At 62.2% G+C, this 53886-nt stretch carries 61 protein-coding genes and 1 pseudogene (2 of these 62 cut by a window edge); 31 read left to right on the top strand and 31 right to left on the bottom strand.

Annotated elements, in window-relative coordinates:
* Window positions 1–140, top strand: the 3' portion of a protein-coding gene (locus tag EJ069_RS10380; RefSeq protein ID WP_126061195.1) for a hypothetical protein. Its footprint begins 82 nt before the window's first position; the window shows 140 of its 222 coding nt (coding positions 83–222); its start codon lies beyond the left edge, outside the window; it ends in the stop codon at window positions 138–140.
* Between the two features lie 21 nt (window positions 141–161).
* Here EJ069_RS10380 and EJ069_RS10375 read toward each other — a convergent pair whose 3' ends face one another.
* The 5 genes from EJ069_RS10375 to EJ069_RS10355 form a co-directional block, all read right to left on the bottom strand.
* Window positions 162–392 carry a hypothetical protein gene (locus EJ069_RS10375; protein ID WP_348639363.1) on the bottom strand — a complete coding sequence of 77 codons (231 nt, stop codon included), beginning with the start codon at window positions 390–392 and terminating at the stop codon, window positions 162–164.
* Between the two features lie 138 nt (window positions 393–530).
* Window positions 531–929, bottom strand: a complete 399-nt coding sequence (locus EJ069_RS10370) for a hypothetical protein (protein WP_126061193.1) — start codon at window positions 927–929, stop codon at window positions 531–533.
* An 81-nt stretch (window positions 930–1010) separates the two neighbouring features.
* Window positions 1011–2021: a restriction endonuclease gene (locus EJ069_RS10365; RefSeq protein WP_126061192.1), complete on the bottom strand. Its 1011-nt coding sequence runs from the start codon at window positions 2019–2021 to the stop codon at window positions 1011–1013.
* A gap of 42 nt (window positions 2022–2063) precedes the next feature.
* Complete coding sequence (locus tag EJ069_RS10360; protein WP_126061191.1) at window positions 2064–2831, bottom strand: hypothetical protein; 768 nt, start codon at window positions 2829–2831, stop codon at window positions 2064–2066.
* Complete coding sequence (locus EJ069_RS10355; protein ID WP_126061190.1) at window positions 2821–3048, bottom strand: hypothetical protein; 228 nt, start codon at window positions 3046–3048, stop codon at window positions 2821–2823. The genes EJ069_RS10360 and EJ069_RS10355 overlap by 11 nt, the downstream gene beginning before the upstream one ends.
* Window positions 3049–3193: 145 nt before the next feature.
* Here EJ069_RS10355 and EJ069_RS10350 point away from each other — a divergent pair, with 145 nt between their 5' ends.
* The 5 genes from EJ069_RS10350 to EJ069_RS10330 all read left to right on the top strand — a co-directional run bounded on the left by EJ069_RS10350 (window position 3194) and on the right by EJ069_RS10330 (window position 6078).
* Entirely contained in the window at window positions 3194–3475 is a 282-nt protein-coding gene (locus tag EJ069_RS10350) for a hypothetical protein (RefSeq protein ID WP_126061189.1), read from the top strand.
* Between the two features lie 140 nt (window positions 3476–3615).
* On the top strand, window positions 3616–4182 hold the full coding sequence (locus EJ069_RS10345; RefSeq protein ID WP_126061188.1) for a hypothetical protein: 567 nt from the start codon (window positions 3616–3618) through the stop codon (window positions 4180–4182).
* 115 nt (window positions 4183–4297) lie between these two features.
* Window positions 4298–5260 carry a hypothetical protein gene (locus EJ069_RS10340; RefSeq protein ID WP_126061187.1) on the top strand — a complete coding sequence of 321 codons (963 nt, stop codon included), beginning with the start codon at window positions 4298–4300 and terminating at the stop codon, window positions 5258–5260.
* Between the two features lie 106 nt (window positions 5261–5366).
* Window positions 5367–5765 (top strand): hypothetical protein, encoded by a 399-nt coding sequence (locus tag EJ069_RS10335; RefSeq protein WP_126061186.1) that lies wholly within the window; start codon window positions 5367–5369, stop codon window positions 5763–5765.
* 10 nt (window positions 5766–5775) lie between these two features.
* On the top strand, window positions 5776–6078 hold the full coding sequence (locus tag EJ069_RS10330; RefSeq protein WP_126061185.1) for a hypothetical protein: 303 nt from the start codon (window positions 5776–5778) through the stop codon (window positions 6076–6078).
* Between the two features lie 670 nt (window positions 6079–6748).
* On the opposite strand, the gene EJ069_RS10325 is transcribed toward EJ069_RS10330, so the two are convergent.
* From EJ069_RS10325 to EJ069_RS10290, 9 genes are all read right to left on the bottom strand, one after another.
* A complete protein-coding gene (locus tag EJ069_RS10325; RefSeq protein WP_126061184.1) occupies window positions 6749–9331 on the bottom strand; it encodes a hypothetical protein in 2583 nt (860 codons plus the stop codon).
* Between the two features lie 3 nt (window positions 9332–9334).
* Window positions 9335–9475: a hypothetical protein gene (locus EJ069_RS32700; protein ID WP_189476266.1), complete on the bottom strand. Its 141-nt coding sequence runs from the start codon at window positions 9473–9475 to the stop codon at window positions 9335–9337.
* A 309-nt stretch (window positions 9476–9784) separates the two neighbouring features.
* Window positions 9785–9976, bottom strand: a complete 192-nt coding sequence (locus tag EJ069_RS10320; RefSeq protein ID WP_126061183.1) for a hypothetical protein — start codon at window positions 9974–9976, stop codon at window positions 9785–9787.
* 10 nt (window positions 9977–9986) lie between these two features.
* Window positions 9987–10211 (bottom strand): hypothetical protein, encoded by a 225-nt coding sequence (locus EJ069_RS10315; protein ID WP_126061182.1) that lies wholly within the window; start codon window positions 10209–10211, stop codon window positions 9987–9989.
* An 88-nt stretch (window positions 10212–10299) separates the two neighbouring features.
* Entirely contained in the window at window positions 10300–10557 is a 258-nt protein-coding gene (locus EJ069_RS10310; RefSeq protein ID WP_145965054.1) for a hypothetical protein, read from the bottom strand.
* Window positions 10558–10630: 73 nt separating this feature from the next.
* Window positions 10631–10831, bottom strand: a complete 201-nt coding sequence (locus tag EJ069_RS10305; RefSeq protein ID WP_126061180.1) for a hypothetical protein — start codon at window positions 10829–10831, stop codon at window positions 10631–10633.
* 34 nt (window positions 10832–10865) lie between these two features.
* Window positions 10866–11306: a hypothetical protein gene (locus EJ069_RS10300; RefSeq protein ID WP_126061179.1), complete on the bottom strand. Its 441-nt coding sequence runs from the start codon at window positions 11304–11306 to the stop codon at window positions 10866–10868.
* Window position 11307: 1 nt separating this feature from the next.
* Window positions 11308–11790: a hypothetical protein gene (locus EJ069_RS10295; protein ID WP_126061178.1), complete on the bottom strand. Its 483-nt coding sequence runs from the start codon at window positions 11788–11790 to the stop codon at window positions 11308–11310.
* A 13-nt stretch (window positions 11791–11803) separates the two neighbouring features.
* A complete protein-coding gene (locus EJ069_RS10290; protein ID WP_126061177.1) occupies window positions 11804–12034 on the bottom strand; it encodes a hypothetical protein in 231 nt (76 codons plus the stop codon).
* A 269-nt stretch (window positions 12035–12303) separates the two neighbouring features.
* On the opposite strand from EJ069_RS10290, the gene EJ069_RS10285 reads away from it, so the two are divergent.
* From EJ069_RS10285 to EJ069_RS10275, 3 genes are read left to right on the top strand one after another with little or no spacing between them, the layout of a single operon-like run.
* The gene (locus EJ069_RS10285; protein WP_126061176.1) at window positions 12304–12822 is read left to right on the top strand and encodes a hypothetical protein; all 519 of its coding nucleotides are present in this window, start codon (window positions 12304–12306) and stop codon (window positions 12820–12822) included.
* Between the two features lies 1 nt (window position 12823).
* A complete protein-coding gene (locus EJ069_RS10280; RefSeq protein WP_126061175.1) occupies window positions 12824–13432 on the top strand; it encodes a hypothetical protein in 609 nt (202 codons plus the stop codon).
* Entirely contained in the window at window positions 13429–13719 is a 291-nt protein-coding gene (locus EJ069_RS10275; protein WP_126061174.1) for a hypothetical protein, read from the top strand. Before EJ069_RS10280 ends, EJ069_RS10275 begins: the two co-directional genes overlap by 4 nt.
* Before the next feature lie 967 nt (window positions 13720–14686).
* Here EJ069_RS10275 and EJ069_RS10270 read toward each other — a convergent pair.
* Window positions 14687–14908: a hypothetical protein gene (locus EJ069_RS10270; RefSeq protein ID WP_126061173.1), complete on the bottom strand. Its 222-nt coding sequence runs from the start codon at window positions 14906–14908 to the stop codon at window positions 14687–14689.
* A 460-nt stretch (window positions 14909–15368) separates the two neighbouring features.
* On the opposite strand from EJ069_RS10270, the gene EJ069_RS10265 reads away from it, so the two are divergent.
* The 4 genes from EJ069_RS10265 to EJ069_RS10250 all read left to right on the top strand — a co-directional run bounded on the left by EJ069_RS10265 (window position 15369) and on the right by EJ069_RS10250 (window position 18295).
* Window positions 15369–15614 carry a type II toxin-antitoxin system prevent-host-death family antitoxin gene (locus EJ069_RS10265; RefSeq protein ID WP_126061172.1) on the top strand — a complete coding sequence of 82 codons (246 nt, stop codon included), beginning with the start codon at window positions 15369–15371 and terminating at the stop codon, window positions 15612–15614.
* Complete coding sequence (locus EJ069_RS10260; protein WP_126061171.1) at window positions 15611–16060, top strand: PIN domain-containing protein; 450 nt, start codon at window positions 15611–15613, stop codon at window positions 16058–16060. The genes EJ069_RS10265 and EJ069_RS10260 overlap by 4 nt, the downstream gene beginning before the upstream one ends.
* Before the next feature lie 140 nt (window positions 16061–16200).
* A complete protein-coding gene (guaB, locus tag EJ069_RS10255; protein WP_126061170.1) occupies window positions 16201–17703 on the top strand; it encodes an IMP dehydrogenase in 1503 nt (500 codons plus the stop codon).
* 46 nt (window positions 17704–17749) lie between these two features.
* On the top strand, window positions 17750–18295 hold the full coding sequence (locus EJ069_RS10250; RefSeq protein ID WP_245456495.1) for a hypothetical protein: 546 nt from the start codon (window positions 17750–17752) through the stop codon (window positions 18293–18295).
* Between the two features lie 161 nt (window positions 18296–18456).
* Here the strand turns inward: EJ069_RS10250 and rnd are convergent, their stop codons facing one another.
* Together rnd and EJ069_RS10240 are read right to left on the bottom strand one after the other, a co-directional pair.
* Window positions 18457–19608, bottom strand: a complete 1152-nt coding sequence (gene rnd / locus EJ069_RS10245; RefSeq protein WP_126061168.1) for a ribonuclease D — start codon at window positions 19606–19608, stop codon at window positions 18457–18459.
* A 181-nt stretch (window positions 19609–19789) separates the two neighbouring features.
* Window positions 19790–21016, bottom strand: a complete 1227-nt coding sequence (locus tag EJ069_RS10240) for an MFS transporter (RefSeq protein ID WP_126061167.1) — start codon at window positions 21014–21016, stop codon at window positions 19790–19792.
* A gap of 118 nt (window positions 21017–21134) precedes the next feature.
* On the opposite strand from EJ069_RS10240, the gene EJ069_RS10235 reads away from it, so the two are divergent.
* Both EJ069_RS10235 and aspS read left to right on the top strand, forming a co-directional pair.
* Window positions 21135–21893: a DeoR/GlpR family DNA-binding transcription regulator gene (locus EJ069_RS10235; RefSeq protein ID WP_126061166.1), complete on the top strand. Its 759-nt coding sequence runs from the start codon at window positions 21135–21137 to the stop codon at window positions 21891–21893.
* Window positions 21894–22001: 108 nt separating this feature from the next.
* Window positions 22002–23795 (top strand): aspartate--tRNA ligase, encoded by a 1794-nt coding sequence (aspS, locus tag EJ069_RS10230; RefSeq protein WP_126061165.1) that lies wholly within the window; start codon window positions 22002–22004, stop codon window positions 23793–23795.
* A 223-nt stretch (window positions 23796–24018) separates the two neighbouring features.
* On the opposite strand, the gene EJ069_RS10225 is transcribed toward aspS, so the two are convergent.
* Window positions 24019–25209, bottom strand: a complete 1191-nt coding sequence (locus EJ069_RS10225) for a hypothetical protein (RefSeq protein ID WP_126061164.1) — start codon at window positions 25207–25209, stop codon at window positions 24019–24021.
* 412 nt (window positions 25210–25621) lie between these two features.
* Between EJ069_RS10225 and parC the strand changes: the two genes are divergently transcribed.
* The gene (gene parC, locus EJ069_RS10220; RefSeq protein WP_126061163.1) at window positions 25622–27877 is read left to right on the top strand and encodes a DNA topoisomerase IV subunit A; all 2256 of its coding nucleotides are present in this window, start codon (window positions 25622–25624) and stop codon (window positions 27875–27877) included.
* A gap of 286 nt (window positions 27878–28163) precedes the next feature.
* The gene (locus EJ069_RS10215) at window positions 28164–29363 is read left to right on the top strand and encodes an AI-2E family transporter (RefSeq protein WP_126061162.1); all 1200 of its coding nucleotides are present in this window, start codon (window positions 28164–28166) and stop codon (window positions 29361–29363) included.
* On the opposite strand, the gene EJ069_RS10210 is transcribed toward EJ069_RS10215, so the two are convergent.
* From EJ069_RS10210 to EJ069_RS10195, 4 genes are all read right to left on the bottom strand, one after another.
* The gene (locus tag EJ069_RS10210; protein ID WP_126061161.1) at window positions 29351–30247 is read right to left on the bottom strand and encodes a DMT family transporter; all 897 of its coding nucleotides are present in this window, start codon (window positions 30245–30247) and stop codon (window positions 29351–29353) included. The genes EJ069_RS10215 and EJ069_RS10210 overlap by 13 nt on opposite strands.
* 126 nt (window positions 30248–30373) lie before the next feature.
* Complete coding sequence (locus tag EJ069_RS10205) at window positions 30374–31138, bottom strand: arginyltransferase (protein WP_126061160.1); 765 nt, start codon at window positions 31136–31138, stop codon at window positions 30374–30376.
* Between the two features lie 148 nt (window positions 31139–31286).
* A complete protein-coding gene (locus EJ069_RS10200; protein WP_073989170.1) occupies window positions 31287–31757 on the bottom strand; it encodes an RDD family protein in 471 nt (156 codons plus the stop codon).
* A 106-nt stretch (window positions 31758–31863) separates the two neighbouring features.
* Complete coding sequence (locus EJ069_RS10195) at window positions 31864–32541, bottom strand: isoprenylcysteine carboxylmethyltransferase family protein (RefSeq protein ID WP_126061159.1); 678 nt, start codon at window positions 32539–32541, stop codon at window positions 31864–31866.
* Between the two features lie 190 nt (window positions 32542–32731).
* On the opposite strand from EJ069_RS10195, the gene sthA reads away from it, so the two are divergent.
* Window positions 32732–34120: a Si-specific NAD(P)(+) transhydrogenase gene (sthA, locus tag EJ069_RS10190; RefSeq protein ID WP_126061158.1), complete on the top strand. Its 1389-nt coding sequence runs from the start codon at window positions 32732–32734 to the stop codon at window positions 34118–34120.
* Between the two features lie 65 nt (window positions 34121–34185).
* Here the strand turns inward: sthA and EJ069_RS10185 are convergent, their stop codons facing one another.
* A complete protein-coding gene (locus EJ069_RS10185; protein WP_245456494.1) occupies window positions 34186–34845 on the bottom strand; it encodes an alpha/beta hydrolase in 660 nt (219 codons plus the stop codon).
* 204 nt (window positions 34846–35049) lie between these two features.
* Here EJ069_RS10185 and opgC point away from each other — a divergent pair, with 204 nt between their 5' ends.
* A complete protein-coding gene (gene opgC / locus EJ069_RS10180) occupies window positions 35050–36246 on the top strand; it encodes an OpgC domain-containing protein (RefSeq protein WP_126061156.1) in 1197 nt (398 codons plus the stop codon).
* A gap of 62 nt (window positions 36247–36308) precedes the next feature.
* Here opgC and EJ069_RS10175 read toward each other — a convergent pair.
* Window positions 36309–37387, bottom strand: a pseudogene (locus tag EJ069_RS10175) (LacI family DNA-binding transcriptional regulator).
* Between the two features lie 176 nt (window positions 37388–37563).
* On the opposite strand from EJ069_RS10175, the gene EJ069_RS32695 reads away from it, so the two are divergent.
* Both EJ069_RS32695 and EJ069_RS32690 read left to right on the top strand, forming a co-directional pair.
* Window positions 37564–37707 carry a hypothetical protein gene (locus tag EJ069_RS32695; RefSeq protein WP_189476263.1) on the top strand — a complete coding sequence of 48 codons (144 nt, stop codon included), beginning with the start codon at window positions 37564–37566 and terminating at the stop codon, window positions 37705–37707.
* 58 nt (window positions 37708–37765) lie between these two features.
* Complete coding sequence (locus EJ069_RS32690) at window positions 37766–37903, top strand: hypothetical protein (RefSeq protein WP_189476260.1); 138 nt, start codon at window positions 37766–37768, stop codon at window positions 37901–37903.
* 15 nt (window positions 37904–37918) lie between these two features.
* Here the strand turns inward: EJ069_RS32690 and EJ069_RS10170 are convergent, their stop codons facing one another.
* Together EJ069_RS10170 and EJ069_RS10165 are read right to left on the bottom strand one after the other, a co-directional pair.
* Complete coding sequence (locus EJ069_RS10170; RefSeq protein WP_126061155.1) at window positions 37919–38293, bottom strand: DUF423 domain-containing protein; 375 nt, start codon at window positions 38291–38293, stop codon at window positions 37919–37921.
* Window positions 38294–38328: 35 nt separating this feature from the next.
* Window positions 38329–39576 carry an MFS transporter gene (locus tag EJ069_RS10165; protein ID WP_126061154.1) on the bottom strand — a complete coding sequence of 416 codons (1248 nt, stop codon included), beginning with the start codon at window positions 39574–39576 and terminating at the stop codon, window positions 38329–38331.
* A gap of 115 nt (window positions 39577–39691) precedes the next feature.
* On the opposite strand from EJ069_RS10165, the gene EJ069_RS10160 reads away from it, so the two are divergent.
* Both EJ069_RS10160 and EJ069_RS10155 read left to right on the top strand, forming a co-directional pair.
* Window positions 39692–40357: a GntR family transcriptional regulator gene (locus EJ069_RS10160; protein ID WP_126064678.1), complete on the top strand. Its 666-nt coding sequence runs from the start codon at window positions 39692–39694 to the stop codon at window positions 40355–40357.
* A 115-nt stretch (window positions 40358–40472) separates the two neighbouring features.
* Window positions 40473–41444: a glycosyl transferase family 90 gene (locus EJ069_RS10155; protein WP_126061153.1), complete on the top strand. Its 972-nt coding sequence runs from the start codon at window positions 40473–40475 to the stop codon at window positions 41442–41444.
* A gap of 3 nt (window positions 41445–41447) precedes the next feature.
* Here the strand turns inward: EJ069_RS10155 and EJ069_RS10150 are convergent, their stop codons facing one another.
* Window positions 41448–42491 (bottom strand): aldo/keto reductase, encoded by a 1044-nt coding sequence (locus tag EJ069_RS10150; RefSeq protein ID WP_126061152.1) that lies wholly within the window; start codon window positions 42489–42491, stop codon window positions 41448–41450.
* A 265-nt stretch (window positions 42492–42756) separates the two neighbouring features.
* On the opposite strand from EJ069_RS10150, the gene ppk2 reads away from it, so the two are divergent.
* Window positions 42757–43677: a polyphosphate kinase 2 gene (gene ppk2 / locus EJ069_RS10145; protein WP_042640102.1), complete on the top strand. Its 921-nt coding sequence runs from the start codon at window positions 42757–42759 to the stop codon at window positions 43675–43677.
* A 206-nt stretch (window positions 43678–43883) separates the two neighbouring features.
* Here ppk2 and EJ069_RS10140 read toward each other — a convergent pair whose 3' ends face one another.
* Both EJ069_RS10140 and phaZ read right to left on the bottom strand, forming a co-directional pair.
* Window positions 43884–44528, bottom strand: coding sequence for a dihydrofolate reductase family protein (locus EJ069_RS10140; protein ID WP_126061151.1), 645 nt, complete (start codon window positions 44526–44528; stop codon window positions 43884–43886).
* A 181-nt stretch (window positions 44529–44709) separates the two neighbouring features.
* Window positions 44710–45918 (bottom strand): polyhydroxyalkanoate depolymerase, encoded by a 1209-nt coding sequence (phaZ, locus tag EJ069_RS10135; protein WP_126061150.1) that lies wholly within the window; start codon window positions 45916–45918, stop codon window positions 44710–44712.
* Window positions 45919–46026: 108 nt separating this feature from the next.
* On the opposite strand from phaZ, the gene EJ069_RS10130 reads away from it, so the two are divergent.
* The gene (locus EJ069_RS10130; RefSeq protein WP_126061149.1) at window positions 46027–46725 is read left to right on the top strand and encodes a glutathione S-transferase family protein; all 699 of its coding nucleotides are present in this window, start codon (window positions 46027–46029) and stop codon (window positions 46723–46725) included.
* 39 nt (window positions 46726–46764) lie between these two features.
* Here the strand turns inward: EJ069_RS10130 and hemB are convergent, their stop codons facing one another.
* Together hemB and EJ069_RS10120 are read right to left on the bottom strand one after the other, a co-directional pair.
* The gene (gene hemB, locus EJ069_RS10125; protein WP_126061148.1) at window positions 46765–47796 is read right to left on the bottom strand and encodes a porphobilinogen synthase; all 1032 of its coding nucleotides are present in this window, start codon (window positions 47794–47796) and stop codon (window positions 46765–46767) included.
* Window positions 47797–48055: 259 nt separating this feature from the next.
* Entirely contained in the window at window positions 48056–48838 is a 783-nt protein-coding gene (locus tag EJ069_RS10120) for a DUF2066 domain-containing protein (RefSeq protein WP_245456493.1), read from the bottom strand.
* Between EJ069_RS10120 and EJ069_RS10115 the strand changes: the two genes are divergently transcribed.
* The 6 genes from EJ069_RS10115 to EJ069_RS10090 form a co-directional block, all read left to right on the top strand.
* Window positions 48828–49517 carry an isoprenylcysteine carboxylmethyltransferase family protein gene (locus EJ069_RS10115; protein WP_189476257.1) on the top strand — a complete coding sequence of 230 codons (690 nt, stop codon included), beginning with the start codon at window positions 48828–48830 and terminating at the stop codon, window positions 49515–49517. The genes EJ069_RS10120 and EJ069_RS10115 overlap by 11 nt on opposite strands.
* A gap of 109 nt (window positions 49518–49626) precedes the next feature.
* Window positions 49627–50670: an enoyl-CoA hydratase/isomerase family protein gene (locus tag EJ069_RS10110; RefSeq protein WP_126061145.1), complete on the top strand. Its 1044-nt coding sequence runs from the start codon at window positions 49627–49629 to the stop codon at window positions 50668–50670.
* Window positions 50667–51089: a DUF6163 family protein gene (locus tag EJ069_RS10105; protein WP_126061144.1), complete on the top strand. Its 423-nt coding sequence runs from the start codon at window positions 50667–50669 to the stop codon at window positions 51087–51089. Before EJ069_RS10110 ends, EJ069_RS10105 begins: the two co-directional genes overlap by 4 nt.
* Before the next feature lie 239 nt (window positions 51090–51328).
* The gene (locus EJ069_RS10100; RefSeq protein WP_040983294.1) at window positions 51329–51844 is read left to right on the top strand and encodes a MarR family winged helix-turn-helix transcriptional regulator; all 516 of its coding nucleotides are present in this window, start codon (window positions 51329–51331) and stop codon (window positions 51842–51844) included.
* Between the two features lie 473 nt (window positions 51845–52317).
* Window positions 52318–53571 (top strand): L,D-transpeptidase family protein, encoded by a 1254-nt coding sequence (locus EJ069_RS10095; protein ID WP_126061143.1) that lies wholly within the window; start codon window positions 52318–52320, stop codon window positions 53569–53571.
* 138 nt (window positions 53572–53709) lie between these two features.
* Window positions 53710–53886 carry the 5' portion of a hypothetical protein gene (locus tag EJ069_RS10090; RefSeq protein ID WP_126061142.1) on the top strand. 120 nt of this gene lie beyond the right edge of the window, so the window shows 177 of its 297 coding nt (coding positions 1–177); it begins with the start codon at window positions 53710–53712; its stop codon lies off the right edge, out of view.

The following is a 53886-nucleotide window of genomic DNA, read 5'->3' as shown; positions in this document are numbered from 1 at the left end:
CGGTCGTGCTGTCCATGATCGCCAGTCGTGACGACCTGACCGAGACGCAGCGCCACACCCTGCTCCATACGCTTGAACGCGAGGAACAGCAGTCGGTCGAAGCTTTCGAGCGCGAGCACCTGAACCGCGAGATCGCCTAGCGCGACGTGCCACGAGGGCCATCAACTCGGCTTGTCAACGAGCGGCTTCTTCCGCGTCGGCGGCTTGTACGGCGTCACCAGCCGCAGCACGTCGGCGTTGACGGTCACCGGCACGCCTAAGTCCACCGTCACTAGATCGCCGTCGGTATGCGTGACATCGCCAATCAATTCCAGGTGCTGACCCTTCTTCACATTCGAAGTTCGGTCGATGACCGAATGAGGGAACCCATAGGAGGGGATGGACACGCTCACCCTGTCCTCCGTGACGCGACGGCGCACAGTCGCGGTAATCGCGACTTCGTCGCCTATGTTGAACCCCTTCGCCATAGAGGTGAGTCTGGTGCGGCGGCAGCCTTAGTCAAGCGCTTGCTAATATGCAGTCATTTATGTTCATACAGAAGTCCAAGGCCCCATAACGCGAGCGCCAGGGTGGGCCGGCGTCTCGACAAGGCTGATCTCCGCAATATCGCCAAATCGACAGGTCTTACCGCCCCAAGGATTTGGATAAGGCGAACCTTGAGCGTTGACCGGTGTGACGGATAGACCGGCAAACGGCGGGCCGGGAAGTTCGGCTGTCCCATCCAGTTCTCCAATGACGAACAGCCCAAAGCCATCTTCGAACATCCGGAGCCATTTGCCGACGACTGGGCCACCGTGACCATTTGTCAGCGGAATGGTTGACACATCCGTTTTAGACAGAAAGGCGGTGAAGCATCCTTGAAGCAAGATGTCGCAATGGGTATCCGGCGATCCATAGACCGCCCCGTAACCGTAAAACTTCCAGCCCATCACCCTCTCCGAAAACTGCTGCGCAAAGAAAAACCAATATTGAAGGCAATGCACAAGCCACGCGACGGAGACTTAAGCCGGTCAAAGGGACGGTGAAGATCGGAACGCTTCAGCAGGAATATCGGCACGCACGGGATCGGCGTCTTCGGGCACCACGTGGGGATCGAGCTGGGCGTATTCTGTCGGCACAACGAACCCGCCAAGGTCGAGTATCTCCATATGCACCTCGTTCTCCTTCACCGGACTGGGCGACAGTGAGTCAAGGTTCGGATGAATTTCTAGGACTGTGCCGCCAGTCCCCCACTTAACATCCTTGTAGATCAGTTTGGTTTCCCCGGGAGACGGAGCGAGCCGAACTCTCTGGCGGAGCCAGTCGTAAAGACCGGACGTGGCGTCGATTTCGACCAACTGGGCAATCCACTGGCCAGTGAGGGTGAATCTCACCGCAATTTCGGTCATGAACGCAGAACTAGACTTCTGCTGTATAAGAACAGCCGGTCTGAACCTGAAGCGAAGTCGGTGGGCTCCCTTCACCACGCGATTGTGGGTGATGAATAGTACCGTCCGGTGCTGCAGCCATGCGAATACCGAGGCGCCTTCGAACATTATCGCCTCCACGTCATCCCTAGGCGCGACACCACCTGGCACGACTTTGATGTCGATATCGGCCTTGAAGCTCAAATTGACCCGTCGGATGTAGATCTCGTCAAAGACCTTGTATCGAATGCGAGGGTCGGCTTCTTTCAGCACCCCAATCAGACCAATGCCAACCCGACGTGCCTTTCGCATTGCGTCCTTAGAAAACCCGGCGTTACTGCAGAGCAGCGTGACGTCAACCCCGAGGTCTCGACGCTTAGAATCAGTCGCATCGACCACACCGATCCCTATTCGTCGTTTCCGGGAGTCATAGTCCTTGCATTCGATCAGGACTTGCCTTGTCGCGCCGTTGACCGTGCCAGTGATCAAAACGTCGATCTCTCTAAGGCCGTCGGGTCCTTCCACCCACTCGCCGACTTTCACCTCGGCTGAGGGATCGAACTGTTTTGCTACATCGCCGACGACCTGTTCGTATGGTCGACCAAGCTTTGCCATGAGGTTACCCTTAGGAGCTTCGTGTAGACTTTCAGCTTTGACTCAGGGGAGTGCCGACGGACCGGGGGCAAACAGCAATATGAGGGCCGACAAAAACGCGCTAATTCCAAAGACGGCGATTGAGCCGAAGATAAGCGTATTCGCCAATTTGGTCGCAGGATCGGCGTATCGTTTCAGGTATCTCGGTATGGCGTAGAGTTTGTGGTGCTTGGTATTCCCGATAAGGATGGATCGCACCTGGCTAACCAGGTCACTCATTCGCAAAAAAAGCACCGAATGGCCTGCTCCCATCATCAGCAAGCTGGTAACCGACGTGAAGACGGTCAATTTCGAGACGAGTACAGCAGCAGGCCAGGGCTGAGCGATCTGCCCCGATAGCACGGTCAGGGCAGCGATAATAGCTGCACCATCAATCAATACCATCGATTTGAGCGCCTCAAGGCTCACGTCTGAGAAGTACGTGAAGCTTCGTTCGGTCCACTCAAACCACATCTTCTTGACGTCATCGACATGCTGCTTCCTGTTCTTCACCACATCGACGTTGAAGTCGTGAATCATCTTCGCCTCAATCCAGTCCGATTTCCAATCGAACGGGCGTGGATCCGGCTCGTTTCTGTCGAACAGCTTGGCCCTTTCGAACTCTATCAAGCTCTCTAGGTTCGACAGGCTTGACTCGTCAGCCCAGCCGTTCTTCCAAAATCGGATTATCTTCTCCCACTGCCTCTCGACATGATTTTGGAAGCTAATTTCCTTAGGTGGCAGCGGAAGCTGTTGGGCATGCAACGTTGTGACTTCCGGCTCATCGCTCATTCTTCATGTCCTGCTCGAAATATTCGAGAATGATGATGTAACCGGATTCGACCATGACTTTGAAGTCGTCGGCGAACTCGCGACTGGTGACGACTTCACGCTCGGGTTGCCAAATCACGTTCACGACGCGGCCACCGTTGTCCGCTGCCTCATTCAGCTTCATGTGCAGCACTGTCGCATCATCGGGGCAGGCTTCTATCGAATAGCGCGTTCCCATACCTTCGCCTCCTGTGGCGTAAGGCATGGATTCCACAGGTGCGGCTCGGCGGTCAAGACAATTTGTTCCGGTTTCGTTCTTGGCGAATGTAAGGGGGCGCCTTATATGCCGGACTCGGGTGGGGCGACCTCGTTTGGAGATCGCGATGGGCAAGGAATATCCCTTTTCGGAAGGCACGCTTGGCGGGAAGCTTGCGGCGGGCACAGGCCTATCCGTCTACTGCCTGACATGCAGTCGCAGGGCGGTACTCGACGTCGCCGAACTCGCGAAGCGCTTCGGACCGGATCAACCCTGCCTGCATTGGGACTTGATCAAGATCATCTATTGCCACGAATGCCGCGCCGCTGGCCGGGATGACCGCAATCTCCAATTCACCAACCATGCATTGACGCCAGAGCAGCGGAAGGGGTGGACGCCATGCCCGTGAGCGTTCCTGCCACAGGGGGCAAGGTCTAGTGGCTGAGCACTGGATTTTTTAGCAATTTCGTCTATTAGTGGTGGTCTCTGGAAAATGGGATTCTGGCGCAATCACCCACTCCGTTTCCCTCCTTTTTTGGTCTCAGGCATATGCAGGAAATTCCGAAAGAGCTGGTTTTTCGCCCGACCCGCGACGAAACCTATATCGCCTTTGCAGCCGCCATCGACGCCTGGTCAAAGGTCGAATGGCAGATGATGTTTCTTTTCAACTCCGTGAGCACGCCAACCGACCTTAACAAATCCGGGTCGATCCTCATCTCGATCATCGGCATCCAAGCCCAGTTGCGCGTTATCGAGGCGGCGGCTCGCGCCCATCTTCGTAAGCGCGACGATCTTCTGAAAGAAGTTGAGCGCACAACCGAGAAAATTGGGAAGAAGGCGACACTCAGAAATCGAATAATCCACGGTAGGTGGAGAGAAACGCATCACTTTGACGCTAATGGTTACCAATACACTGAATTGATACGCATTTTCTCGGTCGAAGAAGTGTTCGGTCCCACCTACAAGACGGAGAAAGAACGCAAAGAACTATTGGGAAAATTCATCTTTGACAAAGCGGAGCTTGAGAAGTGCACCGAGATGTTTGAGCATCTAGCGAAAACAATTTTCGAGCTTCAGTTTAAGATCGCGAGCGCGTTTGTGCCAGTGGTGGCCTAGCGCCGCCTCGTGCAACAGGGGCATGTTGCGGCGGCGCTTATTGCAAGTATAGTCGCTGCCGGGAAATGGGGCGGTCTTCTTGATGTCTAGGCGGTTCGCGGACGCTGCGCTTGGTTTGGTCATCGCCCTTGGTATCGCGCTGCTATTTCTAGTTTGGGCCGTTCCTGAATTCCGCGACCCGACAATCACAGGACAGCAACACCAAGCGGCGGTTGCAACTGCAACCCCCAACGCGCCCGCCTCAACCGCTGGCGATCCTCCCGGTTATAAAGATCCATGCGAAGTCGGCCAGGACGATCGCAACTCCGACCTTTGCGCTCAATGGAAAGCTGCGGACGCGGCCGAGCAGTCAGCATTCTGGACTATGATAGGGGTGATCGTTGGCGGCCTAACGTTGATTGCCGCTGGCCTTGCCGCTTGGTACGCTGGTCGGGCCGCTCAATATACCCGCGATGGCGCGGAACACGCCGGACGTAGTGTCAAGACCGCCGAAGTCGCCACAGAGGTGTCGCGCCAAATAGGCGAGGCCCAAGCCCGAGCCTACATTTCGGTCACCAAAGCGTGGCTCGAAAATAATGCGAACGCTCTACCCAAAATCATCTTGCAAGTAAGGAACTCGGGCCAAAGCCCAGCATACGATCTGACGGCTGTGTTCCGGGCTTCTTCTGAGCAATTCGACCTTGACCCTCCTCTAACACCTTTGCGGGTTAACTCATACGTCCTGGCCGATCTGTTTCCCGCCGGTGCCGACGACCGTCTGGCTTTCGGAATTCACCCAAACGACATAGTTGATATGACCGGCAAGCCCACGCCGGACGAGAAGCTCCAGATGGTCGAATTGATCCTCGAATACAAAACAGTTTTTGATCGACCACGCGGGCAAATAGACATGGACACCGCCGTCAGGCTCCTAATTCCGAACGTTCTCACTTTCACAAGCAACCGTCCAACTCGCCAAAGCCAGCCCGTCACGGTGATGACCAATTTCACTGCGAGCTGGATTCGTGAATACCGGCGAACGTTGGGAAAGGGCCGTGTTATCAAGAAGACAGGCCAAGTCCACAGCGACGACGTTTGATAGGCCCTCCTCTGGGAAAGGCCTCGGCCTGCGGATGATTGCAGCGGTACCGCCCAGTGGAGGTGCCACTGCAGATTGCTTCAGATACATGTATTGCACGCCGTAGTTGTCGCGGCGCAACCAATGGAGCAATACCATGTACGCTACGAAAAACGAAGCCAAGGCCGCCGCCAGGGAACAAGGCCTCAAGGCTGGCACGTTCGATATCATCGGTGAGCGCAAGGACGGCGCCGACACCTATGCGATCCGTGAAAAGGCAATCGCCGCCACCGTCGCCAAGGTGTTCGGAACGCCGAAGAAGGGGAAGGGCAAGGCCGCGCCCGTCGCCCCTGTGGCAAGCGACGAACTCGGGCCGTGCGGCATTATCCGCGCCTTTGCAAATGCCAACCCCACCATGTCGCGCGCCGACTGCATCGCCGCGCTGCTTGCGAAGAATCTGCATCCCGCAACAATCAAGATTCAGCTAAAGAAGGCCGATGACCGCGCTTCGCGAACGAGAACGTAAAGGGGCGACAATGACCTTCAACGCCAACACCATTCGCGCCGACGTTCGTGCCAAGGCGCAGACCGCTAGGGATATCTGTTGGGCGTTCAACGCGCATCCAATGGTCAAGGAACGAGCCATGACCGTCGGCGAGCGCGTCGAGATGCTGGTGAATCTGTTCAACATCAAGCGTTCTAACGCGTTGATCGAAACGCGCGGATACGCTGCTTCGCGTGGCAACCGCTTCGTGTCGGACAGCGCCTTCAAACACGATATCGCTGGCCGTCCGAACGGCGGACGCGTCGCGGCTGAATCCGACGTGATCGACTTCTGACAGTTGCCACGATATCGAGACGACAAGGGGCGCCGCGTGCGCCCTTTTTCATGCACACAATCCGCTGTGCACCGCCCTGCAACGCGCGGCAATGATGTCGGGTGATCATTGGCGCGGGCGACGGCGCCCGCGCGCTGACGGCGCTGGTACGTCATCACGGTTAGTGGGAGAAATACAGCGCCATCACAGCAACGAGGTAGGAGAACGCAATCAGAAGGTAAGCAATCTGGAGAAAAGTCATCTAAGGAGAATCCCTTTTGTTAAAGATGACCCTCTAAATACTCTAAGCTTCGCGACCTTTGACAGGGGGTTCCAAAAAAGTGAACGTTGATCTCGCCATTCCCAGGCAAAATGGGCGTGTCAACAGAGTCCGGCTTCACGATTTTGGGCGCTTAAAACATCGGCTCAGGCCGAGGCAACGGCAGACATTCCGCAGCGACCAAGGACCGTTCCTGTGCCGCTCGCTTCTGGCATCGCCGGCCGCAATAGAGTTTAGTTGCGTTATGCCGGGTTCGCTTCATCTGCTTCGAACAGACCCGGCAGAAAATTGGCGACAATTCACGGTGCTTACGTGCCACAGGCGATTCCTCGATTTGATTGCGGGGATCGGCACAAGGCAAGGACCGATCCCCGCTCACGCTGCGCGCCCTTCCCAAGGACGCAGCGACTATTAGCTGTTAGACGGCTTGACGGTGCCAACGTTAGGAGAAGGGCCGGGCTGCTGAATGCTCAGTCGGATGTTGGCTGCGGCAGCATTGATCCGAGCCGCAGCATTGTCGCCGAATGCGGCTCCTGCTGCTGCCATGATGCCCGCTGCGGTCGAGCCGAATCCTGTGCCAGCGCCGAGGATCGCGGCGGCTGCGCTCGCCCCTCCCGCGATCATGTCGGTCTGAATTGTCGCGCCACCTTGTGCGCTGCCCGTCCCAATGGCGGATTGAATGGTACTGGCCGCCGCGTCCATGCTGTTGATCATGGCCGCGAAGTCATTAGTCCGGGTGGCGCGTGTCGCCCGATCCTCCAAGGCCGGGTTCGCATTGAGCTTGCGAGCGGCGACTAGGTCGGCGGCGCTGCGGTCCTGCTGTTCGAGCTTCATGATGCGGCCCATCTCGGCCGTGGCAGCATCGACCTTGATTGTCTGCGCTTGCAGTTTCAGGTTAGCGATCTGGTCAGGGACTTGGCCCGGCTTCATGAGCGCCGACGCCCTGATCCGGGTATCATTCTCAAGCCGCCTGACCTGAGATTCAATGCGGGTTGTCCGCTGCTCGTCCCGCTGGGTCTGCACGGAGCGCGCTATCGAATCCCGGGTGGCGATATTATCACGAGCGCCTTTGAACACGTCGCGGATCGCGCCGAGCAGGGTATTCTTGTCGCCGTTCCTTTCGCGCTCGGCGTCGGCTTGCACAGCCTTATTGAGCAGTGCGATTGATCCGGCGGCAAGCACGCCGAGACCGGTTCGCTTAAGCAGGGTCGATAGGATGCCGCCACCGGCTGCTGCACCTGTGGCAAGACCCGTCGCTGCATTGACACCTGCCGCACCCGTCAAGGCAGCAGCGGAGGCTGTCAGCGCTGCCGCTGATCCGTCCAGCGCGAGGGCAGCGGTGCCTAGCGGTGCCGTGGCGGGATCAAGCGTGGCCGCAATCGCCGACGTGATCCCGAGTGCGGCAAGGCCGCCTGCGGCTGCAATAGCATCCTTACCAGACGGTAGTTCGCCCTTTGAAAGTGATGTCAGCACCTCGCCTGTTGTAGCTGCCGCACCTTTCATCAGATCAAGCGCCTGTGTGCTGGAAGCAACCTTGCCTACCGCATCCTGAAATGCCGTGTTGATCTCGGCGAGATTCGCGCGCAGCGTTGATTGGTCGCCAAGGATCTTATTGGGATCAACGGTGTTAGCGCGGGTGAGCTCCTGTTCCTTCTGCGCGATCTGCGGAATGATCGAAGCGAACAGTTGCGCGCCTTTGGTGGTGAAGCCAAGCTGGTCGTCGAGCGCCGCCATGACAGCGGTGGTCGAGTCCAGATTTGTGCCCATCGCCCTCAGCTTCGGAATGATAACGTCCGCTGCCATAGCGAGCGGATCACCAAGCTGCTCGTCAGTGAATACCGTCTTACCGTTCTTGTCCCGAAGACCAGCCGCGATCTGGCGCTGCTTGTCCTTCTTGTTCAGATCGCCGCGCGTGAGGTCGCGGAACGACGACCGGATATTGGCCGCAGCGCTTGCGCCCGCCTCGTCCATAGAATGGATGAGCACCTGCATACCGCGCGGCGTAAGGCTCTGCGCTGCCACCGGGCCTAGCTGCTGCAACTTGCGCTTGATGTCGGCTGCGTCAACGTCGCCGCCGACCGCAATCTGCGACTTCATGATAGCGTCGGTCATTGCCTGACGCTTTTGCAAATTCTTGACCGGATCATTGCTGCTGGTCGTCAGATCGAGCGCTTTCAGCACTTGCCGAGCCTGTTCTGCACCGCCTTTGAAATCGCCTTGCAGCGTGCCGTAAATCTGCGTGGACTTGGCGATCTGCGTGGTGGTCGCGTCAAGCTGTCGGTTGTACTCGGCCTGCGTGATCGTTCCTGCCTTAAGGCGTGCCTGCAATTGGCCCTGTTGCTCGACAGCCGCCGCCATGATGTCGGCAATGGAAACGCCCTTCGTCCCTGCCGCGGCCCTTGACGCCGATGCCTCAAGACCGCCCACGTCAACGCCAGACACGCGAGCCAGCGCCCGGGCATCGTCCAGCGACATGATACCCTGGCCCGCCGTCTTCGTGGCATTGCGGGTCAATTGGGCGAGGGTGAATCCCATGCTGGCGACGAATGAACGGGCGATGATGCGTCCGGCAGCGACCCAGTCGTTATCGGCGCGGCGCGAGGCGAAGAGATTATTGGCGCGCTGAACGCTGCCGTTACCGCCGCCTGCACCCTGCGGCACGTTCGGATTGCCGCTGGTATTGAGGCGGATCGTTCGCGACTTCGGCAGGCTGTTGACGGCGTTCTTTAGCGCGTTGATCTGCTGCTGCGCGGCTGTGGTGTTGACGTTCACTCGCGGGCGCCTTGCGGCCAGCTTGCTCAGATCGGCGTTGAGCTTCCGCGTTGCCGTCGTCGCCTGGTTAAGTCCCTTGGCGTTCACGTCGAGCTTGATCGTCTTCGACTGCAACTTGTTTACGGTCGTAAATAGCTTTTTCAGTTCAGCATTGACCTTGCGGATCGGTCCCGAAGACTGGTCGACCAGCCGAAGTGTGGCTTGTTCTACGAAGTTGGCCATTGCTCAACCTTTCTTGAACGTACCGCGCGTGAACTGCACGGGGATTTGTGCCACAGCGGGCAGAGCGCGCACCTTGTCGCCGCGTTTCGTCTGCGCCGCGCCGAGCTTGCGCATGGCCTTGAAATGGTTCTTGGCCTTGCTCATCAGCGCATCTCGCGAGGGACGACTGCGGTCTTGACGGTGATGCTGCGGTGCCGCCTCCCGTCCAGGTAAACGAAACCGCGCTCGTCTATGCTCAGGCGAACATGCTCACCTGTGGCACGATTCTCGAACTGATCATTGGCAACGTGTTGCAGACCAAGCAACGCTATAGCATCGCGGTATGGGACAGGCTTACCGTTCATGGCGACACCGGGGCGAGAATGCCGTCCGTACCGCGATCATAGGCAGGCTGGACGACTGGCGGGAGCGGTTGCGAGGGATTGCGGCAGGACTTGGGTTGACAGGTGACGGTCACAGCGTTGCTCCCTGCCACGGCTTCAACCCAAGCTGCTGCGCTGTCTCGACGTTCAGCGAGACCGGGTTGCCCTTGCCGTCATCAAAGATGCGGATCGAGGCAAACGCGCTGTCACCGCCCGGGACCACTACCTGCTCGTCGGCGGGGTGGTACCGCTCGGCGGGAGTTGAGGTTGTGTGAAGTTTCATTGTTCTGCCCTCAGAAGTTGCGGAACCACCGAGTGGTGCCGGTCGTGCCCTGTTCCTTCGGCTCGTCATGCGAGTGCCGGCGCCTGTTCCGGCCCGAACCTTGGTCGCCCCTTCCCACGGTGAAGGCTTTCAGTAGGTCGCGTTCTTCGGCCTTCTCGGCCTCGCGGCGCTCCTGGCGCTCGAACTCGTCCTGGCGCAGGATGTCGGCCATATGGTTCCTGGCGCGGCGGCTCATCTGAACGTCACCAAAAACGTGTAAATCGTAATCGCTGCCGGCCAAGAAATGGCGGCGACGGTAGCGACATCGAGCAGGTTGAACATGGTCAGGCTTTCGGTTGCTTGAGGCGCTTTTTGCGTGCCGGTCCGAGCCGCGCCTTGCCCTGTGACACGGGCGCCGGGTCGGGCAAATTGCGCTCGACGGACTCGAGGTGTTCCGAAGGCAGCAGGCGCTTGAAATGCTCCGCGAGATGCGGCGGTGTCGGGATCGCCCCACCGTTCTCGGCGAGCATTTCGGCCAGTTTCGCTTGAATGGGATTGCTCATCGGCGCGATCCTTTCGCACCTGCCGACATAGGGACGCATGGACAGCCGGGCGTGTAGGTATCCCGCACAAATCCCGGCTCGCACGGCGGTAGGTTCGGGCAGTTCTGCTGGCTCATTGCGGGCGTGCCCCTTCCGTCGGCATCGCATTGAGCACGATGGTTCGCAGGATAAACTGATAGTCTTCTGCGGTCGGAACGTAGTCAGGAACGCCGACAATCAATCGCGCGCGCTGCACGATCAACTCGGCGATCTCGGTGGCAGACGCCTTGAGCAAGCGGTCGCATTCTTCGACAGTTGAGGGTTGCCACGACATGACTACGTTCCTTGTCTGCTGCCACAGGGGGCGATTAGGCGCCTTCACCCTCGCGAACGACCTGTTTCTTGGCGATGACGTTCTCGGCGCGAATCTTGATTTCCGAGCCGGTCATGGCGCCGTTCAGATAATTGGCCTGAGCGGCCAGCGTCTTGTCCGCGTCGACCACCGAGATATTCGGCTCGAATTCCGGCGCGCGGCCCGGCATCACGGGCGGCATGATCGAGAGGTCGGGCATCTTCAGATCGTCGCCGCGCCACTTTGTGAAGATGATCTTGCCGGTCGCGGGCGTGATCCCGATATGATTTTCCGACCAAGCCTGAATGCGGCCGAAGTCGAGCGGCGAAATTTCCTTTGTGTCGGCGAGGTAATCCTTGACGACCGTTTCCGGCACGCGGGCACTCTTCGCGATGGCGTGCGCCGGCCACCCTGAATTGTTCAGAATCTTGCGCAGTTCGGAGTAGTTGGTGCTCATGTCAATTGCCGCCTTTCATCTCGCTTAGCAATGTTTTGATCTTGATCTGTCGCTGCTCGTGGCGTACCTGCCACTCAGCATCGTTGAACGGGTTGGTAGACTTCGTTATGGGCGTGTCGGGCAACTTGTGCCGATGGACGACCAGCGCGCCGGGGCAGCATGGCGTTTGAACTAGACTGACCTCGGTCAGGATGCCGCGCTTGACGATGGCGTGAGCCTCACGACCAACACCTTTGATCTCGTGCTCGCGAACGCTGAACCGGATCGAGAAGGCCGGGCTTTCCGCATACTGGTCTTCGGCGTCACATTCGATCCAAAGCCCTTGGTCGCGCCACTTGAGCGAGACGATCTTACCGGCGACCACCTTATCGTCGTGACGGTACAGCAGTTTCGGTGCGTTCCAGCTCAGGCTCTTGAGCGCGACGAGATGGTCTTCCGCATCCCGCACGGGCAGCGACGCGAAACCTTCGAGACGATACGGCATGGTGCGGCGCGCCTTAGTAGAACTTATACGGGCCGAGCTTCATCTCACGCATCAGCGCGTCTGATTCTTCGGCTGTCGGCTTTGGCTGCAAGCCGGGCACCTCCGGCGTTGCCTTTGCCGCCGCGAGTTCATTGACCATCTTGAGCGTCTTCGTGAAGTGCACCGGATCGCTCGCATCCGAGACGCGGTTTGCAGGGTTGCAGGAGGGGCAACCACACCCGGGCTTGCACTCGTAGGATTTCATCGGAATTTCGCGTCCTTCTTTATGCCTGCCAAGAGACAAAGGGCGCGAGCGGGAATCGCTGCAAGAGTTCATCCCGCCCGCGCCTCTCTAGCCCGGTCAGGAGATTCACCGAACCGTCCGCGCCGAAGCGCGATCAAAGTCCGATGCGAATACGATAACACATTGCGAAATCAGGGCACCCCATTTCAAAAATAAATTTTCGCGATGTATTGTATACCTAAAGTAAAGGCGTGTATTTGTGCATGAATACATTTGCCACAGGGTGCGCAATGGCCCAATACACCAAGTCACAGCTCGCTAAATTTGACAGGCTCGCTCGCGAGGCGGCGGGCCTTCCGCAGGTCAAAACACTCGGCGACCTTGCGCGCGAGCATGCCGAAACCGCGGTTCGTCAAATCAAAGACCTCGCCACCCAATGCACCGACGCAGCGGTACGGTTGAAGGCGTCACAGACGCTGGTTGAACTATGTCAAGTCGATTCCGACGACAGTTTCGGCGGCGATCCTGAGGCGTTGGAAGCGCTGCTTGACCAGCCAATCGAGAAGCGGCGAGGCGCGGCATTGCAGTTATTCGCTAACGGCTCGATCACCAAGCGAGACCTGGACGTCGTGCTGTCGGTGATCACCGGCGATCAGACTGCGCAGATCAACCTGCTACTCGCGCAGAATGCCCGCCTGGAAAAGGCCTTGCTCGATATCACCCCTAACAGCGCGGATGGCACAGCGCCACGTGGTCCCGGTCGCCCTCGCAAGGACGTTTCGGCCCTCCAGGTAATAACGGCCGCCTGACATGCAAACGCCCGCCCTCATGGCTAAGCTGGATGCGCAAGACCGGCGCCTCGCTCGGATCGTCTCAGTCGACGGCAAGCTGGTATCGAGCGGCGATTACACCATTGAGCGGCACGACGGCACGATTCTGGTCCAGCCCGACTTTCCCGATGCTTTGCGGATCATAGCGATTCCGACCGGCAAGTATGTGGCCATGAATGCGAGCGACGACGGCGAGGACACGGTGGCGCTTGTGGACGAGGTGCGTGCCACAGGGGTCTACCCGGTCGAGACGAATTGGACGGACAGCGAGGATCGCCTTTGGTGCGAGACGCTGCTCGTGCCGCGCATTGAGTTCGACCGGATCAATGTTCCATTCTTGGTCGATGCGCTGCCAGAACCAGAGATCGCCACCGCCGAACCCGAGCCTGAGACGACCCCTGTGGCATCGGACCTCGACGCTGCGCCGCCAATGAGCGAGCGCGAGACACGAGACGCAATCGCCGAGGTCGAGGCGTACCAAGCGAAGCTTCCCGACAAGGAAGCGCCCGCAAAGAGCAACGTCGTGCCGTTCCGTGGCATGCGCGGACTAGTTGATGATGTTTTGAAGGAATGGGGCCTGAAAGAATGAGCGAGTACCGAGAGGGTGAGATCGGCATGGTGCAGACCGGAGGCGTCCCGCATGGCGTCTCAGCGTTCGAGCACCACCAGCGCGAGGTAGTGAAGCGCGCGATCCGATTGCAGATGGAGCGCGAGGCTCGAAAGGCGAACCGCGAGGTTGATCAAGACGAATTGCGGCGTCGCTTACGAGTGCTGCCATACGATTCCCCGCTGTCGCCGTTGCTCGCAGCCATGCAGACACGCAAGCCCGGCCTGCTTGCCCGTATCGCGTCGGCGTTCGGGTGGGACGTCGCGTAACGAAACCGCAGCGCCTGAGCGTTGCGCCATTCAAAGGAACGACTTGTCCTCGATCTCGATTTGCGGAACGGCCCGCCGACCACTCGGCCAACTGCTCGCGGCGTATCTATGCGCCAATCCTCAGGCCAGCAGGGACGACGCCTTGGCGTATTTGTGCGAGCTTGATTTCAGCCGCGAATCCGCATCGGCGACATGGTCGGCCAAAGAGCGCCACTTGATCGCCTGGCGTTCCGGGCATGCAGAGGGGCAGCGCGGAACCGCCCCTCTGTGATGATCACTGACACCAGAGGTCAAGCGCCGATCAGGCCGTGTCTCAGATCGAATTTTTGGGATCGCTTTGAACGATTTCGGGCCGCCATTGTATTATCCCGGGTAAATTCACCTTTGCGGGAGAAATCGAAATGACCCGAATCCAGAAGTTCGAACGCACACATGGCAAGTTCGCTCCGGTGGTTCTTTGGAGCATTGCCAAGGTAGCGAATGCCGGGCGGAGCGGCGACCCTGTCAAAGTGCAACGAGAACGTGCTCGCCATTACGCCTTAATGCGAAGCTTGCGCCAATGAGACTCACGAAAGGAAGGCGGCTCTATGCCGCCTTCCTCAGTTCCACCAAAACTGCCTGTATGGGCCGAGTGGTTCCCACAGCTTAATGAAGTCCAGGGGTTCGTTTGGGTCATACCCAAACAGCACGTCATCTTCGGTTCTCAGCGCGTCGACCAAGGCTGGCAACTCCGCCTTTGAGTGCCACCGAAATCGCTCACGATTGTATCGCGCATATCCATCTGCAGATACCCTGGCGATCTTGAAAAACCAGTACTCGGTCTTTTCGGTCATCTCACCGGGCAGATAGCGGCGGATAGCGTACAGGTCGGACCTGAGATAGCTACCGCTACGAGTAGGGGTGCTCCTTGGCACGGCTTTCTCCCATGCTATTACGGTAAGCATATCGGAGTTCGGCGCGTGAGACCCTACCAACCGCCTTCCGGTTCGCCTGTCGCCAGCATCGTCGCCGACGGCGTTGTGTAGATGATCGGCGGATTTACCAGCGCCTCGACCTGCGCCCTGTCATAGTAGTTTCGGCCTCGATCCACGATAGGCGTTAGCTGCCCGCTTTCGATCCGGGAGCGCAGGCTGTTGCGGTGCGTCAGCCCGAGCTTTTCGAGCGTCTGTTTGGTCGATAGGCGGTCCATTTCCATGCCCTGTTTTGCGAATGTGCTCGGGCGCCCGCGAGCGCCTGTCTTGCGAATGTGCGCAAATGTGAGTTGTCGCGCCCGTATTCGGCAAGCGGATTTTTGGGAAATCGCCCCGCCTCAGGTTATGAAACCTCTTATGAATTGAGGGCAGGGGGTATGCACATTGCCGCACAGACTAGGGATTGGCGCTTTTCTCCATGAAAAGTGCGACCGCCAGGATGAGCGGGATGATGCGGTTCAAGGGGAAACGCCCTGATTTGTCTTCGCGAATTCTAGGCCCGGCTTGGGGGCGAACCGGCTACGACGGGCGGGTATCACGCCTTCGCCCGGATGTCGCATTAAATTGCTGTCACTTTTGCGCGAACGCACAACTGGTGGCGCAAGTCACTGCCAATATGCTTGATGAACAGGGCGACTATCGCTATTGTAGTGAAAATAACTACAAATAGGTGCAATCGTGGATGAAGCCGTATCGGCTGCCGATGCCAACCGCAGATTTTCTCATATCCTTCGTGCGGTACGTGAGGGGCAGAGCTACGTCGTGACCAGCCATGGACGTCCAGTGGCTCGGATCGTGCCTGCGGATAAGCGCGAAGGCGTGCCTGCGCGCGCACGGGGGGCACTGTTATCACGACTTGAACGGCAGCCGGCCGTGCAAGCGGGACCTTGGACCCGTGACGAGCTTTATGAGAACGACCGGTGAAGGTCGCACTCGACACCAACATCCTCGCCTATGCGGAAGGGATCAACAGCGTTGAAAAACGCGATACCGTTCTCGAACTGTTGCGCAACGTTCCACAAGAGACTGCCATCGTCCCCGTCCAGGTGCTTGGTGAACTGTACAATCTGCTTGTCCGCAAGGCCGGGCGATCGCCGCAAACAGCTCGTGACGCTCTCTTGAGTTGGCGAGACGCATTTCCAGTTACCGCAACGACGCCCGAAGTGATGACGATGGCAGCCGATCTGGCCGCCGACCATCGTTTTGGCATCTGGGACGCGGTCATTCTTTCCGCCGCCTCGCAGGCGGGTTGCCGGCTTCTTCTGTCAGAGGACATTCAAGACGGCTTTACCTGGGGCGGGGTGACCGTCGTCAATCCTTTTGCGTCGCCGCGCCATGCATTGCTCGATACGCTTCTTGGCACCGGATAGGAACTCGACGCCTCGCGCAACGACCGTCTTTCCTTCCGTCCCAGGACGTGTTACCAGCCAGCGCCAATCCTGAAAGGGAAGATGAGAGTCGGCGCTGGCCAATCGGCCCAGCGCCTTTTCCGCATTCAAAAGGACTGGCCATGGGAAAAATCATCGAAACGTCCACCGGCGCCCTGGCGCTGACCTTCGACGACGTGCTCTTGCAGCCCGGCCATTCCGAGGTCATGCCGGGCGAAACCGACATCCGCACCCGCATCGCCGGCGATATCGACCTCAACGTGCCGATCCTGTCGGCCGCCATGGACACCGTCACCGAGGCGCGGCTGGCGATCGCCATGGCGCAGGCCGGCGGCATCGGCGTCATCCACCGCAACCTGACCCCGGCCGAGCAGGCCGAGCAGGTCCGGCAGGTGAAGAAATTCGAATCCGGCATGGTGGTGAACCCGGTCACCATCGGTCCAGACGCCACGCTTGCCGACGCGCTGGCGCTGATGCGCTCCAACAGCATTTCCGGCATTCCAGTGGTGGAGAATGGCGGCACCGGCGGCCACACGGTCGGCCGCCTGGTCGGTATCCTCACCAACCGCGACGTGCGTTTCGCCTCCGATCCGGCGCAGAAGGTCTATGAGCTGATGACCCGTGAGAACCTGATCACGGTCAAGGAGAATGTCGACCAGGACGAGGCCAAGCGCCTGCTGCACAAGCACCGCATCGAGAAGCTGGTGGTGGTCGACAGGAACGGCAATTGCGTCGGCCTGATCACCGTCAAGGACATCGAGAAGTCGCAGCTCAATCCGCATGCCACAAAGGACGCACAAGGGAGGCTGCGCGCCGCCGCCGCCACCAGCGTCGGCGATGACGGCTTCGAGCGCGCCGAGCGCCTGATCGACGCCGGCGTCGACCTGCTTGTCATCGACACAGCGCACGGTCATTCGCAGCGCGTGCTGGACGCGGTGGCGCGGGCCAAGAAGCTCTCCAACTCCGTGCGCATCCTGGCCGGCAATGTCGCCACCGCCGACGGCACGAAAGCGCTGATCGATGCCGGCGCCGACGCCGTCAAGGTCGGCATCGGCCCGGGCTCGATCTGCACCACGCGAATCGTCGCCGGTGTCGGCGTGCCGCAGCTTTCGGCGATCATGTCGGCGGTCGAGACGGCCGGCAAGGCCGGCGTCAGCGTCATTGCCGACGGCGGCATCAAATATTCGGGCGATCTGGCCAAGGCGCTCGCCGCGGGCGCAAGTGCGGCCATGATCGGCTCGCTGCTCGCCGGCACGGATGAGAGCCCGGGCGAGGTCTATCTGCACCAGGGCCGCTCCTTCAAGGCTTACCGCGGCATGGGCTCGGTCGGCGCCATGGCGCGCGGGTCGGCCGATCGCTACTTCCAGGCGGAGGTCCGCGATACGCTGAAACTGGTTCCGGAAGGCATCGAAGGGCAGGTTCCCTACAAAGGACCTGTGGCTGGCGTGCTGCACCAGCTTGCGGGCGGCCTGAAAGCCGCTATGGGTTATGTGGGTGGACGTGACCTTGCAGACTTCCGCGAGCGCGCCACCTTTGTGCGCATATCCAATGCCGGACTTCGTGAAAGCCACGCCCATGACGTCACGATCACCCGCGAAAGCCCCAATTACCCGGGCGGAATTTGATCGGGAGGCCGATCAGTCCGATCGTCAGGGCGGACTGTGGCGTGATTTGAGCGTGGCGGTGCTGCGGCTGTCGCGGCACGCGGCGGCGCTTTCCATCGCTTCGATGGCGCTTTTCCTGACCATGACGGCGCTGGAGTTCCTCTATTTCCAGCGCTTGAGCGGCGGCCTGGCCTCGCTTGACATCCGCGTTGCCGGCTTCACTCCCGACGAAGGCATGGCCTGGCTCACGGCGCTCGGCCGGCGCGGCGGCGAGATCATCATCGTCTGGCACTATTTGACCTTCGACCTCCTGTTCCCGGCGCTGCTGTCGCTGACGCTGGTGAGTCTCATCCTTGTTTACGGGCGGCGGCTCAGCACGTTCCGCGCCATGTCGGCGCAGTTGCAGGCACTGTTCTCGCTGGTGCTGGTGCTTCCCTACGCGGTCGCCGACTACGCCCAGAATTTTGCCGTGGCGCGATTGCTGTCCGATTTCCAATCGGCCAATCCCGATTCGCTCGCCTTCGCTTCCTTGCTGACCGTCACCAAATTCGCGCTGCTGGCGATCCCGGTCTTCGTTATCGCCGTCTTCGCGCTGGCCGGGCACCGGCGGTGAGCGGACTTTCCCTTCTCCCCTTGTGGGAGAAGGTGGATCGGCGCGCAGCGCCGAGACGGACGAGGGGTGTTCCAGCTTGGCAATACGCTCGAAATTGCCGCCTATCCGACCTCGCTTCGCGAGGCCACCTTTTCCCACAAGGGGATAGGGAAAGGAGGGCGTTACAGATCGAACACCGCGATTCTGCGCTTGTCGAACTTGATGCCGATTTCGCCGCGCACCAGCCTCAGCGCCTGCTCGCCGAAAACGGCGCGCCGCCAGCCCTGCAGCGCCGGCACGTCGGCTTCGTCGCCCTCGGCCGCGATGCGGTCGATATCGTCGCTGGAGGCCAGCACCTTGGTGGCGACGCCTTCCTTTTCGGCGACGATCCTGAGCAGCACCTTGAGCAGCTCCGCCGCAGCGTTCGAACCCTCTGGCGGCTGCACGCTTTTCGGCAGTTTCGGCATCGCCTCCTTGGGCAAGGCCAGCGCTGTGTTGACCGCGCCGAGCAGCGCCGTTGCCGTGGCGGAGCGTTCCCAGCCCTTTGGCGTGGTGCGCAGCTTGCCGAGCGCCGCCGCGTCGCGCGGCGCCTGTTGCGCGATCTCGTAGATCGCGTCGTCCTTGAGCACGCGGCCGCGCGGCACATCGCGCTCGCGCGCCTCGCGCTCGCGCCAGGCGGCCACCGCCTGCACGATCGCCAGCTCCTGCGGCTTGCGCAGCCGCATCTTCAGCCGTTTCCAGGCATCCTCGGGATGCGGATCGTAGGTCTCGCGCGAGGTGAGGATATCCATCTCCTCGTTCAGCCAGTGCGCGCGATCCTCGCGCTTCAACTCGGCGCTGAGGTGCTGATAGACCTTGATCAGATGGGTGACGTCGGCAAGCGCGTATTCGAGCTGCTTGTCGGAGAGCGGCCGGTGCCGCCAGTCGGTGAAGCGCGACGACTTGTCCAAGCGCGCCCCCGTGACCTTCTGCACGAGCTGGTCATAGGAAACGCTGTCGCCGAAGCCGCAGACCATCGCCGCCACCTGGGTGTCGAACACCGGATGCGGCACGAGATTGCCGAGATGGACGATGATTTCGATGTCCTGGCGCGCCGCGTGAAAAACCTTCAGCACCGCTTCATTGGCCATCAGCCGGAAAAACGGCTTCAGGTCGATGCCGGGGGCCAACGGATCGATAAGCGCCTCGATCCCAGGCGCGGCGATCTGGATCAGGCAAAGGATCGGCCAGAAGGTCGTCTCGCGGATGAATTCGGTATCGACGGTAACGAATTCCGACTTTTCGAACGCCGCGACAACGTTCTCGAGTTCTTCCTGTGTGGTGATGACGCGCATCAAATCGCTTCTGGCACAATATTAGGCCCCTTTCAATTTCAGCCGCGCGCGCTTTCGTCAAGCCGCCGCAACGTAAGCGGTGGCTGGATCGCCGGGTTCTCCCATGCGAAATCGCACGGCGCGCCTGCGCGCCAAGCCGCCATACCCTCAGGCCGTCACGCTCCGCTCCGCCAAGAGCCGTTCATGCCTCATAGGCCCGCGCCGGCACCCGCTCTCTTGTTGGACTGGACATCGCGCCGTCCGGAACCGCGCTCGGCGATGGCCGCCGGCCGAGCGCGCCCGCTGCCGCCAGGCTGAGCAGGATGAAAGGTATGCCGATGCCATAGGCCGAGCGGATGCCCCAATGGTCCGACACGAAGCCGAGCAGCGGCGGCCCAAGCAGGAACGCGACGAAGGAGATCTGCGACAGCGCCGCCACGTTGATCGCCGCGGGGCGGTCGGTGCGCTGAGCCGCCGCCGAGATTGCCAGCGGGAAGATGGCGCTGCTGCCGATCCCCAGAAGCGCAAAGCCCAGCATCGAAATGAAGGGCAGGGGCGAGAAAAAGACGGTGAAGACGCCGGCCATCATCGTCGCCAACAGCACGCGCGCCACGCCGCTCGGCGAGTGGCGGTCGACAAAGCTGTCGGCGAAGAAGCGCGTCGTCGCTTGCGAGAAGGCGAACAGCGCCACGGTGAAGCCGGCGGTCAGCGGGCCGGATTCGAACACCGTGCGCATATAGATCGCCGACCAGTCCATGCTGGCGCCTTCCATCAGCATCGCCGACAGCGTCACCGCGACGAGGACGAGGATCGGCAGCGTGGGGCGCGCGAATATCGGCGCTTCGTCGCTGGTCGTGGCGAACCGCGCCGGCGCCGGCTCGAAGCCGCCGAGGAACAGCGCCATCGCGGCCGCCACCATCGGCACCACCAGCGCCAGATGCAGTTGCGGCGGCAGGCCGAGATGCGCCAGCGCGCCGCCGAACAGGCCGGCACCGAAGAAGCCGATGCTCCAGAAGGAATGCGCCCGGTTCATGATGCGGCGCTTGAGCAGGAACTCGGTCCTGTCGGCCTCGACATTCAAGATGATCTCGATGCTGCCGATCATCAGCCCGACCGGAAGCAGCATCAGGAACAGAGACGCCGGGCCAGGCGCGTGCACCGCTATCGCATAGGCCAGGCCAAGCAACGGCACCAGCCAAAGCAGCGCGCGGCGAAAGCCTACACGCTCCAGGACCGGCGTCGCCAGCGTCAGCGCGATCAGCGTGCCGATCGGCGTGCCGATCAGGGCAAGCCCGAGCGTGCCATCCTCGATCCGCATGGCTCGCTTGATGTCGGGCAGGCGCGGGAAGATGTTGCCCATGGCAAAGGAATAGACCGCAAAGCCCGCATAGACGCGGTGCTGCGGAGCGAGTTTCAGGCCAAGGTTCATCGCGGGCATCCAACAACAGGGAGATACGGCAGGCGAACTTCGGGACCCGCTGACGACTCTGTTTCTTGCATGAACAGGCAAAACATGCAACAACGTGCACGAATAAATAGGATCGTGTATGCTCACCGAAGAACGCCATCAACTCATTCGCGATCAGCTTGCGGCGGACGGAAAGGTGCTGGCCGGCGAACTCGCCAGCCGTTTCGGCGTCTCGGAAGACACGGTGCGCCGCGATCTCAGGGAATTGGCCAAGGCCGGGCAGCTGCGCCGCGTCTATGGCGGCGCGGTCGCCTCGGCGCCGTTTGCCGCCGCGACGCTCAGCCAGCGCAGCGGGCATGCGGTCGAGGAAAAGACGCGCCTGGCGAAAGCGGCAGTGGGGCTGCTCGTGGCGGGGCAGTCCCTGTTCATCGATGGCGGCACGACCAATGAAGCCATCGCCAGGGCAATCCCGCGCGATATGGAACTGACCATTGCCACCAATTCGCTGGGGGTCGCCTCGGCGCTGGTCGATCGTCCTCTGGTCGAACTGATCGTGCTCGGCGGCCGCTATGTTCCCGATCTCGGCACCTGCGTGGGCGCCGATACGCTGGCCGCCGTGGCCCAGCTTGGCGCCGATCTGTTCTTTCTAGGGTCCTGCGGTCTGGATGCCGCGCGCGGCGTCACCGCCTTCGATTCGGCCGAAGCTGAGGTGAAACGCGCCATGGCGAAAAACAGCGCCGGCATCGTCATTGCCGTCACCAACGACAAGCTTGCGACTGCTGCGCCGTATCGTGTCGCCGGCGCCGATGCGATCCGCCATCTCGTGGTGGAAAAGACCGCGCCTGCCGCCACGCTCGCCGATTTTCAAAGCCAAGGCGCGCAAATTCACTTTGCCTGAGCAGAAGCGCGCCTGTGTGACCGCTTGCCTTGACAAAGCCGGCCTCTCATGCGCTTTTCGCGCCAATTTTCGAGCCGGGCTGGTGCCCGCAATTTCCGGACTTTACCCATGACCACGCATCGTTACCGCAGCCACACCTGTGCCCAGTTGAGAAAGAGCGACGTCGGCAATTCGGTCCGCCTGTCGGGCTGGGTGCACCGCGTGCGAGACCATGGCGGGCTGCTCTTCATCGATTTGCGTGACCACTACGGCCTGACCCAGATCGTCGCCGATCCGGATTCGCCGGCCTTCAAAGTGGCCGAGACCGTGCGCGGCGAATGGGTGATCCGCGTCGACGGCGAGGTCAAGGCGCGGCTGCCGGAGACGGTGAACGCCAATCTGCCGACCGGCGAGATCGAGATTTTCGCGCGCGAGATCGAGGTGCTGTCGGCCGCCAAGGAACTGCCGCTGCCGGTGTTCGGCGAGCCGGAGTATCCCGAGGACATCCGCCTGAAATACCGTTTCCTCGACCTGCGCCGCGAGACGCTGCACAGGAACATTGTGGCGCGGACGAAGATCATCGCCGAGATGCGCAAGCGCATGGGCGAGGTCGGCTTCACCGAGTTCTCGACGCCGATCCTCACCGCCTCCTCGCCGGAAGGCGCTCGCGACTTCCTGGTGCCGTCGCGCATCCATCCCGGCACCTTCTATGCGCTGCCGCAGGCGCCGCAGCAGTATAAGCAGCTGATCATGGTGTCCGGCTTCGACCGTTATTTCCAGATCGCGCCCTGCTTCCGCGACGAGGATCCGCGCGCCGACCGGCTGCCGGGCGAATTCTACCAGCTCGACCTCGAGATGAGCTTCGTCGAGCAGGACGACGTGCTCTCCACCATGGAGCCGGTGCTTCGCGGCGTCTTCGAGACATTTGCCAACGGCAAGCCGGTAACCCAGAAATTCCGCCGCATTCCCTATGACGAGGCGATGCGCACCTATGGCTCCGACAAGCCGGACCTGCGCAACCCGATCGAGATGCAGGCGGTCTCGGATCATTTCCGCGATTCCGGCTTCAAGGTCTTTGCCAACATCCTGGCCAACGATGCGAAGGCCGAGGTCTGGGCCATTCCGGCCAAGACCGGCGGCAGCCGCGCCTTTTGCGACCGCATGAACTCCTGGGCGCAGAGCGAGGGCCAGCCGGGCCTCGGCTACATCTTCTGGCGCAAGGAAGGCGAAAAACTCGAAGGCGCCGGTCCGATTGCCAAGAACATCGGCGAGGAACGGACCGAGGCGATCCGCCAGCAACTCGGCCTTGCCGACGGCGACGCCGCTTTCTTCGTCGCCGGCGATCCGAAGAAGTTCGTCACCTTCGCCGGCGCTGCGCGCACCCGCGCCGGCGAGGAGCTGAACCTCGTCGACCGTGAGCGCTTCGAGCTGTGCTGGATCGTCGACTTCCCGTTCTTCGAATGGAACGAGGACGAGAAGAAGATCGATTTCGCCCATAACCCCTTCTCCATGCCGCAGGGCGGCATTGACGCGCTGAACGGCCAGGAGCCGCTCGGCATCAAGGCTTTCCAGTACGACATGGTCTGCAACGGCTTCGAGATCGCGTCGGGCGGCATCCGCAACCATCTGCCGGAAACCATGGTCAAGGCTTTCGAGATGGTCGGTCTCGACCGCGCAACCGTGGAAGAACGCTTCGGCGGCCTCTATCGCGCCTTCCAGTATGGCGCGCCGCCGCATGGCGGCATGGCGGCCGGTGTCGACCGCATCGTCATGCTGCTCGTGGGGGCCAAGAACCTGCGCGAGATCACCATGTTCCCGATGAACCAGCAGGCTTACGACCTCCTGATGAACGCGCCGTCGGAAGCGACCCCGCAACAGCTGCGCGAGCTGTCGCTGCGGGTGGCTGTAGCAAAGAAGGACTAACGGCAGCGCGGCAACTGCTCTTTCTCCCCGTCCCTATACGGGGAGAAATGTCCGGCAGGACAATGAGGGGCAGCGCGGACGCTGGCGATTTTTCATCGGTGGCAGCCGAGCCTTCTGACCGGCCAGGCATCGAATTTCATATTCGCAAGCGCCGGCGCTGCCCCTCATCCGCCTGCCGGCACCTTCTCCCCGTACAGTGACGGGGAGAAGGCAGCCAGTTCGATCAGTCCTGGTTCGCCTTGACCTTGACGCCCAGCGTCTTGGGCAGGTCGAGCGGGTTGGACACGGCGCCGGCCATGATCAGCGCGAACGGCACCGACGACGGCGGCTCGGCCGAGATTTCCAGGCTCTTCGGATCGTCGAGGAAGGTGTTGACCGCCGACGAGACTTCCGCCGTCAGCTCGGGATTGTTGAGCTGCGCCATGCCGAACGGCACGATCGCCTTGGCCTGGTTGGCGACGTCCTTGGCCGACATGCCCTGCTGCTTGCCGACATAGTCGAGCACCTTGCCGGTGAGCGAATCGTCCTCGAAGCGCACCGATGCGCCGTTGAAGGAAAGCTGCTGCATCAGGCCGAGCATGGCCATGCCCTGCGCGGAATTGTCGGCGCCTTCCGGCTGCGAAGCGAGCTGCTTCTGCATCGCCTGCATCGACTTGATGAAATCGACCGTGTAGCCGCCGAGGTTGAAGGTCATGCCGAGCGTGCCGGCATTCTCGACCGAGATGTCATATTTCGACAGCTCCATCTTGCCGTCGCTCGGCTGCCATGTGCCGGCCATGGCAATATTGCCCGAGATATTCTGGTAGCCGAGTGCCTCGATCGCCTCTTTCGACTTGGGATCGTCGATCAGCGAGAGATCCGCGGTGAATTTCTCGGTGTTGGCGGTGAAGTCCATCGCCTTGCCGTCGGCCGGCGGGGTGATCTGGACCGCAAGCCCGTCCATCGCGAACGCCGTCTTGTCGCCGACCTTGACCGTCATGTTGGAGAGCTCCGCCGATTTGTACATCATCAGCGAGCCGAGCGGATCGGTGCTGCCTTCGGCAGGGACCTTCATGTCGTGGATGACCACCGGGCTAAGGTCGAGCGTCACGCCGTCCTTGCTGTGTTCGAAGGGCGAGGTCGAGACGGTGGCGATCGCATAGCCGCCATTGGCCTCGGTCACACCTTCCAGCTTCACGTCTCCGATCGGCAGCGCTTCCTTCTCGGCCGCCGGCTTGATGGAGACGCCCTGCAGCACGGCGTTGGAATCGTCGCCCGAGACCCCGGTCCAGGAAATCTCGACGCCTTGGGCGGCAAGGGCTGCCTTGATGCGCTCGGCCACCGCCGGATCGGCGGCGAAGGCTGCATTGAGAGGCAGCGTCAGCAGAAAGGTCGAAAAAGCCAGTTTCTTGAGCGTTGAGCGTTGGATTGTCATGGCGAGTTCCCTGTCCTGATTTGGCTATGAAAATTGTTTTGAAACCTGCTCCATTCACCATTCCGTGACGAACGGGACGGGAAGAAGGCATTTTCCGGCACATTTGTCGAAAATGGCGACGAAAAGCAAACGCCGGCGGGCAGCCATTGCGCGATGCGGTGAATTTGTCATGAAGATCGCGGCTTTCCTCCGCCAGCGTGTTGCATGCCAGATAGAGGCCGCGTGTAACGAGTTGATGTTGGCCGGCGTCATGGTGCCGCCGCGGCCTGTTGCAGATCGGTGGCAAATTGCAGCCGCCTCCCGGGCGCTTCCGTGAAGCCCTTCACATCGCCGGTTTGTTCGTAGCCGCGACCAAAGCGCCGATGTTCACGCGGCGCTTGCCGCGAATCACCCGCTCGGCTAGTCCAAATCCATGGGAAAGAGGCTTTTGCCGCCCGATGACAATGGCGGCGGCGACAAAATCGAACCGGTCGATCTGAAGGAAGCGCTCGAGCGGCGCTATCTCGCTTACGCGCTGTCGACCATCATGCACCGGGCACTGCCGGATGTGCGCGACGGACTGAAACCTGTCCATCGCCGCATCATGCATGCCATGCGGCTGCTCAGGCTTAACCCCGATCAGGGTTTTGCCAAATGCGCCCGCATCGTCGGCGACGTGATGGGCAAGTTCCATCCGCATGGCGACCAGTCGATCTACGACGCGCTGGTGCGCCTGGCGCAGGATTTCTCGATGCGCTACCCGCTGGTCGACGGGCAGGGCAATTTCGGCAACATCGACGGCGATAACGCCGCCGCCATGCGCTACACCGAAGCGCGCATGACGGAGGTGGCGAGCGAGCTGCTTGCCGGCATCAATGAAGACGCGGTCGATTTCCGCCCGACCTACAATGAAGAGGACGAGGAGCCGTCCGTCCTGCCGGGCGCCTTCCCGAACCTGCTCGCCAACGGCTCCTCGGGCATTGCCGTCGGCATGGCGACCTCGATCCCGCCGCACAACGCCGCCGAACTCTGCGACGCCGCTCTCCATCTGATCGAACATCCGGAAGCGCCGGTGGCGAAGCTGATGGATTTCGTCCAGGGGCCGGATTTCCCGACCGGCGGCATCATCGTCGACAGCCGAGCCTCGATCCTCGAAGCCTATGAGACGGGCCGCGGCGGTTTTCGCGTGCGCTCGAAATGGGGCCAGGAGGACCAGGGCAGGGGCACCTGGAGCATCGTCGTCACCGAGATCCCTTACGGCGTGCAGAAGGCCAGGCTGATCGAGAAGATCGCCGAACTCTTGATGGCGCGCAAGCTGCCGCTGCTCGAAGACATCCGCGACGAGAGCGCCGAGGACATCCGCATCGTGCTGGTGCCGAAGAGCCGCACCGTGGATCCCGGCCTCCTGATGGAATCGCTGTTCAAGCTCACCGAGCTCGAAAGCCGCTTCCCGCTCAACATGAACGTCCTGTCGCGCGGCAAGGTGCCGAACGTGCTCTCGCTGAAGGGCGTGCTGAAGGAATGGCTCGACCACCGTCGCGACGTTCTCGTCCGCCGCTCGAAATATCGTCTCGGCGAGATCGAGAAGCGGCTCGAAATCCTCGCCGGCTACCTGATCGCCTATCTGAACATCGACGAGGTGATCAGGATCATCCGCGAGGAGGATGAGCCCAAGCAGGTGATGATGGCCCGCTGGTCGCTCACCGACAACCAGGCCGAAGCCATCCTCAACATGCGCCTGCGCGCCTTGCGCAAGCTGGAAGAGATCGAGATCCGCAAGGAGTTCGACGGGCTCACCGCGGAGAAGAAGCAGATCGAGGCGCTGCTCGCGTCCGACGCCAAGCAATGGGCGACGATCAAGTGGGAGGTTACCCAGCTTCGCGACAAGTTCGGCCCCGAGACCGAGCTCGGCAAGCGCCGCACCCAGTTCGCCGACGCGCCGGAGCACGATCTCACCGACATCGCACATGCGATGATCGAACGCGAGCCGGTCACGGTCGTCGTCTCGGAAAAGGGCTGGCTGCGCGCCATGAAGGGCCACCTGACCGATTACTCGCAGCTCGCCTTCAAGGAAGGCGATAGCCTGAAGCTTGCCTTCCATGCCCAGACCACGGACAAGATCCTGGTCTTCACCACCGGCGGCAAGTTCTACACCATCGGCGCTGACCGGCTGCCGGGCGGGCGCGGTCATGGCGAGCCGATCCGCATTATCGTCGACATGGAGAACGACCAGGACATCGTCACCGCTTTTGTCCACGATCCGAAGCGCAAGCTGCTGCTGGTGTCCTACGACGCCAATGGTTTCGTCGTTTCGGAGGAAGAGGTCGTCGCCAACACCCGCAAGGGCAAGCAGGTCATGAACGTCAAGGCGCCGGACGAAGCCAAGCGCTGCATTCCGGTTTCGGGCGACCACCTCGCCATTGTCGGCGAGAACCGCAAGATGCTGGTCTTCCCGCTCTCCGACATCCCGGAAATGGCCCGCGGCAAGGGCGTGCGTCTGCAGAAATACAAGGACGGCGGCGTGCTGGACCTGAAGACCTTCACGCTGGAGGTCGGGCTCTCCTGGCAGGATTCGGCCGACCGCACCTTCACCAAGTCGCGCGAGGAACTCGCCGAGTGGATGGGCGCCCGCGCCGCCGCCGGCCGCATGGTGCCGAAGGGCTTCCCGCGGACGGGGAAATTCGGGTAGCGGAGCTCCCCCTTCTCCCCTTGTGGGAGAAGGTGGACGAGCGAAGCTCGGCCGGATGAGGGGTGTTGGAAGGATCGCGACCTTTCAGTCTAAGCACTTAAATTCCTTGGATGTTTTGACGTCACACTCCGCTGGAACACCCCTCATCCGTCTCGGCGCTGCGCGCCGATCCACCTTCTCCCACAAGGGGAGAAGGAAAAGGCACTATTTGGACTATCGTCACGATTGCTGCACTATGATGGTGCATAAAGACCCATTGAGCCATCGGGCAGGGAGAAACGCCGGATTGAAGCGGGCCGAGATCCAGAAGCCGGGGCAGCGCCTGTTCGGCCTGTCGACGCCGCTCAGGGCGGCCGTCATTCCGCCGCTGTCGGCGGCGCGCTGGCTCCTGGTGCTGATCGTCGCCGCCGGCGTCTATTTCTTCCACGGCTTCCTGTTCCCGGTTCTGGCCGCGCTGGTCATCGCCTTCGCCAGCTGGCCGCTCTACCGCCGCCTGCTCGTCGCCGTCGGCGGCAACCGCACCATAGGCGCAACGCTTGCGATCCTCTTCATCCTCACCTTCCTGGTGGTGCCGATCGCGCTGGCCGGCACCTATGCCATCAACGAGCTGCGCGAGTGGGTCACCTGGGCGATCGAAACCAACCGGCACGGCGCGGTGACACCGGGCTGGATTGCCACCATGCCGGTCATCGGCGAGTGGCTGAACGAGCAGTGGACATCCTATCTTGGCCATCCCGGCGGCATCGGCGAATTGATCCAGGCGGTCAGCGGCTCCAATATCGGAAACATCTATCGCGGAGCTTTGGCTGCCGGCGGCAGTGCCTTCAGCCTGCTGCTGACGCTTCTGTTCATGATGATCGCGCTGTTCTTCGCCTATCGCGACGGCGAGTCTTTCGCCGCCCAGGTCGATCGCTTGGGCGAGCGCATCCTGCCGACGCGCTGGGAGCGCATCTCGCGCGTCGTGCCGGCGACCATCTCCTCGACCGTGACGGGCATGACCATCATCGCCATCGGCGAAGGCCTTGTGCTGGGCATCGCCTACTGGCTCGCCGGCGTGCCGTCGCCGGTCACGCTCGGCGCGCTCACCGGCATCATGGCGCTGATCCCGGGCGGCGCGCCGCTCTCCTTCACCCTGGTCTCGATCTACCTCGCGGCCAGCGGCAAGCTGTTCGCCGGCCTTGCGCTGTTCACGTGGGGCGCGGTCGAGCTCTTCATCGTCGACAAGACGCTGCGGCCCAAGCTGGTGGGCGGCCCGATCAAGCTGCCTTTCCTGCCGACCTTTTTCGGTCTGATCGGCGGCGTCAAGACGATGGGCTTCCTCGGCCTGTTCATCGGCCCAGTGCTGATGGCCCTGCTCGTCGCCATCTGGCGCGAATGGCTGCGCGAGGTGGAATTGATGGACGAGATTCCCCCGGTCGCCGATCACGCCGGCGCGCCGTCCCAGATCGAGGCGGCGGCCGAGCCGAGGAAGATTCAGGCCGGGTGAACCACCGCAAGCGCCGCCCGCCTCTTGCGGCCCTCATGCAATTGCCACAGCGAATGCGCCACCAGCGTCACGATCAGGATCGTGCCGCCGATCAGGCTGTTGCGCGTGGGAGCCTCGGCGAAGATCAGCCAGACCCAGATCGGCGCCAGCACGGTCTCCAGAAGATAGAACATCGCCACCTCCGGCCCCGAAATGTATTTCGGCCCATTGGCCAGGCAGAAGAACGAGATCGGCATGATCACGGCGCCGTTGAAGATGATCCACCACGGCGCGTTGACGTGAAAACCTTCGCCCGAAACCATGAAGGCGGCGAGCGCCAGCGGCAGGATGACGCCGACCAGCCCGGTGAAGCCCATGTCCTCGCCGCTGGCGCGCGAGATGGTGATGGCGAGCGCAACGAAGAAGGCCGAGCAAAGCGCCATGAAATCGCCGAACAGATGCCCGGTTCCGACCGAGCCGCCGACGATGATCAGCACGCCGAGGATCATCGCCAGCATGGCGGTTATGGTCGCAATCCGTGGTCTTTCCTTGAGGAAGAGCCACGACAGCAGCGCCGCGAAAACGGTGTTGAAGGCCAGGATGAAGACAAGGTCGGCGGTCGATGTATGATAGACGGCCGTGACGAAGCTTATGCCGGTCAAACCGTAGCAGACAGCAACGGCGAGCCCCGAGCAGCCCGGGATGAGCTTCGGCGCGTTCCTGTCCAGCGACCTCCAGATCGCCCACATCACCAGCCCCGCCAGCAAGGTGGTGCCGGTGCGCAGCAGCATGATCGTCCAGGGTGCGCCATCGGCGAGCCGGATCAGCGGTATGTCGACGGTCAGTGTGAGGCCACCGATGGCGGTGATCAGGAGACCTTTTTGGTGGTCGGTATGAGTGGACACGCGGGCAATCTCGCAAAGCAGTCTTGAAGAGGCGCACAGGGGCCATGTCGCGGTCGTTCCAGCCCGACGGCCGAAAGACCAGCGTCCTCCTCCTTGAAACAGTCTAAGGGTGAAGCGTAGGGCGGCTCAGCGACTGACCGCTTCGTGGTCGTAGCGTTCCCAGCCTTTCGGGCCGAGATGCTCCTGCGGCATGAAGCGCATCTTATAGTTCATCTTGCGCGAGCCGTTGACCCAGTAGCCGAGATAGACGTGGGGCAGGCCCATCGCCTTGGCGCGGGCGATGTGGTCGAGGATCATGAAGGTGCCGAGCGAGCGGTCCTCGAGGTCGGGATTGAAGTAGGAATAGACCATCGACAGGCCGTCCGCCATCTTGTCGGTCAGCGCCACGGCGATCAGTTCGCCCTGGCCTTTGCCGGTTATGAAGGTATCGGGGCTGCGACGCCGGTATTCGATGATCTTGGTGTCGACATGCGTGTCTTCCACCATCATCGCATAGTCGAGCACGGTCATGTCCGACATGCCGCCGCGGCGATGGCGGGCGTCGAGATAGCTGCGGAAGAGCGAGTATTGCTCGGTCGAGGGCTGCGCGTCATGCATGGCGCCGACGAGATCGGCATTGTGCTGGATGACGCGGCGCATGTTGCGGCTGGGATCGAATTCCTGCGCCAGGATGCGCACCGACACGCAGGCGCGGCAGGACTCGCAAGCCGGGCGGTAAGCGATGTTCTGCGAGCGCCGGAAGCCGCCTTGCGTGAGCAGATCGTTCATCTCCGGCGCCTTGTCGCCGACAAGGTGCGTGAACACCTTGCGCTCGAACTGTCCCTCCAGGTAGGGACACGGCGACGGCGCGGTCAGGAAGAACTGCGGCGACTGGGTCGGATGCTGCGTCATCTAATCTTGGAAACGCTCCTGCGAATCGCCCTACCTTTGGCCCGGCCGGCGAAAAATTCAACAGGATTGTGCGGGCGCGGCGGCCCAAGCCTGTTCATATTTGGGCACAGGCGGCTTGGTCGTTCGATGGATGCGGCTGTCGACACCGTCAGATGTCGGTGCGGGTGACCACGGTGCCGAGCAAAAGGTCGTGCAGCGTGCGCTTGCGGTCGGAAAACAGCGTGACCAGCAGCACCAGCGGCGTCAGGATGACGTTGCCGGCCCAGAACAGAACGGAATGCACCACCGCCGTCATGCCGTCGATACGGCTGCCGTCGAGCTTCTCCAGGCGGATGCCCATGATCTTCATGCCGGTCGTCGCCTGGTCACGGCTGCCCAGCGTGTTCCAGATGTAGAGGATGGCGACCATCGGCACCAGCACCGAAAACAGCGCCCAGCCAAGGCCGAAGGTCAAAAGCCCGAGAATGGCCACCAGTATGGCAAAGGGAATGGTCAGCAGCGCGACGAAGAAATAGTCGAGCAGGAAGGCAAAGATGCGCCTTGTCCGCACCCCGCGATAGGCGCGGGTGTCCTCGAACCTGGTCGTAATGATCTCACCATCCAAAACGCGTGCGTTCATATCCGTTCCTCGATCGCCGCATCCGCATAAGGATGCCTGCCGCATTCTCAAATGGTGAGAGTGGCCCGGAATTCAAGGAACGTGCCCGCGGGCGGGCGGCGTGATCTCAGAAAATGCCGGGACAGAGCCTGTAGCGAACCCGCCCGAGATAGTCGCGATATTCCTCCGTCAGCGCCAGGATGCGTTCCTCTCGCAGGATGCGATGCACCTGGAACAGCGTGATGATCGCGTAGACGGTGAAATTGTAGAGCGAGAAGCTCGACAGCAGGAACAGGATGTGCCCTGCCAGGTAGCCCGCATAGATCGGATGCCGCACGTAGCGGTAGGCCCCGCCGGTGACGACGCCGCGATTGGCGGGCAGGATGGCGAAGGAGCGGCCGAGCGACATTTTCCCCCAGATCACCAGCCACAGGGCCAGGAACTGCAGTGGCGCCGCGATGAACAACGGAATGATGGCGGCGCCCTCCTGAAGCGAGACGAAGCCCGAGCCGAAACCTGCCGTCAGCGAAATGAATACCGTGAAAGGACTCCAGTCGCGGACAATCGGCCGCCGCGCCAGAAGCAGCCAGATGAAGGTAAGCGTCTCGGAGATCGTCAGCAGCAGGACGTTGAGGCGGCCCGGATCGACGATGACGTTGTTCACGCCGCGATAGATGAAGATCGCGGCGACGAGCAGCGCGATGAAACGAAACAGGCCTTCACGCAGATCCAGGAAGACCGGGTGGGCCTGTAGGTCAGACAGGAAACCAGTCGCTGTGCCAGGCAAGGTATCGCTTTTGGACATGAAAACTCAGCCACCCCGTAGTTCCCTCGCTTATCACCATTGCACGCAAGCGTTGCCGTCGGGTTAAGTTCACGGCTCATATGGCCGCTTCTTCCAGATTTTCCGCGGTAGGCAGGCGCGATAGGCAGTTGAATATGACGCCGCCGCCGGATTAGCTTGTTGCGGCGCACAAGATGCGGGGAAGGGGTTCATGGATTACGACATGCTGGTCATCGGCAGCGGCCCTTCGGGACGCCGCGCTGCCGTGCAATCGGCCAAGCTGGGCAAGTCGGTCCTGGTAGTCGATCGGGGCAGGCGTCTGGGCGGCGTCTCGGTGCATACCGGCACCATTCCGTCGAAGACGTTGCGCGAGACCGTGCTCAATCTCTCGGGCTGGCGCGAACGCGGCTTCTACGGCCGCGGCTACCGGGTGAAGCAGGACATTTCGATCGGCGATCTGGTCGAACGGCTGCACAAGACCCTCGACCACGAGGTCGAGGTGTTGCAGCACCAGTTCATGCGCAACACCGTGAAGAGCGCGCGCGCCGCGGTTAAATTCCTCACGCCGAACAAGGCCAGCCTGACCGCCGACAATGGCGATTACAGCGAGGTTGGCTTTGCCAACGCGCTGATTGCCGTCGGCACCCGGCCGCACCGGCCGGCCGACGTGCCCTTCGACGGGAAGCGGATATTCGACAGCGACGAGATGCTGGAACTCCACCACCTGCCACGCACGCTGACGGTGATCGGCGCCGGCGTCATCGGCGTCGAATATGCCACGATCTTTTCGGCGCTCGACGTGCCGGTGACCTTGGTCGAGCCGCGCAACTCCATCCTGGATTTCATCGACCGCGAGATCGTCGACGACTTCATCCACCAGATGCGCGACCGCGGCATGACCATCCGGCTCGGCAGTCCGGTCAAGGAGATCGCCTCCAAACCCGACTATGCCGAGGTGACGCTCGCCGATGGCCGCACAATCCGCTCCGAGATGGTGCTCTACGCCGCCGGCCGCACCGGCAACATCGCCAGCCTCGGCCTCGACGCGGTCGGCATCGAGGCCGACGCCCGAGGCCGAGTCAAGGTCGATCCGCAGACCTTCCAGACCAGCGTGCCGAACATCTACGCGGCCGGCGACGTCATCGGCTTCCCGAGCCTTGCCTCGACCTCGATGGAGCAGGGCCGGGTGGCGGCATGCCACGCCTTCGGCGTCAATCTGCCGCCGCCGCCGGAGAGCTTTCCCTATGGCATCTACGCTGTGCCGGAGATCTCGACGGTGGGCTTGTCGGAAGAGCAGGTGCGCGAGAGCGGCGATGCTTATGAGGTTGGTTTGGCGCGGTTTCGCGAGACATCGCGCGGCCATATCATGGGCGTCTCAAGCGGTTTCCTGAAGCTGTTGTTCTCTGTCAAGACGCGCCGCCTCCTTGGCGCCCACATCGTCGGCGAGGGCGCCACAGAGCTCATTCATATCGGCCAGGCGGTGATCAATCTCGGTGGCACGGTCGATTTCTTCGTCAACAACACCTTCAACTATCCGACGCTGGCGGAAGCCTACAAGATCGCGGGCCTGGATGCCTGGAACCGGATGGGACGGGGGTAGAATTCCTAAGCCGCCACGTCCCGAGCCAGCTCTCTAACGCAGCATTGCCCGGAGGGCGGGCGCGGTCAGGCCGCCGGCATGGGACCTGCCAGCCACTGGCGCGCGATCGCGGCGTCGGCGTCGCCGAGTTCATGGCCCGAGGCAACGATGCGCGCGTCGACCTCGGCGCGGCGTTCGCTGAACAGCGTCACAAGAGCCGGGGCGAACGGGCCGTAGGTCTGGTCGGCGGCGCCGGCGATGATCAAGACACGCGTTCCGCCGAGATCGGTCATCGGCGAAGTGTCGAGCACCGGCATCGCTCGCAGAAGCGCCGCCTGCCGGATCAGGCCGGGATGGAGCAGCATCAGGCTGGAGACGACGTTGGCGCCGTTCGAATAACCAAGGAAGGTCGTGCGCCGCAGGTCGAGGTCATGGCGCACCGATGCTTCCACGGCGAATTCGGCATAGGCGGCGGTCTCGTCGCGGATGCTGGTCTGTTCGAAACTTGTCGGCGTGATTCGCTCGAACCAGCGGAAGCCGTCGTCCTGAGGGATGCGCCCACGCGCGGCAACCAGCGTCGCGTCAGGTGCAATCTTCCGTGCAAGCGGGATGAGTGTCGTTTCGTCCACACCCGATCCGTGCAGCACAAAAAGGCATTTGCCGGTCGACCTTGCCGGCGTCACCACGCGGTAGCGAAAGCCTAGATCGCCGTACAGGATACTGTTTTCGTCACTATATTCGGACACGCTCACATCCATTTGATTCCATGAGAGATTCATTGATTTGCCGGCTTCAAAACGGAATATTTTCGCGCTCCGTGAAAGTTGATTGAACCAGGCGCATTTCAGTCCGTTTCAGCGCCGATACCCCTCCCGCGGGAGGAATCGAAGCGGTGCGCCCCGGGGGTCGCATTGCTGGCTATGAACAACCAGCTTTGAGGCCTTTTGTCGATGACCACCCCTGTTTCCAACGAACGCGACAAGCGTATCGGAGAGCGTGACACACGTATCGACGTGCTGCGCGCGCTCGCGCTGCTCACCATTTTCGTCGACCACGTGCCGGGCACGGTCTTCGAGAATTGGACCTACAAGAATTTCGGCTTTTCCGACGCAGCCGAAGCCTTCGTGCTGATCTCCGGCATCTCGGTGGCGCTGGCCTACGGCACGAAGTTCAAGCCGGGCGGCCGTTTGCTCGCGACCCTGAAGATGTGGCGGCGCGCTGGCGTGCTCTACATCGCCCACATCGTCATCACGATGGTGGTGATCGCGCTGTTTTGCGCCGCCGCGCTTTTCGCGCACCGGCCGGAAATGCTGACCATGATCAACATCGAGCCCTTGATGAAGAACACGCCGCAGGTGCTGCTCGGCATCGTCACGCTTGGCCACCAGCTCGGCTACAACAACATCCTGCCGGTCTATGCGGCGCTGCTTCTGGCGGCGCCGGCTTTCGTGCTGTTCGTCAGCTATCGGCCGGTGATGGCGCTGATCGTGTCAGGCCTGCTCTGGCTCGTCGCCGGCATCTGGCAGATCGCGCCGCCAAACTACCCGGAGCCTGGCCTCTGGTTCCTCAACCCGCTGTCCTGGCAGTTCCTCTTCAACATCGGCCTTGCCGCCATGCTGCATGTGAAGCGGGGCGGGCGAATCCCGATCAATCCGTGGCTGCTTGGCGCCGCGGGCATCTACGTGGTCGGCGCGGCGATCTGGGTGCACAGCCCGCTCTGGGGCCAGATCACCTGGTTCAATCTGCCGGTGGTGATCGGCGGCTTCGACAAGACCTTCCTGTCGCTGCCGAGGCTGTTGCACATCCTGTCGGTCAGCTACCTGATCGTCGCGTTGCCGGCTGTCTCCAACCTCTTCCGCGTCAGGCCCGACAATCCGCTGGCCATTCTGGGCAAGCGCTCGCTGCCGGTGTTCATCGCCGGCACGCTGCTTGCGATGGCGGCGCAGGTGCTGAAGCTGATCAACCCGGGCGGCCCGGCTTACGATACGCTGCTGATCGCGGCCGGCATCGCCATGCAGTTCGCGCTTGCGCTCTACCTTGAATGGCTTGCCGGTCTTGGGCCGTCCCGCGCCAAGGAAGCGCGCGGGGAGGCTCCGCACAGGCCGTTCGGCGCGCAGCCGGTGCCGGCAAGGGCGGGAGGATTCTGAAGCAATTTCAGGAGAAGTGCGGAGCGGTTTCCGCTCGCAATTGCGCAACGCCGCAAGAGCGCTCAGCCTTTGCGGGCCGGGCCGGTCGAGGCTCTGACGATCAGTTCGACACCCATCGTCTCGCGCCGCACCGCGCCGTCATGGTCGAGGATCATGCGCGCGGCGCGGCGGCCGATCTCGGTGATCGGCTGGGCGATCGTGGTCAGCGCGGGCGTGCACAGCGCGCCGTCCGGCACGCCGTCGAAACCGACGATGGAGACGTCGCCGGGACGTCCAGGCCCCGCGCTTTCAGCCAGTCGATGGCGATCAGCGCCATGCGGTCCGACATTGCCAGTATGGCGGTTGGCGGTTCGCCCTTGGCGAAGATCGCCTCGAGGCCGGCCCTGGTGCTCCTTTCCTCATTCTCGGTCTCGTAGACCGGGATTTTCGTCGTATCGATGCCGAAGCGGGCAAGCTCCTCGAAATAGCCGGCAAGGCGGTCGCGTGTTCCGGTGTAGAGCGCGCCGCGCACGATGTCCGGCGTGGCGAAGCCGGTGCGGTTGTCTGCGAAGGCCAGCGACAGCACCGCGAACCGGCGATGGCCGAGCTCGGCCAGATGGCGTGCGGCCAGCCTTGCGCCCGCGACATTGTCGACGCCGATGGCCGAGACGGTCTCGTCTTGGAAGCCGAGCTCCAGCGCCACGAAGGGCAGCCTTCGCTCGCGCGTCAGGTCGACAAGGCGCGAGCCGCCTTCGATGCAGAACAGGATGAAGCCGTCGACAAGCGCGCTCTGGATATTCCAGGCAAGCTTCTCCTGGTTGGCCGCCGACACCAGCGCGATGCCCGCGCCGGTGGCGTCGCAGGCTTCCGAAATGCCGGCCATCATGACGCGTGCGAAAGGATCGTCAAAGAAATAGGAGAGGGGCTCGGTGGTGGCGACGCCGATGGCGTTGACCTTGCCTGCGCGCAGCAGCCGGCCTTTCGGGTCCGGGCCGGCATAACCCATCTGTTCCGCCACCGCCTTGACCCGTTCGCGCACTTCGGCGCGCACGATCTCGGGCCGGCTGAAGACATTGGAAGCCGTACCATGCGAGACGCCGGCGGCCTTGGCGATGTCGGCCAGCCTGATCGGTCTTGCCTGGCCTTCGAGGAGTGATGCCATGTCGTTCCTCCGAATCCGGTCACGTCACCAACATGACCGCTGAATTGCTGCCGGTCATCTAACATTTTTGTTGGATCGATTCAAATTTCGGTTGACGGTGGGCAAAAGAAGTCTATGTTTTGAATCGATCCAAGTTCCGTGCTCCATGGTGGAGCGAATTTCGACAGGAGGATGCCATGCATCCGGTGAGCTATTTGTTCGAGGACATCTACCGCAACGACTGGAGCATCGCTTCGGCCGCTGTCAGCGAGAAGCGGCGAGGCAGGTCGAGTCCCTGGCGCCGCAAGCCGCGCTTCCTCGTAGAGCGTAAACGCGGCTGAGTCGCAGCCATTTTTCGCACCCGTACATTGGATCGATTCAAACCCAAGGAGAAGCATCATGCATCCGATTGGTCATCTGTTTCAGGACATCTACCGCAACTATTGGGGCATCACGCCCGGGACCGAGCAGCCTGAGCGGACCCGCCATGACGAACTGCCTGCGCGCGAGCGCAAGCGGCGAGCCGGCCGAAAATAGGCGCTGAGAAATAGCCTAATGCCGAGGGCGCCACACCGCCGTGACGGCGATCGCCGCCCAGCCGACGATCAGCAAGGTGCCGCCGATCGGCGCCGACATCGGGAACAGCCGCGAGCCTAGAAAGTCGCGGGCGAGCAGGTCGCCGCAGAACAGCAGCAGGCCCGCGAGCAGGGCGAGGCTGGCGATCCTGAGGCAACGGTTGCCGCCGGCAAGGCCGATGGCAAGTAAAGCCGGCGCATGCATCAGGAGGAAATTGGCGGCAGTGCCGGTAAAGGCGCCGCCGCGATGCGCGGCGGCGGCCGACAACGCCACGCCCGCCGCGCCGACGAGGCCGGCTGCCAGCACGAGGACGCGGCTTCCGCTGTCTGATGCTTGCCCGGTGAGGCTCATCCTGGATGCTCCATGGCGGTTGGGCGGAAGGCCGATCAAGACTCGCCTGCCTCGATCAGCATATGCCGCGCCCGCCTCGATTGGACAATCCAGTTGTAGGCAGCACCCAGCGCCATCAGCACCGCTGTGCCCAGAAACACCGAGCGCATGCCGAAATGGCCACCGACAAAGCCGCCCGACAGCGGCCCCGCGACCTGGCCGACATATTGCGCTGAGATTGCCAGGCCAAGCACGTTGCCGCCGATCCCGTCGGGGATATTGTGCCGGATGACGCTGGTGATGCAGGGCAACAATCCGCCCAGCGCCAGGCCCATCAGGAAGCGCAGGCCAATCAATTGCCAGCCATTGGTGACGAAGGCTTGCGGAATAAGCAGCAAGGCCGAGACGGCGAGGGCGCCGACTACGACGTTCCAGTGGCCGACGCGGTCGGCGAGCTTGCCCAGCCAGGACGAGGACAGAATGGTGCCGAGCGCGGCTGCCGACATGACGACGCCGGCGACCATGGTCACCTTGCTCTGGTCCTCGACGAACTGCTGCACATAGATGGTGATGATCGGCTCGATTGACATGGTGGCGAAGGCGAGCAGCATGCCCGTTGCCAGCATGGCTACGATCGGCCGCTTGTCGGGGATCTGCGACCAGCCGCTTTTCGGCTTCGCCGCCGAGGCGGGCTTCGGCACCGGCGGATTCTCCTTGATCAGGAAAGTCGTCGCCAGAAACGCCAGGAAGATGACGGCGCCGGAGAGCAGGAAAGTCGCGCGGATACCGATCAGCGGCGGCAGCAGGCCACCCAGCAGCGGCCCGATCAGCGAGCCGGCGGTGATGCCCGCCGCCAGCACGCCCAGCGCCCAGCCCGAGCGCTCCTTCGGCGTCTGCATCGCCACCAGGATCGTCGAGCCCGAGGAATAGCCGCCGGCAAAGCCGATGAGCAGCCGCAGCAGCACCAACTGCCACACGCTCTCAACCATGCCGGTCAGCGACATGCAGATCGCCATGCCGAACGAAGCGCGCACCAGCATCAGCTTGCGGCCGTAGCGGTCGCCCAGCCGGCCCCACAAGGGCGCCACCAGCGCGGCCGCGAAGAAGGTCGCGCCGTAAGCGATGCCCGACCACTGCACGATCGCCGCGTGGCCTTCGGCGCCGAGCTGCTCGACGTAGAGCGGCAGGAACGGAAGAAGCAGCGTCATGGCGATGAGTGTGCTGAACGAGCCAGCGAAGCAGACGGCGAGGTTGCGTCGCCAATGGATGTTGAAGCCGCTTTGTCCGGTTTCGTTGGGCGTCATGTCACGCTTGCCAATGCTGGGATTGTTATGGATACCAATTTGGGATACCAAACCGGTATTCGTCATGAACCTTGCCTTTGCCGCTGTCAATGCGGCTTTGAAGATCGGACCGACAATGTCGCAGATGCAGAATGTCGAAAGGCAGCTTCGCGAGATGATCCTCGGGCTGGAGATCGGCCCGGGCGAACGTTTGACCGAGCGTTGGATCGAGAGCCGGTTCGGCGCTTCGCGCACGCCGGTGCGGGCGGCGCTTCTGCGCCTGGAAACGGAAGGCCTGATCGGCCGCGACGGCCGCGGCTGGACTGTCGCGCCGATCAACCTCGCGGAGCTCGGACAGATCGCCGTCTACCGCGAGGCGGTCGAGGTCGCCGCGGTACGCCTGACGGCGACGCTCGAAGACCGTGGCGGCATCGATGTGATAGCGGCGATGCTCGATTCCTGCGATGCCGAGACGCCGCGCGAGGAGTGGCATCGCGTCGGCCTGGATTTCCACATCGAGCTGGCAAGGCTTTCCGGCAACGAGTTCCTATTGAGGGCCGTGCGCGATGCGATGACGAGGCTGTCGCGAGCGCGCTGGCTGGAGGTGCGGGATGAAAAGGCGCTCGGCCGCGCCTGGGCCGAACACCACGCCATCCTCGCCGCCGTCAGGAGCGGCGACGCCGAGCAAGCGGCTCAGCTGCTTTCCGCTCACATCGCCGGCAGCCGCGATCGGCTGGTCACCTCGCTGCATGATGATCGGCGCGGTCTGCGCGCAAGAGGGTTCGCGGTCGTCGCAGCGTAAAGTCTCGTGTGGCCATTCGCATTAGCAGGCTTGCAACATGGCCGGGAGAATGCTGTAGGAGACGAGGGGGATGAAGGCTGACTACCATTGACCATCTTGCTGAACTCGCGGACGCATGGCCACACTCGCTCGAACCGCCGCAAAGCTGTTCTACTATGCGCGCAATTTCGCGCGTGACCGCGCACCGCAGTCCCTGTTCCGCGGCCGCCTGGCCAGCCGGCTCGACCAAGCCAGGCTTTCAGGCAAGACCGTTCGCGAGCGTCTGAACTACTACAACAAGCTGGAACAGCCGTTCGTGCCAAGTGCCGACGCCGTGGCCGTCGGCAAGCTGCCGTCCGCTTCCAGCATGTATTATTACGACCTCAAGGAATTCGCCCGCTATTTCGATCCTGGCCTGCTGATCGAATTCGAATATGGCGATGTCGTCGGCATTCCGGAGGTGCCGAGGATCGTCAAGGACCGGCCCATCGGCGACGACAACGCCAACGGCGTGCTGATGAAGCTGAACAAGTTCCGCCACTTCTACATGCCGCCCGACAAGCTGTCTTTCGCCGACAAGCGGCCGATGGTGGTCTGGCGGGGGCATCTCAACAATCCGCTTCGCACCCGCTTCGTGGAAAAGGCCGCTGACCTGCCGTTTTGCGACGCGGGTTCCCACAAGCCCGACGCGCCGGACGGATACCGCAAGCCGTTCCTGAACATCGAGCAGCAGCGGCAGTATCGCTATATCGTCTCGCTCGAAGGCAATGACGTCGCGACGAATCTGAAATGGATCATGAGCTCCAATTCGCTCTGCCTGATGCCGGAGCCGACCTACGAAACCTGGTTTGCGGAAGCCAAGGTGGAGCCCAATATCCATTACGTGCCGCTCGAGCCTGATTTCTCCGACCTTGTCGACAAGGTGGCCTATTTCGAAAAGCATCCCGCCGAGGCGGCGCGGATAACTGCTGCCGCCAACGCCTATTGCCGCCAATTCGGCAATGAACAGGACGAGCAGGCGATCTCGCTGCTCGTCCTCTATAAATACTTCGTGCTGAGCGGGCAGATAAAGCCCGATCCGGAAGTCTGGCGCTTTATCGCCGACTGACTGTTAGGCGTGCGAGCGGTCGAGCACCTTGTCGGCCGGCCCGAACCGGTCCCTGGCGGTGAACTGCTGGTGCCAGTAGGGATAAAGCACCGGCGGCCGGCTGACCGCGTCAAGGCGCTGGCGCTCTTCTTCGGAGAGCGACAGGCTGGCGGCGGCGAGGTTGTCCTTGAGCTGCGTCTCGTTGCGTGCGCCGATCACCAGCGAGCTTACGGCCGGACGGCCGAGCAGCCAGGCCAGCGCGACCTGCGCCCCTGAAATGCCGCGCGCCTTGCCGATGTCGGAGAGCACGTCGACGATGCGCCACAGCCGGTCCTCGTCGCGGATCGGCGGTTCCCTCCAGCCGCCGAGCTGGCGCGCGGTCGGGCTGTCGCGATGATATTTGCCGGAGAGCAGGCCGCCCGCCAGCGGACTCCAGACCAGCACGCCGAGGCCCTGGTCGACCGAGATCGGCAGCAATTCGTATTCGGCCTCGCGTGCTTCCAGCGTGTAATGGATCTGCTGGGTGACGAAACGGGCCTGATGGCGGCTGTCGCTGACGGCAAGAGCCTTCATCACCTGCCAGCCCGACCAGTTGGAGCAACCGATGTAACGGATCTTGCCCTGGTTGATCAAAGTGTCGAGCGCCGCGATCGTCTCCTCGACCGGGGTGAGCCCGTCCCACTGGTGAACGAAATAGACGTCGATGACGTCGGTCCTGAGCCTCTTCAGGCTCTTTTCGCATTCGCGGATCAGATGGTGGCGCGACAGGCCCTCGTCATTCGGACCGGCGCCGATGCGCATGCGCGCCTTGGACGCGATCAGCACGTCGTTCTTGCGCTTGCCGCCAAGCGCCTCGCCGATGATCTCCTCCGAGAGCCCGTTGGAATAGACGTTTGCCGTGTCGATGAGGTTGATGCCGGCATCGATGCAGGTGTCGATGATGCGCCTGGCTTCCGAAAGATCGGAGTTGCCGACGGCGGCGAACGGGCCCGTGCCGCCGAAGGTCATTGTGCCGAGGGTCAATGTCGAAACCTTCAGGCCGGAACGGCCAAGGGTGCGGTATTCCATGTCGGATCCTCGCGATTTTGGTTTGAAGAAGCGCCGTGGCCGGCACCGAAAAAAGAGACGAGGGGATTTGTAGGACAAATCGGGCGGTTTGTCGCCTCGCTATCGATACGGATCGATCACATATCTTCTATATCGATCCTCGTTGCCGGCCGATTGCAATAAAACCGTCACTGCGCCTCTGTATCTCAGTCGGCTTAAGGAATGTCCGTCCGGAGCCGCGGCGCATTTCGAAGCGATGATGGCTGACAGGCGACGGAGCTGCGCGATGAATGAAGTGAAATCGAATTCCGGGGCGAAGGACTGGCTGGAAGCCGAGCTCGAGGACACGCTCGACGAAGACTATGAGCTGGAGATTTCCGAACCGGCGCTCTCGCTCGAGATCGCCAAGATCTACAAGAAGTCGCATCCGCCTTCCATCGAGCGGATGACCTACTTTCGCGAGCTGCTGAGGCTCCAGTCCGAACTGATCAAGCTGCAGTCCTGGGTCGCCTACCATAAGAAGAAGCTGGTGGTGATCTTCGAGGGCCGCGATTCCGCCGGCAAGGGGGGCGTCATCAAGCGCATCACGCAGCGGCTCAACCCCCGCATCGCCCGCGTGGTGGCATTGCCGGCGCCGACCGAACGCGAAAAGTCGCAATGGTATTTCCAACGCTACGTGCCGCATCTCCCCGCGGGCGGCGAGATCGTGCTGTTCGACCGCTCCTGGTACAACCGCTCCGGCGTCGAGCGGGTGATGGGGTTTGCCAACGCGGATCAGGTCGAGGAGTTTTTCCGCGACGTGCCGGAATTCGAGCGCATGCTGGTCCGCTCCGGCATCACGCTGGTGAAATACTGGTTCTCGATCACCGACGAGGAACAGCAGATGCGCTTCCTGATGCGCATCCACGACCCGATGAAGCAGTGGAAGCTGTCGCCGATGGACCTGCAGTCGCGCGTGCGCTGGGAGCAGTACACCAAGGCCAAGGAAGAGACCTTCGCCCGCACCAACATCAAGGAGGCGCCCTGGTTCATCGTCGAGGGCAACGACAAGAAGCGCGCGCGGCTGAACTGCATCGACCATCTGCTGCAGCAGGTGCCGTATGAGGAGGTTCCGCACGAGGAGATCACGCTGCCGGAGCGCGTCTTCAACCCGTCTTACGAGCGCCAAGTGCTGCCGCGAGAGCTTTACGTGCCGGAGAAGTATTGAGGCGCTTTCCTTCTCCCCGTTCCACGGGGAGAAGGTGCCCGAAGGGCGGATGAGGGGCAGCGCCGGCTTCGGTGATTGACCTTCAATTCGCAGCGTGGGCCCAAAGACCATGGATAGCTTATCGCTAATTTCCGACCGGCAGCGCTGCCCCTCATTGCCCTGCCGGGCATTTCTCCCCGTATAGTGACGGGGAGAAAGAGCTGTAATTACACCCGCCCGATCATCACATGCGTCGCATCGGCGGTCGCCACCTGCCCGGTGCAACGGTATCCCAGCTTCAGCATGTCGAGTCCGGCGAACAAATGCTCGCCCGAGCCGAGCAGGAGCGGCGAGACTGCCAGATGCATCTCGTCGATGAGCTTCTCCTGCAGATACTGCCGGACGGTCGAGACGCCGCCGCCGACGCGCACATCCTTGCCGCCGGCGGCTGCCTTCGCCTGTTCGAGCGCTGAGTGGATGCCGTCGGTGACGAAATAGAACGTCGTCCCGCCTTCCATCTCGATCGGCGCGCGCTTGTGATGCGTCAAAATAAAGGTCGGCACGTGGTAGGGCGGGTTGGGACCCCACCAGCCTTTCCAGTTGTCGTCCGGCCACGGACCACGGCTCGGCGCGAACATGTTGCGGCCGAGGATCCAGGCGCCGACATTCTCGAAGCTGCGCACCGCAAAATCGTCATCCGTATCGGTCGTTCCGCCTTCCTTGCCGATCATCTGGTAAAACGAGCGGGTCTTGATCATCCACTTGTGCAGATCTTCGCCGCCCACGCCGAGCGGGTTCTCGAGGCTCTGATCGGGACCGGCGCCGTAACCGTCCAGCGACAGGGTGAAAGCGTTGACGCGCAGCCTGGACATCATAGGCCTCCTGATCCAGTTGTGATTTGCAATCGGTCAACTGATAGCTTGACCGATTGCGAATTGCAAGCGGATAGGCAGCGGCATCGCGCCCGGCGGCATGATCCCGGTTTCGGTTTATGGATCTGACTCGGAAAAGCGGGCGGCCATGGCGCGCCGGTTCGTTCGTCCGCGCGTCCCGCTATTCCATCGCCAGGATGAGGTTGCGCACCACGGGATAGATTTCGCGTTCCCAGCGTTTGCCGTTGAAGACGCCGTAATGGCCGACATTGGCCTGCAGGTGATGCCGCTTCAGATGTGGGCGCAGCGAGCGGCACAGATCATGCGCCGCCGAGGTCTGGCCCAGCGCGCATATGTCGTCGCGTCCGCCCTCTACGGTGAGCAGCGCCGTGTTGCGGATCGCGCCGGGATCGACCTTGCTGCCGCGGAAGGTGAACGCGCCTGTGGCAAGCTCCGCCTTCTGGAACACCCGGTCGATGGTTTCGAGATAGAATTCCTCGGTGAGGTCGAGCACCGCGAAATACTCGTCGTAGAAAGTCTTGATCTTCTCGGCTTCGGCGGTCTCGCCGGCCGCCAGATGCTCATGGAGCTTGCGATGCGCTGTGACGTGGCGGTCGCTGTTCATGGCCATGAAGGCGGTGAGCTGCAGGAAGCCCGGATACACCCGCCGCCCGCCGCCCGGGTGGCGGAAAGGCACATGCGAGATGACGTAGCTCTGGAACCAGGCCAGCGACTTGCTGACGGCGAATTCGTTGACCTCGGTCGGGCTTTCGCGCGGGTCGATCGGCCCCGCCATCAGCGTCATCGAGCGCGGCGTTGCCGGATGCCTGTCTTCGGACATGACGGCGACGGCGGCGAGCGCCTGGACGCAGGGCTGGCAGACCGCCAGGATATGCGCCCCCGGGCCGATCGCCTCCAGAAAACGGATGAGGTAGTCGACATAGTCGTCCACGCCGAAGCTGCCAGCCGAAAGCGGCACGTCGCGGGCATTCGCCCAGTCGGTGACATAGACCTCGTGGTCGGCCAGGAGCGTCTCCACCGTGCCGCGCAGCAGCGTCGAGAAATGTCCCGACAGGGGCGCGACCACCATGACCTTCGGCTGGCGGGCGTCGATGTCCTTGGCAAAACGCAGCAGTTTGCCGAAGGGCAGGGCGAGCGCCGTTTCGACGGCGACCGGCACCTCGCGGTTGCCGACCCTGACAGTTTCGATGCCGAAATCGGGCCGCGTGTGGGTGAGCCTGAAACGGGTGATCATCTCCAGCCCGGCCGCGATGCGCCGTTTGGCGGCGTCGCCGAGCGCCATCCCGGCCGTCGCGGAACCCAACAGTTCGGCAAGAATGCGCGCCGGAGCTATGAGGTCGTCCTGGAGCTGGTAGGCCTGGTAAAGCATTGCGCCACGTTCCGCTGACAGCCCATCGTGCAGTGCAAAAAAGCTAGTGCAATTTATTTTGCATTGCGAGAGGATTATTGCCGGCGAAAGGCTTGGAGGTTCCACGACATGGCCAAGGCGGCGAAAGCGGTTGCGGCGAGGCCGGAAGGCGCGACAAAGGCGACGTTGACGATCTCGTCGAAGAACTACTCGTCCTGGTCGCTTCGCGGCTGGCTGCTGTGCCGCATGGCCGGTTTGGAATTCGAGGAGAAGCGCGTCGACATCGATGATCCGGAGCAGCGGCAGGAATTGCTGCTGCTGTCGCCGTCGGTGTTGGTTCCTCGGCTGACGCATGACGGCGTTACCGTATGGGATACGCTGGCCATCGCCGAATACCTTGCTGAGACGATGCCGGGCGCCGGCCTGCTGCCAGCCGAGCGCGTGGCGCGCGCCCATTGCCGCGCGGTGTCGGGCGAAATGCATTCGGGATTCCACAACCTGCGCTCGGCACTGCCGATGAACCTCAAGGCGAGGCACAAGAGCTTCAAGATCTTTTCCGGCGCGCGTCCCGACGTGGAGCGGATCAAGGCGATCTGGTCGGAATGCCTGGCGACCTATGGCGGGCCGTGGCTGTTCGGGGCATGGCCCACCATGGCCGATGCTATGTATGCTCCGGTCTGCACCCGCTTCCGCACCTATGCGGTTGACCTTGAGGCTCCGCTCGCCGCCTACTGCGAGACGGTCTTTGCCTGGCCGCTGATGCGGGAATGGACCGAAGGCGCGCTCGCCGAGCCAGAGGAGATCGTCGAGCTCGACGTGGAATTCTGAAGGCTGGTCAGTGGCGCCGCTGCTTGCCGGTTTGGCGGCTTACCCCCTCAGCATCTCCGCCACGGTCGGCGCGAAATAGGTCAGCACGCCGTCGCAGCCGGCGCGCTTCAGCGAAAGCAGCGATTCCAGCATCGCCTTCTCGCCGTCGATCCAGCCATTGGCTGCAGCTGCCTTGATCATCGAATACTCGCCCGACACCTGATAGGCGAAGGTTGGCATCTGCAGCTCGTCCTTCAGCCGGCGGATGATGTCGAGATAGGGGAGCCCCGGCTTCACCATCAGCATGTCGGCGCCCTCGACGAGGTCCTGCTCGGCCTCGCGCACCGCCTCGTCGGAATTGGCGTGGTCGATGTAATAGGTCTTCTTGTCGCCCTTGAGCAGGCCGGCGGTGCCGACCGCCTCGCGATAGGGGCCGTAGAAGGCGGAGGCGAACTTGGTCGCATAGGACATGATCGCCACGTCCTGGAACCCGTTGGCGTCGAGCGCGTCGCGGATGGCGCCGATGCGGCCGTCCATCATGTCGGACGGCGCGATGATGTCGGCGCCGGCGGCGGCCTGGATGACGGCCGCGGCCGCGACCTGCTCCACCGTCTCGTCATTGACGATGATGCCGTCGCGCAGGATGCCGTCATGGCCGTGGCTGGTGAACGGGTCGAGCGCGGCATCGGTGATGATGCCGATTTCCGGCACCGCGTCCTTGATGGCGCGCGTGGCGCGGTTGATGACATTGTCCGGGTCGAGGATATGCGAGCCGGTCTGGTCGCGCAGCGCAAGCTCGACATTGGGGAAGGTGGCGATCGCCGGAATGCCGAGCCTGGCGGCGCGCTCGGCTTCCCTCACTGCGAGATCGATGGAGAGCCGATAGACGTCCGGCATGGCGGCAATCGGCTCGCGTATGTTCTTGCCGTCGACGACGAAGATCGGCCAGATCAGGTCGTTGACCGAAAGCTGGTTCTCCTGCACCAGGCGGCGCGACCAGTCGGCCTTGCGCATACGCCTGAGCCGCCGGCTGCCGGTGATCTCGTCGACGCTGCGCGCGCCGGCAGGCTTTGCAGGGGTGAATTTGTTCATGGCCGAAACTCTCTTTTGCGCCGGCTTTTACCACGCGTCTTGGCCACTGACCAATGCGACACGATTGTGCCAGGGACGAAGCCCGTGGTTCCTCGCCCCCGCCAAGGCGGGGGAGAGGTGTCCGCGAAGCGGACGGAGAGGGGGCCTTCGTAGGACGGAAAGTCTTCCAATACGAGGCACTTTGCCGACGGAACCGGTGCTCCCCTCTCCGTCTCGGCTTCGCCGAGCCACCTCTCCCCACTGCGTGGGGCGAGGAACCTCAAGGCTGCCCGTGCCCCGACAGTATCTGCGCCGCGCCCCTGATCGCGACCCGGAAGGCCTCGTCGAAGCTGACGCCGCGCGCCTGCCAGCGATAGGTCTTGCCGCGATCGGCCAGCCGCCAGTCGGCGATCCAGCCAAGCTCCTTGTCGCTCCACACGATGCTGCCGGCGAGCGCCCGGGCCGCTCCCGCTTTTTTCGCGAGCTTGTCGAGCCTTGCCATATCGGCTTCGGAAAGCGCCTTCTCATCGAGCCCGCCAAGCTGCCCGGCCTTTGGAAAGGTGACGCGCATCAGCAGCGGACCGGCGGCATTGGCGAAGGATTCGCGCATCGCGTTGCCGCGCTGCTCGTCTTGCGTCAGCACGAAATGCCGCGCGCCCTGCTCGGCGGTCATGAAGACGGCGATTGGCGGCCGCTCGCCGGGCCAGGGCCTGCTGCCGAGCTGCGCCAGCAGCTTGTCGACCACAGCAGGCTTGTAGAGGCAGGTCAGGTCATGCGGTCGGTCATGCGTGCCTTGCTCGTCATGGATCGGAATGCCTTCGAGCCGGTCGCGGTAGCGGAAGGACTGGACGAAATCGGCCGCCTTCTCGCGCAGCGCCAGCATCTGCGTCTTCTGCGTCAGCCGCTGATCGCCCGAGACCTTGACCAGCACCTTGTCGAGGCAATCCTTGAAACCGATCTGCCGGTTCACGTCTCCGGTTCCGGTGACGATCGTTTGCGCCTGGTAAAGCTCGGCGGGCGTCGCGGCGATGACGGGGCGACAGACGAAACAGATGGCGATCATGCCGATCACCATGGCCGCGAGGCGAGAAAATCCGGGCATGGCTTGCCGTCCGGTTCACGATGCCCATTTTCTAGCACCGGGCGCGCACGGTGGCCAAGGCAGATTGCCGGCTAACCGAAGGAGCAAGGGCATGGCCTTCATCTGGTTCATCTATGCCGCCTGGGTTATGCTGATCATCTTCCTGACCGTTCAGGCGATTGGCGTGAAGCGGGACACCGAACCGCATCTGTTGCAGAGCTTCGGCTTGATGTTTGCCATCATCGCCGCCTTCCTGCTGCCGCGGCTGCCGATTTTCGACTTCGTCAACTTCGCACCCGTCGGCACGGTCCTGGGCGGCATCGGCGCCGCCATCACCGTCGCGGGCATGGCGCTGCTGGTCTGGGCGCGGCAGGCTCTCGGCCGCAACTGGAGTCAAACCGTTTCGGCCAAGCAGGAGCATGAGCTGGTAAGGTCCGGTCCATACAGTCGCCTGCGTCATCCCATGTACACGGGCGGCCTGCTCGCCTGTATCGGCTCGGTGATCGTGGTCGGCGGCCCCTTCGTCTTTCTGTTGATCCTGCTCGGGGCGATTTTCATCTGGAGGGTCGGTGCCGAGGATCGGCTTCTGGCGCGGCAATTTCCCGACGAGTTCCCCGATTATGCGCGCCGCACGAACGCGCTTATCCCGTTCGTCTGGTAGTCTGCCCGCGCAAGAGGCGCGGCCTGTCCCCGGTACTCGACAATTGACGTTGGCCCGGTCGCCGCTTAGCACTTCACCTCCCGCAGGCGCGGGGGAGGATTCTCTGACGATGGATTTTGGCGGCGGCGACGAGATCCGCTTCGAGCGGTTGGGCAGGGCGGGCGTGGTCACATTGACCCGGCCGAAGGCGCTCAACGCCGTCACGCATAACATGGTCAAGGCGCTCGGCAGAGCGCTGGACGCCTGGGAGGAGGATCCGGGCGTCGGCGTCGTCGTGGTCAAGGCCGAGGGCAGGGCGTTTTCCGCCGGCGGCGATATCCTGCACATCTACGAGGCCGGCCGCGCCGGCAGGCCGCCCATCGACTTTTTCGCCGACGAGTATCGGTTGAACGCCCGCATCGCGCGCTTCAAGAAACCCTATGTCGCGCTGATCGACGGCATCGTCATGGGCGGCGGCGTCGGCATCTCCTTTCACGGCTCGCATCGCGTGCTGACCGAGAACGCGCAGTTCGCCATGCCCGAGGTCGGCATCGGCTTCTTCCCCGATGTCGGCGGCAGCCATTTGCTGCCGGATCTCGGCGGCTCGTTCGGCATGTATCTGGGGCTGACCGGAAACCGCATCCGCTATGGCGACGCGCTGTGGTCGGGGCTCGCCACCCACACCATCAAGGCCGGGGACCAGGCGGGCCTGCTCGACGAGCTGGCGACGAGCGGCGACGCCAATGCCGAGCTGCGCGATTTCTTCGTGCCTGCAAAACGCGAGACGGAGCGGCAGGACCTGGAGGCGATCGCGCGCCACTTTTCGCAGAGCTCGCTCGCCGGCATCATCGACAGTCTGGAGCGGGCTGGGGCTGACGATGCCTTTGCCGCAAAGACCCTGGCGACGCTGAAGAGCCGCTCGCCGACCAGCCTCAACGTTGCCTGGCGCCAGATCAGCACGGGATCGACGCTGTCGATGGACGAATGCATGAAGATGGAATTCCGCATCCTCAACCGCATGCTGGCCGGCCACGATTTCTACGAAGGCATCCGCGCCGCCATCATCGACAAGGGGTCGACGCCCCAGTGGCGGCCAGCGAGCCTGGACGAGGTCAGTGCCGCCGACATCGACGCCTATTTCGCGCCGCTCGGAGACAAGGAACTCGCCCTGTGAGCGAGGTCACCTCCAGGCGTGTCGTGCTGCAGCCCTCGACCACCGAGGTCATCTTCGCCTGGTTCCAGCGTGTGATCGCCGGCTATTGCCTTCTGTTCGGCATCCTCTACTGGATCCGCCTGATCGGCATCTATCCCGGCGAATTGTGGCGCTTCGACCTGATGCCGGTGCATTGGCAGGTCGCGGCGACGACGCTTGCCGTCTTTTTCCCTTTCGCCGCGGCGGGGCTTTGGATGCTGGCGTCCTGGGGGCCGGTGATCTGGTTCATCTGCGCGGTGACCGAGACGGTGATGTATGCCGGCTTCCCCGATCTCTTTGGCCACCGCCTGCTGATCGTGATCTCGCACGCCAGCGTGGCGCTGCTTTATATCGTCTTCCGCGTGGTCATCTGGCTGCAGAAGCGCCAGCTCCGGCAGTAGGCCAAGGGTTGGTTTTCCGGGCCGATTTCGCGGCCCGTTTTGTCCCCAAATCCGTTGGCTAAATCTTTAGGTTAATTGTTCTTGCTCGGGTGACCCATCGTTAAGCGTCTTCCGAAACCTCTTACCGGTAAGCTCTTGTTAGCCCTGGCGTTTAAGTCGAATTTTATGAGTATTCGATAGTGTCGCGATCAAGGTGAAAAACAAAAAATCACCAAGGCGACAAACGAGAGGCAAAGACAATGATCAATTCGCGTCCAGCGGCGAAGACCGCAAACGTATCCGACGATCGCCGCGAGGCTATCCGTTCGCTGTACATGGAATCGCTGCAGCTGGTGGAGCGTCTGCACCGCCGTCTGCTTGACGTGATCAAGGACGAGTTCGACCGCAACGGCCGTTCCGACATCAATGCCATCCAGGCGCTGCTGCTCTTCAACATCGGCAATTCGGAGCTGACCGCCGGCGAGCTGCGCTCGCGCGGCTACTATCTCGGCTCGAACGTCTCCTACAATCTGAAGAAGCTGGTCGACCTTGGTTTCATCAACCACCAGCGCTCGCGCATCGATCGCCGCTCGGTCCGCGTTTCGCTGACGCCCAAGGGCAACGAGGTGGCCGACGTCGTCGCCGGCCTCTATGAGCGCCATGTCGGCTCGATCGAGGCCGTCGGCGGCATCAACACCGACGAGTTCAAGCAGATGAACCGCGCCCTGCAGCGGCTTGATCGCTTCTGGAACGATACGATCGCGTATCGGATGTAAGCGTTTGAGGAACATCGAAGCCGCGCCGAAGAAGCGCGGCCAAGGGGAAAGAATATGGGGCCGGTGCCGAACGCGCCGGTCCTTTCTTTTTGCAAAGGCGGCATCCACGGTAATTTGACCATCGCTGCGCGCGTTGAAGCTCTGTGCCTGACGGGGAGGGGCGCAGACTTTACAAGGCGCGCTGGCGTAGTTGCGATGCAAAAAGGCATCGCCCCCATTTCTTTCACCTCGCCCCCGCAGGCAAATCGCGGGCCAAGGCCACGTTGCCGCCATAATCGCGGTGGATGCGGATGACGGGTGAAGCTGCGGGCCTATGCCCTGCGCTCCTTGGAACCCGCGTGGCGGCAGCGAGTTTCTGGCGGCCGGCGAAGCGGGGTCATGGTTGGCGAATTGTTAAGTTTGCCGACCCTAGAGTGCGGACAAAGCCGCCCGGCAAGCGATTGAGCGAGAGCGATCAACAAAGAATGTCTGCCATGAGAACCAGCCGCCGTTTCTTCCTCACCGGAGCCTCCGCGCTCGCCGCCGCCATGGTTGCCGGCCAGGCCAGCGCCCAGGACGTGATCGGCGACATCCTGAAATCCTCGACCCGCGGCAATTGGGACGACCAGTTCGACGCACGCGCCAACGACACCAACAAGGTCGCCTCGACGCTGCCGATCTTCAGCCAGCAGACGGTGGCCTTCACCGAGCAGGCCGTGGCGCAGTACCAGAACATCGTCGCCCAAGGCGGCTGGGAACAGGTTCCGGCGACCAAGAAATTGCAGCTCGGCGTCGACGATCCGGATGTCGTGCCGCTGCGCAAGCGCCTGATGGTTTCGGGCGACCTGCCGCAAAGCGCCGGCATCTCGACGGCCTTCGATTCCTATGTCGATGCCGCGGTAAAGCGCTTCCAGCTCCGTCACGGCCTGCCGGCCGACGGCGCCATGGGCAAGTACACCTATACGGCAATGAACGTCCCGGCGCAGATCCGCCTCGGCCAGCTGCAGACCAACCTGCAGCGCCTGAAGGAAAAGGCCGGCACGCTCGGCAGCCGCTATGTGCTGGTCGACATTCCGGCGGCCCAGGTCGAGGCGGTCGAGAACGACCGCGTCGTGCTTCGCCACACCGCGATCGTCGGCAAGATCGATCGCCAGACGCCGATCGTGAACTCCAAGATCAACGAGATCATCGTCAATCCGTACTGGAATGCGCCGGTCTCGATCGTGCGCAAGGACATCATTCCGCTGATGCGGAAGGATCCCAACTACCTCAAGGACAGCCACATCCGCCTGTTCGCGCCGGACGGCAGCGAGGTCGATCCGATGACCATCGACTGGTCGACCGACGATGCCGCGAAATACCGTTTCCGCCAGGATCCGGGCAGCAACAATGCGATGGCCTCGGTCAAGATCAACTTCCCGAGCCCGGACGGCGTCTATATGCACGACACGCCGCAGCAGAGCCTGTTCGGCAAGCTGATGCGCTTCGACTCGTCGGGCTGCGTGCGCGTGCAGAATGTGCGCGACCTCGTCACCTGGATCCTGCGCGACACGCCCGGCTGGGACCGTCAGCATTTCGAAGCGGCGATCAAGACCGGTGAGAACACGCCGATCAATGTCGTCAACCCGGTACCGGTCCACTTCCTCTATCTGTCGGCCTGGTCGACAGCCCCCGGCGTCGTGCAGTTCCGCGACGACATCTATGCGCTTGACGGCGCCCAGGAGCTGCAGATCAGCTCGGCTCAGTAAGTAACCGATATAATTTGCAAAAAGCCGCCTATTGGGCGGCTTTTTTGTTGCGGCATGAGGGTTCTGCAGCCGGCGCCGTTAACCTCCAAGAAGGATGCACCCCGATATAGGCTAGAAATAACAAGAGGGCGATAAGGTATGCGTTGGCATATCAAAGCAATTGCAGTCGCGTTGGCCGTCGTTTTGGTGGCTCGATTTGCACTGTTTGACGACGCTGCGGAGTTCCGAAATTTCGCTGCATTGCTTATGCGGTACGGGCCAATGACTGTGGCGATCTGGGCGTTGGGGACTGTGCTTGCGTTGATAGCGATTTCA

Source organism: Mesorhizobium sp. M2A.F.Ca.ET.043.05.1.1 (genome assembly GCF_003952445.1).
In the GTDB taxonomy this organism is placed as follows: Bacteria; Pseudomonadota; Alphaproteobacteria; order Rhizobiales; family Rhizobiaceae; genus Mesorhizobium.
This window is presented reverse-complemented; position numbering and strand designations above follow the sequence as displayed.

Excerpts from the sequence above, each read along its gene's own strand:
- EJ069_RS10370 (WP_126061193.1), bottom strand. The coding sequence starts at position 929 with ATGGGCTGGAAGTTTTACGGTTACGGGGCGGTCTATGGATCGCCGGAT.
- EJ069_RS10365 (WP_126061192.1), bottom strand. The coding sequence starts at position 2,021 with ATGGCAAAGCTTGGTCGACCATACGAACAGGTCGTCGGCGATGTAGCA.
- EJ069_RS10360 (WP_126061191.1), bottom strand. The coding sequence starts at position 2,831 with ATGAGCGATGAGCCGGAAGTCACAACGTTGCATGCCCAACAGCTTCCG.
- EJ069_RS10355 (WP_126061190.1), bottom strand. The coding sequence starts at position 3,048 with ATGGGAACGCGCTATTCGATAGAAGCCTGCCCCGATGATGCGACAGTG.
- EJ069_RS10350 (WP_126061189.1), top strand. The coding sequence starts at position 3,194 with ATGGGCAAGGAATATCCCTTTTCGGAAGGCACGCTTGGCGGGAAGCTT.
- EJ069_RS10345 (WP_126061188.1), top strand. The coding sequence starts at position 3,616 with ATGCAGGAAATTCCGAAAGAGCTGGTTTTTCGCCCGACCCGCGACGAA.
- EJ069_RS10330 (WP_126061185.1), top strand. The coding sequence starts at position 5,776 with ATGACCTTCAACGCCAACACCATTCGCGCCGACGTTCGTGCCAAGGCG.
- EJ069_RS10325 (WP_126061184.1), bottom strand. The coding sequence starts at position 9,331 with ATGGCCAACTTCGTAGAACAAGCCACACTTCGGCTGGTCGACCAGTCT.
- EJ069_RS32700 (WP_189476266.1), bottom strand. The coding sequence starts at position 9,475 with ATGAGCAAGGCCAAGAACCATTTCAAGGCCATGCGCAAGCTCGGCGCG.
- EJ069_RS10320 (WP_126061183.1), bottom strand. The coding sequence starts at position 9,976 with ATGAAACTTCACACAACCTCAACTCCCGCCGAGCGGTACCACCCCGCC.
- EJ069_RS10315 (WP_126061182.1), bottom strand. The coding sequence starts at position 10,211 with ATGAGCCGCCGCGCCAGGAACCATATGGCCGACATCCTGCGCCAGGAC.
- EJ069_RS10310 (WP_145965054.1), bottom strand. The coding sequence starts at position 10,557 with ATGCGTCCCTATGTCGGCAGGTGCGAAAGGATCGCGCCGATGAGCAAT.
- EJ069_RS10305 (WP_126061180.1), bottom strand. The coding sequence starts at position 10,831 with ATGTCGTGGCAACCCTCAACTGTCGAAGAATGCGACCGCTTGCTCAAG.
- EJ069_RS10300 (WP_126061179.1), bottom strand. The coding sequence starts at position 11,306 with ATGAGCACCAACTACTCCGAACTGCGCAAGATTCTGAACAATTCAGGG.
- EJ069_RS10295 (WP_126061178.1), bottom strand. The coding sequence starts at position 11,790 with ATGCCGTATCGTCTCGAAGGTTTCGCGTCGCTGCCCGTGCGGGATGCG.
- EJ069_RS10290 (WP_126061177.1), bottom strand. The coding sequence starts at position 12,034 with ATGAAATCCTACGAGTGCAAGCCCGGGTGTGGTTGCCCCTCCTGCAAC.
- EJ069_RS10285 (WP_126061176.1), top strand. The coding sequence starts at position 12,304 with ATGGCCCAATACACCAAGTCACAGCTCGCTAAATTTGACAGGCTCGCT.
- EJ069_RS10280 (WP_126061175.1), top strand. The coding sequence starts at position 12,824 with ATGCAAACGCCCGCCCTCATGGCTAAGCTGGATGCGCAAGACCGGCGC.
- EJ069_RS10275 (WP_126061174.1), top strand. The coding sequence starts at position 13,429 with ATGAGCGAGTACCGAGAGGGTGAGATCGGCATGGTGCAGACCGGAGGC.
- EJ069_RS10270 (WP_126061173.1), bottom strand. The coding sequence starts at position 14,908 with ATGGACCGCCTATCGACCAAACAGACGCTCGAAAAGCTCGGGCTGACG.
- guaB (WP_126061170.1), top strand. The coding sequence starts at position 16,201 with ATGGGAAAAATCATCGAAACGTCCACCGGCGCCCTGGCGCTGACCTTC.
- rnd (WP_126061168.1), bottom strand. The coding sequence starts at position 19,608 with ATGCGCGTCATCACCACACAGGAAGAACTCGAGAACGTTGTCGCGGCG.
- EJ069_RS10240 (WP_126061167.1), bottom strand. The coding sequence starts at position 21,016 with ATGAACCTTGGCCTGAAACTCGCTCCGCAGCACCGCGTCTATGCGGGC.
- EJ069_RS10235 (WP_126061166.1), top strand. The coding sequence starts at position 21,135 with ATGCTCACCGAAGAACGCCATCAACTCATTCGCGATCAGCTTGCGGCG.
- aspS (WP_126061165.1), top strand. The coding sequence starts at position 22,002 with ATGACCACGCATCGTTACCGCAGCCACACCTGTGCCCAGTTGAGAAAG.
- EJ069_RS10225 (WP_126061164.1), bottom strand. The coding sequence starts at position 25,209 with ATGACAATCCAACGCTCAACGCTCAAGAAACTGGCTTTTTCGACCTTT.
- parC (WP_126061163.1), top strand. The coding sequence starts at position 25,622 with ATGGGAAAGAGGCTTTTGCCGCCCGATGACAATGGCGGCGGCGACAAA.
- EJ069_RS10205 (WP_126061160.1), bottom strand. The coding sequence starts at position 31,138 with ATGACGCAGCATCCGACCCAGTCGCCGCAGTTCTTCCTGACCGCGCCG.
- EJ069_RS10200 (WP_073989170.1), bottom strand. The coding sequence starts at position 31,757 with ATGAACGCACGCGTTTTGGATGGTGAGATCATTACGACCAGGTTCGAG.
- EJ069_RS10195 (WP_126061159.1), bottom strand. The coding sequence starts at position 32,541 with ATGTCCAAAAGCGATACCTTGCCTGGCACAGCGACTGGTTTCCTGTCT.
- sthA (WP_126061158.1), top strand. The coding sequence starts at position 32,732 with ATGGATTACGACATGCTGGTCATCGGCAGCGGCCCTTCGGGACGCCGC.
- opgC (WP_126061156.1), top strand. The coding sequence starts at position 35,050 with ATGACCACCCCTGTTTCCAACGAACGCGACAAGCGTATCGGAGAGCGT.
- EJ069_RS32695 (WP_189476263.1), top strand. The coding sequence starts at position 37,564 with ATGCATCCGGTGAGCTATTTGTTCGAGGACATCTACCGCAACGACTGG.
- EJ069_RS32690 (WP_189476260.1), top strand. The coding sequence starts at position 37,766 with ATGCATCCGATTGGTCATCTGTTTCAGGACATCTACCGCAACTATTGG.
- EJ069_RS10170 (WP_126061155.1), bottom strand. The coding sequence starts at position 38,293 with ATGAGCCTCACCGGGCAAGCATCAGACAGCGGAAGCCGCGTCCTCGTG.
- EJ069_RS10165 (WP_126061154.1), bottom strand. The coding sequence starts at position 39,576 with ATGACGCCCAACGAAACCGGACAAAGCGGCTTCAACATCCATTGGCGA.
- EJ069_RS10160 (WP_126064678.1), top strand. The coding sequence starts at position 39,692 with ATGTCGCAGATGCAGAATGTCGAAAGGCAGCTTCGCGAGATGATCCTC.
- EJ069_RS10155 (WP_126061153.1), top strand. The coding sequence starts at position 40,473 with ATGGCCACACTCGCTCGAACCGCCGCAAAGCTGTTCTACTATGCGCGC.
- EJ069_RS10150 (WP_126061152.1), bottom strand. The coding sequence starts at position 42,491 with ATGGAATACCGCACCCTTGGCCGTTCCGGCCTGAAGGTTTCGACATTG.
- ppk2 (WP_042640102.1), top strand. The coding sequence starts at position 42,757 with ATGAATGAAGTGAAATCGAATTCCGGGGCGAAGGACTGGCTGGAAGCC.
- EJ069_RS10140 (WP_126061151.1), bottom strand. The coding sequence starts at position 44,528 with ATGTCCAGGCTGCGCGTCAACGCTTTCACCCTGTCGCTGGACGGTTAC.
- phaZ (WP_126061150.1), bottom strand. The coding sequence starts at position 45,918 with ATGCTTTACCAGGCCTACCAGCTCCAGGACGACCTCATAGCTCCGGCG.
- EJ069_RS10130 (WP_126061149.1), top strand. The coding sequence starts at position 46,027 with ATGGCCAAGGCGGCGAAAGCGGTTGCGGCGAGGCCGGAAGGCGCGACA.
- hemB (WP_126061148.1), bottom strand. The coding sequence starts at position 47,796 with ATGAACAAATTCACCCCTGCAAAGCCTGCCGGCGCGCGCAGCGTCGAC.
- EJ069_RS10115 (WP_189476257.1), top strand. The coding sequence starts at position 48,828 with ATGGCGATCATGCCGATCACCATGGCCGCGAGGCGAGAAAATCCGGGC.
- EJ069_RS10120 (WP_245456493.1), bottom strand. The coding sequence starts at position 48,838 with ATGATCGCCATCTGTTTCGTCTGTCGCCCCGTCATCGCCGCGACGCCC.
- EJ069_RS10110 (WP_126061145.1), top strand. The coding sequence starts at position 49,627 with ATGGATTTTGGCGGCGGCGACGAGATCCGCTTCGAGCGGTTGGGCAGG.
- EJ069_RS10100 (WP_040983294.1), top strand. The coding sequence starts at position 51,329 with ATGATCAATTCGCGTCCAGCGGCGAAGACCGCAAACGTATCCGACGAT.
- EJ069_RS10095 (WP_126061143.1), top strand. The coding sequence starts at position 52,318 with ATGAGAACCAGCCGCCGTTTCTTCCTCACCGGAGCCTCCGCGCTCGCC.